Annotated in this window: 37 protein-coding genes; 20 read left to right on the forward strand and 17 right to left on the reverse strand. The window is 37.1% G+C overall.

From position 1 onward, the window contains the following. Positions 1-319 precede the first annotated feature (319 nt). The 12 genes from FJ213_05170 to FJ213_05225 form a co-directional block, all read right to left on the reverse strand. Entirely contained in the window at positions 320-1117 is a 798-nt protein-coding gene (locus FJ213_05170; GenBank protein MBM4175550.1) for a hypothetical protein, read from the reverse strand. Positions 1118-1120: 3 nt separating this feature from the next. Further along, positions 1121-2464 carry a serine protease gene (locus tag FJ213_05175; protein MBM4175551.1) on the reverse strand — a complete coding sequence of 448 codons (1344 nt, stop codon included), beginning with the start codon at positions 2462-2464 and terminating at the stop codon, positions 1121-1123. Further along, positions 2403-3335, reverse strand: a complete 933-nt coding sequence (locus FJ213_05180) for an NAD(P)-dependent alcohol dehydrogenase (protein MBM4175552.1) — start codon at positions 3333-3335, stop codon at positions 2403-2405. The genes FJ213_05175 and FJ213_05180 overlap by 62 nt, the downstream gene beginning before the upstream one ends. Before the next feature lie 18 nt (positions 3336-3353). Continuing rightward, the gene (locus tag FJ213_05185) at positions 3354-4406 is read right to left on the reverse strand and encodes a beta-lactamase family protein (GenBank protein ID MBM4175553.1); all 1053 of its coding nucleotides are present in this window, start codon (positions 4404-4406) and stop codon (positions 3354-3356) included. Positions 4407-4645: 239 nt separating this feature from the next. Beyond that, a complete protein-coding gene (locus FJ213_05190; protein ID MBM4175554.1) occupies positions 4646-5122 on the reverse strand; it encodes a hypothetical protein in 477 nt (158 codons plus the stop codon). Then, a complete protein-coding gene (locus FJ213_05195) occupies positions 5119-6648 on the reverse strand; it encodes a hypothetical protein (protein MBM4175555.1) in 1530 nt (509 codons plus the stop codon). The genes FJ213_05190 and FJ213_05195 overlap by 4 nt, the downstream gene beginning before the upstream one ends. Before the next feature lie 114 nt (positions 6649-6762). Next, complete coding sequence (locus FJ213_05200; GenBank protein MBM4175556.1) at positions 6763-7176, reverse strand: hypothetical protein; 414 nt, start codon at positions 7174-7176, stop codon at positions 6763-6765. A 199-nt stretch (positions 7177-7375) separates the two neighbouring features. Beyond that, on the reverse strand, positions 7376-8440 hold the full coding sequence (locus FJ213_05205) for an HlyC/CorC family transporter (GenBank protein ID MBM4175557.1): 1065 nt from the start codon (positions 8438-8440) through the stop codon (positions 7376-7378). A 141-nt stretch (positions 8441-8581) separates the two neighbouring features. Beyond that, positions 8582-9403 carry an integrase gene (locus FJ213_05210; GenBank protein ID MBM4175558.1) on the reverse strand — a complete coding sequence of 274 codons (822 nt, stop codon included), beginning with the start codon at positions 9401-9403 and terminating at the stop codon, positions 8582-8584. Positions 9404-9780: 377 nt separating this feature from the next. Next, complete coding sequence (locus FJ213_05215; GenBank protein ID MBM4175559.1) at positions 9781-10800, reverse strand: T9SS type A sorting domain-containing protein; 1020 nt, start codon at positions 10798-10800, stop codon at positions 9781-9783. 400 nt (positions 10801-11200) lie between these two features. After that, positions 11201-11746, reverse strand: a complete 546-nt coding sequence (locus FJ213_05220; GenBank protein ID MBM4175560.1) for a hypothetical protein — start codon at positions 11744-11746, stop codon at positions 11201-11203. A gap of 17 nt (positions 11747-11763) precedes the next feature. Then, on the reverse strand, positions 11764-12645 hold the full coding sequence (locus tag FJ213_05225) for a hypothetical protein (protein ID MBM4175561.1): 882 nt from the start codon (positions 12643-12645) through the stop codon (positions 11764-11766). A 245-nt stretch (positions 12646-12890) separates the two neighbouring features. On the opposite strand from FJ213_05225, the gene FJ213_05230 reads away from it, so the two are divergent. From FJ213_05230 to FJ213_05240, 3 genes are all read left to right on the forward strand, one after another. Beyond that, the gene (locus FJ213_05230; GenBank protein ID MBM4175562.1) at positions 12891-13949 is read left to right on the forward strand and encodes a VWA domain-containing protein; all 1059 of its coding nucleotides are present in this window, start codon (positions 12891-12893) and stop codon (positions 13947-13949) included. A gap of 177 nt (positions 13950-14126) precedes the next feature. Further along, on the forward strand, positions 14127-14828 hold the full coding sequence (locus FJ213_05235) for a MerR family transcriptional regulator (GenBank protein MBM4175563.1): 702 nt from the start codon (positions 14127-14129) through the stop codon (positions 14826-14828). A gap of 19 nt (positions 14829-14847) precedes the next feature. Next, the gene (locus FJ213_05240; protein MBM4175564.1) at positions 14848-16284 is read left to right on the forward strand and encodes a B12-binding domain-containing radical SAM protein; all 1437 of its coding nucleotides are present in this window, start codon (positions 14848-14850) and stop codon (positions 16282-16284) included. A gap of 144 nt (positions 16285-16428) precedes the next feature. Here FJ213_05240 and glnA read toward each other — a convergent pair whose 3' ends face one another. The 4 genes from glnA to FJ213_05260 all read right to left on the reverse strand — a co-directional run bounded on the left by glnA (position 16429) and on the right by FJ213_05260 (position 22119). Beyond that, positions 16429-17814, reverse strand: coding sequence for a type I glutamate--ammonia ligase (glnA, locus tag FJ213_05245; GenBank protein MBM4175565.1), 1386 nt, complete (start codon positions 17812-17814; stop codon positions 16429-16431). Between the two features lie 55 nt (positions 17815-17869). Then, positions 17870-19444 (reverse strand): insulinase family protein, encoded by a 1575-nt coding sequence (locus FJ213_05250; protein ID MBM4175566.1) that lies wholly within the window; start codon positions 19442-19444, stop codon positions 17870-17872. Next, entirely contained in the window at positions 19365-20699 is a 1335-nt protein-coding gene (locus tag FJ213_05255) for an insulinase family protein (GenBank protein MBM4175567.1), read from the reverse strand. Before FJ213_05255 ends, FJ213_05250 begins: the two co-directional genes overlap by 80 nt. A gap of 127 nt (positions 20700-20826) precedes the next feature. Then, positions 20827-22119, reverse strand: a complete 1293-nt coding sequence (locus tag FJ213_05260; protein MBM4175568.1) for a phosphopyruvate hydratase — start codon at positions 22117-22119, stop codon at positions 20827-20829. A gap of 255 nt (positions 22120-22374) precedes the next feature. On the opposite strand from FJ213_05260, the gene FJ213_05265 reads away from it, so the two are divergent. The 12 genes from FJ213_05265 to rsgA all read left to right on the forward strand — a co-directional run bounded on the left by FJ213_05265 (position 22375) and on the right by rsgA (position 37642). Beyond that, positions 22375-23352, forward strand: coding sequence for a sodium-dependent bicarbonate transport family permease (locus FJ213_05265; GenBank protein ID MBM4175569.1), 978 nt, complete (start codon positions 22375-22377; stop codon positions 23350-23352). Between the two features lies 1 nt (position 23353). Further along, entirely contained in the window at positions 23354-23647 is a 294-nt protein-coding gene (locus FJ213_05270; protein ID MBM4175570.1) for a transcriptional regulator, read from the forward strand. A gap of 215 nt (positions 23648-23862) precedes the next feature. Continuing rightward, a complete protein-coding gene (locus FJ213_05275) occupies positions 23863-25326 on the forward strand; it encodes an NADP-dependent isocitrate dehydrogenase (protein ID MBM4175571.1) in 1464 nt (487 codons plus the stop codon). A 251-nt stretch (positions 25327-25577) separates the two neighbouring features. Next, positions 25578-26981, forward strand: a complete 1404-nt coding sequence (locus FJ213_05280) for a cysteine--tRNA ligase (GenBank protein MBM4175572.1) — start codon at positions 25578-25580, stop codon at positions 26979-26981. A gap of 2 nt (positions 26982-26983) precedes the next feature. Next, complete coding sequence (locus tag FJ213_05285; protein ID MBM4175573.1) at positions 26984-27979, forward strand: N(4)-(beta-N-acetylglucosaminyl)-L-asparaginase; 996 nt, start codon at positions 26984-26986, stop codon at positions 27977-27979. A gap of 91 nt (positions 27980-28070) precedes the next feature. Further along, the gene (locus FJ213_05290; protein MBM4175574.1) at positions 28071-28823 is read left to right on the forward strand and encodes a YjbH domain-containing protein; all 753 of its coding nucleotides are present in this window, start codon (positions 28071-28073) and stop codon (positions 28821-28823) included. Positions 28824-29024: 201 nt separating this feature from the next. Then, the gene (locus tag FJ213_05295; GenBank protein MBM4175575.1) at positions 29025-30278 is read left to right on the forward strand and encodes a hypothetical protein; all 1254 of its coding nucleotides are present in this window, start codon (positions 29025-29027) and stop codon (positions 30276-30278) included. A 78-nt stretch (positions 30279-30356) separates the two neighbouring features. After that, positions 30357-30851: a hypothetical protein gene (locus FJ213_05300; protein ID MBM4175576.1), complete on the forward strand. Its 495-nt coding sequence runs from the start codon at positions 30357-30359 to the stop codon at positions 30849-30851. Between the two features lie 2 nt (positions 30852-30853). After that, a complete protein-coding gene (locus FJ213_05305; GenBank protein MBM4175577.1) occupies positions 30854-32278 on the forward strand; it encodes a hypothetical protein in 1425 nt (474 codons plus the stop codon). 167 nt (positions 32279-32445) lie between these two features. Further along, on the forward strand, positions 32446-33513 hold the full coding sequence (locus tag FJ213_05310) for an efflux RND transporter periplasmic adaptor subunit (GenBank protein ID MBM4175578.1): 1068 nt from the start codon (positions 32446-32448) through the stop codon (positions 33511-33513). Between the two features lie 2 nt (positions 33514-33515). After that, on the forward strand, positions 33516-36629 hold the full coding sequence (locus tag FJ213_05315) for an efflux RND transporter permease subunit (GenBank protein MBM4175579.1): 3114 nt from the start codon (positions 33516-33518) through the stop codon (positions 36627-36629). Between the two features lie 65 nt (positions 36630-36694). Further along, positions 36695-37642, forward strand: coding sequence for a ribosome small subunit-dependent GTPase A (gene rsgA, locus FJ213_05320; GenBank protein MBM4175580.1), 948 nt, complete (start codon positions 36695-36697; stop codon positions 37640-37642). Between the two features lie 60 nt (positions 37643-37702). Here rsgA and FJ213_05325 read toward each other — a convergent pair whose 3' ends face one another. Continuing rightward, positions 37703-38617, reverse strand: coding sequence for a hypothetical protein (locus tag FJ213_05325; protein MBM4175581.1), 915 nt, complete (start codon positions 38615-38617; stop codon positions 37703-37705). Between the two features lie 95 nt (positions 38618-38712). Between FJ213_05325 and FJ213_05330 the strand changes: the two genes are divergently transcribed. The 5 genes from FJ213_05330 to FJ213_05350 all read left to right on the forward strand — a co-directional run. Then, positions 38713-40533 carry a tetratricopeptide repeat protein gene (locus FJ213_05330; protein MBM4175582.1) on the forward strand — a complete coding sequence of 607 codons (1821 nt, stop codon included), beginning with the start codon at positions 38713-38715 and terminating at the stop codon, positions 40531-40533. Next, positions 40530-41303: a DUF4292 domain-containing protein gene (locus FJ213_05335; protein MBM4175583.1), complete on the forward strand. Its 774-nt coding sequence runs from the start codon at positions 40530-40532 to the stop codon at positions 41301-41303. Before FJ213_05330 ends, FJ213_05335 begins: the two co-directional genes overlap by 4 nt. Then, positions 41297-42619: a hypothetical protein gene (locus tag FJ213_05340; GenBank protein MBM4175584.1), complete on the forward strand. Its 1323-nt coding sequence runs from the start codon at positions 41297-41299 to the stop codon at positions 42617-42619. The genes FJ213_05335 and FJ213_05340 overlap by 7 nt, the downstream gene beginning before the upstream one ends. Before the next feature lie 191 nt (positions 42620-42810). After that, the gene (locus tag FJ213_05345; GenBank protein ID MBM4175585.1) at positions 42811-43275 is read left to right on the forward strand and encodes a class I SAM-dependent methyltransferase; all 465 of its coding nucleotides are present in this window, start codon (positions 42811-42813) and stop codon (positions 43273-43275) included. An 11-nt stretch (positions 43276-43286) separates the two neighbouring features. Beyond that, a partial coding sequence (locus FJ213_05350) for a hypothetical protein (GenBank protein ID MBM4175586.1) occupies positions 43287-44373 on the forward strand: 1087 nt, incomplete at its 3' end.

Consider the following 44373-nt stretch of genomic DNA (forward strand, 5'->3'; position numbering starts at 1 on the left):
TTGTTGCATAAAGATTTATCCTTTCGTTTTCGAGTAGGAGTTATCAGACTCGAAAAACTTCGAGACGGTCACAGGCGAACTCCATCGCCCTTTGTTTATTAATGAGGCGGCACAATGACGCCTAACGTTTGGCAAAACACCGCAGTGATGTTGCGAACTCAAAAACGATGTGGCGACCGCCGCTATGAAAGACAAATTTTCTTGCGGCGGGCGACACAAACCATATTCGTGAGCAACAGCATTGAGCGACAACTATAATTCCTTTTCAAATGTTGGAGCGTCGTTGTTGGGCGTGTTATGTGAAGTGCGCCAACGGTCATTATGCAATCTTTGATTTCTTCGCTAAGTATGTTGCAACAACAGCGGAGAGACCGACAATCAATTCAGCTTCTTCGCGAGTCGGGATTCGTCCCTCGCGAAGATGTCTGGCCATCTCGGAAGCATAACCCCACGCTTTGGAAACAGAATCGTCCAAAGGTTTGGGAAGTAAATCGGGATAACGCTTGAGAATATCACCAAGTGTGGCCTTGTCGTTGCTTACATCTCGGGCAACACATTCGAGCGCGGCCATTGCATGCTGAACTGCGCCTGTTAGATCAGCCTCAGGTCTGCGTGAGAGATCTCGAAGTGCCTCATGAATCTCGCTCTTAGCGGTAGTTCTCTTTGATGCCTCAAGAGCTTCAACCGCATTATTAACTGCGGACTCAAATGATTCTGATCCTCGCGTTTCAATGATTCCTCCAACCATTTGCCAGCCAATGCCCGCTAGGCGGAAGAACGAGTTTATCTCGTCTTGAAACTGATTGGCTTGGCCCATTTGAAGGAGAGAGCGATATATTTCTTCTGTGATATCGTATACATAGAACCACTCACAACTCTGAACAAGCTGACTTACTTCGTAGTCTATATTGGGATATTCAGACCAGTTGTTTGAATCTGGAATCTCCCGAAGAACTCTACAAATGATTTCCCTGAGATTCGATGGCTTCAGACCCAGTTCTTTTGCAATCTGAATGACAGCACCTCGAAATCGTGCTGGAGCATCTTCACGTATTGTGATTTCCCTCTCCTGTCCGGAAAGACTATGTCTACTGGAGAAGCGTGGTTGCTGTGCCATTCATTAATCCTCAACAAGCTCAAAATATAGAATGCGAAACTCAACTGTCGTGGAGGGAGTATCGTCCGCCATGAACTGATTCTCAGGCGATGTTCTTGTTGTGAGCTTCTTTATGCTTGGGTCAACTGCGCCCGTAACTCGCCTTGCTAAGCCGGCTGGCACAAGCTGTTTGTATTCTATTGGATCTATGTCGATAACGTTGCCATCACGTCCGTAGAAGATGATCAGGCCGTATATGTTTCTCACATTAGTTCTGGAAACATTGCGCAAGGAATAGGAATAGTCTCCATAGCTCCAAAGAGTTTTTCGTGGATCGCCGTTCCACCGGAACTCGGAACCAACGATAGCGTCTTGCTGCGATCCCGACTCAAGGTATCGAAACAGGCCAACCTCTTTTTTCTGTAATTGAGTGAAGGGCTTTGGATGTTCACTGCCTACAACGGAAGGAAGGAAAGTGGAGGGAATGCAAAAATTGAGATTCTGTCCTCCCTTGAGTGTGGCAACAGCCACACCAATTACGTACCCCTTTTCATTAACGATGGGGCCTCCACTTGAACCGGGAGAAATCGGCGCGGTTATCTGAATCAGTTTGCTGCTGCTAGTTTCATCAAGCGTGCGGATTCCGCTCACGATTCCCTGAGAGAAAGTGCCCTCAAGACCTCTCGGATTGCCGATTGCATACACGACCTCTCCGATTTCGGGCAATTGGGTTAGAACCTTGACGGTCTTACCTTTCAGATCCGGAACAGAGAGAACAGCAATATCATTTGTTTCATCTACGTGGATTACACCGATAATCTCGCACTTCTGCTTCTTGTTCACGAGTTTTGCATAACCGCTCTTCGCTCCACGGATGACATGGTAGTTCGTTACAATGAAGCCCTCCTTTAGGATGAATCCGCTTCCGAATGCTAATGGTTGCCTATTCTCGTCTTCCGTCGATATCAGAACAGTGGATTCGAACAACTCCTTTGCAATCTCTTTGGGCTTTTGCGAAAGAGCGAGGGTCGGAAACAGAAACGAAAAGAGAATGAAACAAATAATGGCTTTCACATTGACGTTGGTTATTGATGGTATCATCGGTTTTTGTTCTCCGAATAGTTGGCGCATTTCACATAACGTTTGGCGTAACAACGCAACGCTGGAGCGAACTCCGATAAATCCAATTCCGTGAGCGAAAGCGTTGAGCCACAATAATCTCCTATCAAATGATGGCGACGTTGTTACGCTTGTTAGCTGCCGCGTAGCCGTCATGAGATGATTATGCAGGTGACTGTCCATGTAGTCAGTTAACCTTAATTGCAACATTACCTTTCTTGTGTCCTTGTTCAACATACCTATGAGCATCGATGATATGCTCAAGAGGGAAGCACTTGTCGGTGATTGGTTTGACTACGCCAGATTCTATGAGTTCCCTTATCCTGCCCAAGCGCTCTGAGCTACAAATGAGTGCGCTGTCGTCTATAGAGAGAAATTTGTGCTTGTCCGACATCCGGGCCCTGCAAGCCTGTTTCAATTCAGAAGTTCTTGCTTTTCCGACAGCGTCGAGCACGTAGTTGTATTCTTCCAACTTGGCGAGAGAATCTTTGTGGGTATAATCCAGCGTTTTGTCTGCCCCCAATGATTTTACAAGATCGATTTTCTCTGTACTGCATACACCTGTTACTTCCGCACCAAGATGTTTTGCGTACTGGACGGCTATGGTACCAGAAGTCCCAGACGCGCCATAGATGAGAACCTTTTGTTTAGGTTGGATATGTGCTTGTTCAAGGAACTGCAAAGCGAGAAGACCACCGTATGCAGCTGAAGTTGCATCTTCAAAACCGATATTGCGCGGCTTTAGCGCAATACATCCCTGCTTAGAATCCGTTTCTTTCATGCACTTGTAGTCTGCATATGCTCCAAGTGAAAAACCTGTTAGCCCGAATATTTGATCACCAACTTGGAAACGTCGTATTTTCGAGCCCACTTGTACAATTTCTCCAGACAATACTTCTCCGAGGATATCGTTCCTCGGTCTCGTAATGCCGATCATGATCCGCATCGGAATCCGAAACCTCAGCGGGATATCAGAACTGCGGATAAAGATGTCACTATTCGTTACTGAGGCTGCAAATACCTTTATGAGGACTTCGTCATCGTTGGGCACGGGTACGTCACGCTCTACTATCTTAAATACTTCAGGTGGACCATACTTGGTGCAGATTGCTGCTTTCATTTTGTTCATTTTTCGCTCCTAAGGGTACTGAATGCTAAGGACTATGAGTCTCTGGAACAGATCGCTCAATTGTGACGGTCCAATATTATGGGCTGAAGCGATGTAGAAAATTGATCCCCTGACGCGAGCGAGAATCATTTGGCACGGTCCCATGTTACCTTCGTACACTACTGCCTCACCCAGACCGGCGAAGTTTGATTTGCCAAATACTCCGAGTCCAAGTAAGTGGTCGCTGGTCTCATCGGAAACCGAGCCTCCGGCCGAGTACCATCGGGTCATTATCTTGAATTCTGGTTGTGTAGAGATATATGCGAAAGTGCGCATCGCATCAGTAGCACTTCCGATGAAACCGCCTGCGTAGCCGGGAGAAATCCAGTGGTACGGCCATGGCTTTGGATAACCTCGTGGATAATTTCCTTTCCCGTCGTCGATTCTGAGCGACACCGCATATGCACCGAAATACTGGCGGAATAGTTGCTGAACTGTCTTGCCTGTATGTAATTCGAGGATGCGACCGACAATGTTGAAGTTCGTATTGGAATACTCGAATCCAGTACCGGGAGAAAAAAGCAATGGTTGGTTGCGATATGCACAATCGATGGAATTCGTAGGAGTAATTGCCGAATCTGAGTGGATAGGTATTAGTGGTACATAGTCGCGAATCCCGCTGGAGTTTAGCAACAAGTGATTGATGGTGATAACGTGTGACTTAGTGAATCCACTGTCTTCGGGAAACCAGCGATCAATCGTTGTACCGAGATCGATTCTTTCTTTCAAAACGATGAATGCAAGGCAGGGTTTTGATGTGGGGCATCCAAGTCTCAAATCATTCTTCTCGTCAATTGCTCCCTCTGTCCAGATTCGGGCGTTGGTATTCAGGCTATCGAGCCTTCCAAAAAGTATTCCAGCAACCCCACTCGTATCTGTTTGGAGAAAACTAGAAAGCACGGTTGTCAGGCTATCCTTCTTATCTCCTTTGACAACTGAGAAAGAGATGGAGAAGCTAAAAGCTATAAAAAAGAGAAGAAGCCCAAAGGCTCTTATCCTGGATTGTGTTAGTTGCTTGTTCATAATTGTTCTCCTAAGCTTTCTTACGGCCAGCCGTGACGCATAATGTTGCTCATAAAGTCTACATGAGGGCGAACGTGATGATAAACCGCTTAACTTCCAGCTCGGCTGCGTGGCAGCTAACGTGTCGGCAAATTACGCCGCCGTTTTGCGAACTATCAAATGACAAATTTCTCGTGAGCAAAACGGTGGAACGAATACAATAACTCATCTCAATAAAATGAGTGACGTAATTTGCCGTGTTAGGCGAAGCGGCGGCGAACGTTTTTGTTCTCATTTTTATCACCTTGCGTCTGCTTTATAGGCACTTTGTTCTCTCTGTATTGTGACCAAGGAATTGAGGAATCAACAAGAGAAATAAACGAGAACCTTCGCCTGAATGACAGTATCTTCTCTATTGAACTTTCAGAAGTCGAAATATCACGTGCAACAGTTTCGTTTTGCTTCACAAGATAGAAACCTAGAGAATCTAGGCGTTCAAAAAAAGAAAGGAGATAATCGCCGATAAGCCAAAGGATTCGGGGGTCGGATTTCTGTGCAGACTTTGAAGAAGTGAGGAGCTCCCGAAGAACCCGTACGAGGGAGCCGTAGTCTTGTTCGATGTAACCCAATTCTTGCCGAATACTCTTGCGATTATCGTACAAAGTGTCTACAGAGGTAGTCGCTTTGAGATTACCACCTTGTTTAATAATTCTTATAGGGAGCTTGGGAATTGTCATTGTCGACCCCACGCTCCGAGAAATCGGTTAAGAAATGCAAGAGGAGATTTTTCCGTGTCCAAGAAACTAGAGAGAACCCAAGCTACAGAAAGAGCAATGTGGTAGTTCTCGGATTGGCTATCTGATGCTTTTGTATAAGCTGAATGTGCCTTGTTTATCCAAATGGTACTGTCGGTAAGCCAACCGAGTTCAGGACGATCCGGATCATCATCAAACCCAAGCATTAGACCGGGGCGTTTCCGATGACCTTCATGTTTAGTTCCAGCTTCAGTAGGATCAAGAGAAGGTTCGATGCGTTCACCAGGTAAGTCGCCAGGGGCTACTTCAATTCCTTCTCCAGTCGTCTGTCCACCCCGTGTGCCTGTCATTGTATCAACACCTTGTACGATTTGACCAATATTGGGTGCGTTTGGATCGGGGATGATTCCGGTTATAGGCGTACCTCTGCCTCTCCTTCCTAATAGTGGATTCAGTTCCGGAAATTCCGGGAGTAGGTTGACAATAATTTCTTCGATTTGCTTTTGCAGTGGACGTAGGTCTCGTTCGATTTGCTCTCGTTGAGTGCTGACTTCGCCAAGCTCTCGGAGTATCGGTTCAATTGCTTCTTGGATTGCTTTGCGATAGCGATAGTATTTTTGGAGACTGTTTACGTCTTTCAAGAAGTCGGCTTTATTCAACGTGAGTATTTCCGAGAGTTGAGGTAGTTCAACGATGCCGGTTAGTCGAGCGGGGTTTCGTGGAGTAACGCCAATCCAGTCCCATCCACGCTTGATGACTTTGCCGTAGGTCGAGATGGCAATTCCTCGCTCTTCTTCTGGGAGTTCTTGTTTGTTCTTTGTTAGGAAACCGACGCCAACAGGACTGGCTTTCTTACCAAGCTGAACAAGAAACACGTTTGATGGTTGAGCGTCTTCATGTTCTGGCAGTCTCACAGGAACCTGATTGATTGTAAATTCTACCCCTTGCTTATAAATGTATTTTAGGATTTTCTCCATGAAATCTGGATGCAAGAGAGGATAGAAATGTGTTTGGATAACATTAGCAACGAAGCTGGACTTGAGCAGGTCAGAATCTTTATTGGGAAGCAAAAAAGTCACCGCAGTTCCAGTCGAAGACTTGACTAGATTCCCGGGGGCTACAAGTTGCCATGGTGCTCGTTGCGAATCATCAAGACGCCACGTTGTAGATTTGTGATTGCTTTTGTTCTTTGTTTCTGTGATAACCTTGTCTGAAAGCAGTAGAGAAAGCTTTACTCCGACTCCAGCGAAACCGATTCCCTTGCCCCGTATTTTTGTTGTTGCGGCAATGTCATGGTATTCTTCGAAATCTTTCTCAGACATTCCCTTGCCGTTGTCGACAATAGAAAAAGTTTGTTTCGATGAATCAATAAAGAAGTGTATTTGAGAAGCACCAGAATCAAGAGCATTTGCAATGAGTTCAGTAATGATTGCTTCCTCCTGTGGAAAAGGATAACTGTCCCGTATGTCTTCAAGAAGATGCTTAAGATTTACTCTTGTCTCACCCATTGGATTTCCTTAATGTCTGTTCGCCGCCGTTTCGCCTAACGTATGCAATAAAAACGAATGTATGAAGCGAACTATAAATAAATATCGAATACCAAAATGTGAGCGGAATATTTTTCATTCTACGTTTTTATTGCTGTTAGCCGCCGTGCTTATAGTATTAATTGTTTGCCGAAATACGCCGATTAATCCATCGAAAATATTTATGAGTTTATCGGTGACTGAGAATAGAATTATAGTTATTACATTGTAAACAAATAATCCAACGGAGAAAGCAATGAGAACAAAAGATGATAGTGGGCTTGACTTAAAAGACAATAATCCCCAGACAAACATAGCGAGCGACAATACAAAATTGAATATTCGCAGAAGCAATATTAGTCTATTCTTGCCGACGGTTGTGTCTTGGTTTGGTTGGTTTACACTTGGGTTTGCAATAGCCCGCATAGTTTTTACCTGCCAATACGAACCGAACAAGGTAGTCGCAGATGGTATGATGATAATGGCTATGGTTATCCAGTCTATATTCATTTTACTATTTATAGGATATTATGCTTTCGGCATAATAAAATCTTTATCAAAGCATGGCGGCTAACGTTTGCTGCTAAATTTCGTTGGGGAGTTCGAAGCAGCGGTCTTGTCCCCCGCTAAAATAGTTGCCAATATACAAAAATAATTCCTATCTAACCATCTGCCCCAATGGAATTTAGCAGCTGTTAGGTGGCGTTTTTTATTCGTCCTTTTTCTGAATTTGCTCTAAAATATTGTACTTAGTCTGACGAGCCTTCCATCTATCGCGTGCAAACTTTTGCATATCTGTTATGGTATCCTTTTCGTCAATTATTTCTAGACCAAGTAATGTTTCAATTATGTCTTCTAATGTTACAATGCCGTCTAGCCCACCGTATTCATCAACTATCAAAGCGATGTGCTCCTTTTCTTCCAGTAATTTTTCCCAGAGGGTAAAAAGAAACATGGTTTCAGGTACGACTATAATTTCTCTTTTAATATCTCTAAGTTTTAGTTCGTGTTGGTCTTCTGCTAGTTTCTCAAAAACAGATTGCCTAAAAACATAACCCATTATGTTCTCGTCTTTTCCCGAGTAAATGGGAATTCTTGAGAATTTCAAGTAATCCTTATTTTTTAAAAAATCTGCTAACGAAAGATTCTCATCGGCAACTACCAAAACAACTCTGGGCGTCATTATTTCGGTAACCCTAACATTTTTAAGTTTCAGAAGATTCTGAATTATTTTATGTTCTTTGTCGGAAAAAACTCCTTCATCATTCCCAATGCTAGCAAGCGCAGCAATTTCTTCCCTACTCGTTGTTTGCTCTTGACGATTTTTAGAAATGGCTTTTGTTATAAATGCAGAAATCAGAACCAGAGGATAGGTAATAAAAATCATTACACGGATAATCGATGAAGTATACTTCGCCAAACTTCTCCAGTATCTGGCACCAATTGTTTTAGGAAAGATTTCGGTCAGAACTAAGATTAGGATTGTAAGTATTGCTGAAACTAATCCAAAGTATTCATCCCCAAATATTATAACAGCTTGAGCACCTACACCGGCTGCACCAATCGTGTGAGCAACAGTATTCAACGAAAGTATTGCCGACAGTGGTTTGTCAATATTACTCTTGAGTTTTAAAAGTTTATTTGCCCAAGAGTTTCCATTTTCATATTTAACAATCAGAAATGAATTTGGAGTAGAAAGCAAAACAGCCTCCATTATTGAACAAATGAACGAAATAATCAGGGCAAGAAATAGATAGGAAAGAAGTAGTACCATTTTTTCTTTCAAAGATAAATATTTTTCAAAGGAGATTGTTGTTTACATCAGTTCAAAATGCCACCTAACTAGTGTAACAAAGCCATATGGCGTCTTTCATACCAATTTGGTTGGATAAACGCCATAATATTATTTTAACTTTCATTTAATTCCCTTTAACATTACCGCTTTATCTAATGGATTAACAATATTAGTCATAGATTTCTTACTCACGTGTGTATAAATTTCTGTTGTTTTTGAACTGCTGTGTCCAAGCAGTTCTTGTATGAACCTTAAATCTGTTCCGCCTTCTAATAAGTGTGTGGCAAATGAATGCCTAAGTGTATGTACTGTTACTCTTTTTTTAATACCGGTTTTTTCAACAGCACGGTTAAAAACATTTTGTATACTTCTTTCTGCTAAATGTACTCTTCCATTTCCACCTTCAAATAAGAATTCTTTAGGCTTATATTCTTTGTAGTATTGCTTAAGTTTTTCAAGCATGAATTCAGATAACAAAGTATATCTATCCTTTTTACCTTTTGCTTGCCTAATATGTATAAGTTTTCTGATACTATCAATATCTCCTATTTTAATTCTTACGGCTTCACCTACACGTAACCCTGCAGAGTAAATCAACATCAGTAATGTTTTATGTTTTAGGTTATTAATAGAGTTAAATATACTGATCACTTCTTCTTGGCTCAATATATCGGGGAGTTTTTTCTGCTTTTTTGGTCGTGGAATAGAATTAATAATTAAGGGTATTTTATAAAGCTCGATGTAAAGAAATCGAAGAGCATTAATCATTTGATTTATCGAAGATGTTTTCTGTTTCTTATCTTCAATCAAATAAAGCAAATATTTTTTAATCTCATCGTTCAAAATATTTCTTGGGTGAACAGGCTTAAAGTAATTAACAAATGCTCTCAGACAGCTTAAATAAGATTTGATTGTTTTATAACTATAATTCCGTAATCTCATCTCGCTTCGGATGGTTTCAAAAAATCCTGGTGTTTTAGATAGAATTGTTTTCAAATTTTTACTAATCGACTGAGATAAATTTTAAAGCTCCGCTTTGTAAGTCACACTTTAAAAAGAAAATCGCATTTCTATTACACCAACTCAGAGTTTAATTGCCTAATTCTATTTCTACTATGGTAAACCGCCTCAACATACTCAAAGGAATTGTTCTTTTCAAGCAAAAAGGTTGAAAAACGAATTTTTGTAAAAATAGTGAGTTATTGAATAGTAAAACTATAGTGAAACTAAGACTAAGATTCAGATGAAGTATTCAATGATTTTTTACTCGATTAAAACTAAGAGTGGATCAGGAAAGTTTTTACGCTAAGTCAACTGCGTTATTTGAGCAGGATAAATTTCTTTGTAATTGAAAAAGCTCCGGATTTCAATTGGTAATAATATATTCCGCTGGATAATGGATAATGATTCGTCAGTTGATGGATGGAGAATGAAAAATTATGAACGCCACTTTCTTTTAATCCATCCTCTAATGTGGCAACTTCTCTTCCAAGTGCATCGAAGAGTTTTAATGTGACGTGGTCACGGTTCATTAATGAATACCTGATATTGGTCTGTCCGTTGAATGGATTGGGAAAATTTTGTGAGAGATTAAATTCATTGATCGGGGGATTATCGTTCACTTCTGTTGATAAATTCAAAAGCCATTGAATTCCATTTTGAAATATTTTTTTCCTTTCTTCAACGCTTTCATGAACTCCGCCAAGATAGGTTAAGCAATTTTGAGTTAAAACCTTTGCAGGCAAACCATTGTATGCGAGAATAGCATCGTAATCGCCGGATCTTGCAAGAACAACTTCACCGGTATATGTTTGCATTGCTCCATCTATATCAAGAGTATAGGAGAAATTTTCAGCGCTGCCGTAAAATCCATTTGTTACTGGGTGGGTATGATTTACAATTGTTACAGAATCTGTGAAGTTGAAATTAGCTTCACCATAAAGATGCAGCATAGAAGTCCACATACTGGCATGAATACTGTCAAGATTTATTACAGAATAAGCAAGATCATCGCCGATGAAATATACAGGTCTTCCCGAATGATAAAACTGAAAGATTAAATCTACTATCTCATTGTAAATACCGCCTGATTGGTAGCTAAGATCGTTCCAAATTAATAAGTCGCTTCCATCGAGTGTTTCATAAGTAAGCGAATCTTTAACAACATCTGAATTTTGGATACCCATTGATGTGAGGTAGCTTTTGATCGAATCGATTTCATCTGTATAAAAATCGAAGTTCTTAACTATTGTAACTTTTTTTATCGACTGACTGTGCGAATCATGGCTAATCGAAAAGAAAACTATTAATGAAAAAACGATTGCGATCCTATTTCTCATACACACTCCCAAAATTTTTGAAAAGATAAAAATATCCTCATCGGGTCATCTCTCCTAAATAAGCCTGCAGTTCAATCACTTTTGAGAATTATTGATCTTAGATGGTCTTATTTACCTCTTTGCTGTTACCTTCTGAAAACCAATCCAATATGCACAATCGGAAAAATCTTGTCAAGAGGAAAGGTTTTGGAAAATGGTCGTGAAGTTTTTATAAAAGTGCAAAATAAATTTAAGCTGAGGCGGAGACAAAAGTTTAGAGGTGTATTAGAGGATTACTTTTAACTATGGTTCTTAACAGCACAAAAAAGTTTTTTTGTCTTAAAAACGTTGAAAATTTTTTTGTTAATAAATATCGTAGGAACCCATCCGATAAATCTGGATGGGTTTTACGATTCAGAAACTAATCAGAGAGCAATTTAACTTTTAATCTAAAAGCGACATCTGCACTCGCGCGGAAATTAAATGGTGTTGGAGAAATTCCAGTAGCAGAAAGCGTCGCAGTGAAACGTCTATTAGTTGATGTGCTCAAGTAATTATTCATTGCTGTGACTTCTGCATCAGTCAATGTTAATGGAGCCGGCGTAGTAACAAAGTTAGCTATATTCACTCCAGTAAATGTTTTCACAAAAAGTGGTGAACCGGTTAAATTTGCAATAGTGAGAGTTAGATTTCCGGTTGCACCAGTACCGACATCGATTGTTCTGAATGCAGACGTTACAAATTGAATACTTTCGACTTTATCTGCATAATCACGATAGACCTGAGTTGTATCGAGCCAGATTGATTTGCTTACTGATGCTGTCGAGGTCGAACCGCTCACGTTAAATGTTGCAGGCATCCAGATATTAATGTACATAAAATCGAATGCGTCAAGTATACAGCTTTGAAAAGAAAAGCTTGATACGATTGTAAATGCTATTAGTAATGTTGATAAATTCTTTTTCATAATTTCTTTTCCTCCAATTAAAATCCAAATGTTAATCCGCCGGTAAAGACTGACTGAGAGCCAAGACTATAATCGGCGCTTAATGTTAAGAATGCTAAATTCAATGCCCCTCCGACTACTACACGAAATGTATTATCCCCATCAATATCAACGGAAATATTTCTGTCAACTCTTAGCAAAGGATTGCCGCTTGCAGGATCTCCTTTAATCTTGTAATCGAGCTTGAAGTTTGATGATTCATACTGCAATCCGCCATAAGCTGTAAATACACCAAATGATTTACTCGCATGTGCATTGAATGCAAGATTTGTTGATGAAATTAGATTTGTAACTTCAAGTTTATTGTAAAGAACTTGAACTGCAACATCAAGAGGGATCAGCGGGATCCATTGGCTGATATTGTGTTTCACCCCAATTCCAAGAAAATTAAATTCGTTTTCATTGATATTGACAGAGGGAATAAAGCGAACAAGAAGTTCCGTCCCAAATGTGCTAATAGTAGCTTGAGGCACACCAAATGGAACACTTGTTTGATTGAAACCATCAGGATAAGTAACAAAACCGAATGGTCCGGAATAAATTCCCCCTTTGTTTCCCCAAATCGTTGCAGATGGATCACCAGAAGCGTATCCGGTTGGGAGCTTAGGATCAAATGTTAGTTGGTCATTTGGAATAAAGATCATCATTCCTTTAATGCCGATCGAGAATCCAAAAATCTTTGCGACTTTTGCAGAATGAAATCCACCGGAATTTAATCCAGTTCCAAGCGTAGTGACCATTGGCTTTACGTAGCTGATAATATCGTTTTCATCGATTTTACCGAATCGGTCATCTAATTGGGAATACGCCTGTCCAGTTAATAAACCGAAAATTGTAACTATAAAAATTAACTTTTTCAAAGTAACTCCTATATTATTTTTTTAATATTTATAAGCGCCCTCACATATAAAAATAATGTGATTCATTTAGGTGAATAATACAATTTTGTTTATTAAAAAAGAATTCCTTTTTCTTTTTTTATCGATAAATTCTAATTGAACACGATGTGAATGTTAAAATCATTATTCAAAAGAAAAAAATTTATCCGATAATGATTGTAAATCAATAAATATTAAATTTGTATTGAAAATTCTTGGAGATCTGTATGTTTTCGAACTCTATCAGGCTTTTATTTTTACTCTCTGTAATTTTATTAATTTCAAACTGCCGGGAGACTCCTTCTGACAGTGAACTACCTCAAATTCCCCCTGATCCAAGCGGAAGTGTTCCAGTGTTGGTTAGGAATAATTTAGTTCCTTCAGGGAGTTTTGCAACAGTCAATGGTGAAAGAAGAAAATTAAATCTTTCTGGTATAGTCATAAATAATTATTCAGTCGACTTAAAAGGGACAAACGACGCCGGACAGAATGTTTGGATCGAGGTAGACAGCGTGAATAAAGGTATACTCGTAAATAGAGTCAGCCGTGGAAATATTCTTCCTGCTGATGTGGTTTTTTGTGTGGATGTGTCTGGAAGCATGCCAGCTGCCGTGGTTGATTCAATTTTGAACACAATAAGTATTTTCGCAGATGTTTTATATAATTACGGAATAGATTTGAGATTTGGCGGAATTGGCTATGTAGGGGACATTCGAGGATATAAAAATCTTACAGGCGATGTTGCGAATTTTAAAAATTGGGTGCGCTCAACAAAGTTTGAAGATCCATCTACTGAGGTTTTATTTCCGGCTTATGGTTCAAGTTCGCTTTCTCAAAATTCAGTAACAGCAATAAAATTTGCAGATTCTGCTTTTTCGTGGCGAAGCGGAGCTCAGAAAATTTATATTTTATTTACGGATGCACCAGTTAGTCCAAGCTCTCAAGTCAATTGGGCAAATGAATGGGTTGTTGCAAATCAAAAAGGCAAAGCTTCTGTAAATGTTGTATTCTTCGGTGACACCACAAAATATACAAATCAATGGTATCCGCTGAATTTATCGAATCAAAATCCTAAGGACATTGCTTACGCCACAGGCGGAAGCTTCTCGCTCTTTCCCGGAACGGCTGAAGGCTTGGATATTTCCAAACTTCCGATTACAAACGCATTAGCATCAAGTCATTCAATTGAGTTTTTATCAAAATCCGGATCGAGAAAAGTCAGAGTAATTCTTTCAGTCAGTTCGAATTACGACGGGCAATCGAGCTTCGTTGTAAATTTTCCGTAGTTTGATCTTTAAAAAACGGAGGGATAATAATTTTATCCCTCTGCTATAATAAAAAATCTTCCTCAGAAATTTTCGTTTAGGGCATATTTTGTTTGAGTAAAAATATTTTAAAATAGTTCTTGACTTACAGTATACGTTAACGTATACTTGTACAGAAAATATACGTAAAAGGACACAATGAAGAATAATTTTTACACTGAAGAAGAGCTCTTAAACAAAATTTCACTTTCCACGAAAGATTTTGAAGAGCTGAAATCTCATGCACTAATTGCTCCGGTAATTAAAAACAAAGGGAACACGGCCTTGTATGACAGCGATTCTATATTGGCTCTCGAAAAAATTATTCATCTCAAAGAGCTTGGTTATGGGATTGAAGAGATCAAGAAGATAATAAAAAAAGTTGGGCTGCCTGTAAAATCCGAACAAGAGCAAAAAGCAGAAAGCTTGAACTTTATAACAATTGGTGAACTATCTGAAAAGATAGGAGTCAATGCTCGTACTCTGAAGCACTGGGAAGAAAAGGGAATTATTGAGCCTGATGCACGGAGTGAGGGCGGAGTGCGATTGTATCAAGAAATATATGTTTTTTTTGGAGAATTGATTTTAGATCTCCAAATGTTTGGCTATTCGCTTGATGAAATTAAGGAAGTTTCGGATATGTTCAGAGATTTTGTTGCCTTGAGCAGCAAAGAAAATATTTATCCATTAAGTGAGTCAGTCGATAAACTAAAAAAGATGCAGGAAAAAATTACTAACCTTTATTCGAAAATAAAAAAACTTACTGAGGGAATTGAGCGTTGGGATGAACTTCTTAAAAAGAAAAAAAAGGAAATAAATCAATTACTTCAGAAGTATGAAAAACAAAATCCGAAAAAATAATCACGAAAGAAATTAAATGATCAACAGAATATTATTTATAGAACCAAAATCACCTGACCTCCACATTTTTTCAACATTTGCACTTCCGAGATTGGGAACAATCCTTCTTGCAACAATTGCCAAAGAACATGGATATGAGTGTCGAGTATTAATTGAAAATATTGAAGAGCTGAATTCAGAACTGCTTTGGGAATTTGATCTCGTTGCAATTTCTACAATTACTTCAACTGCACCTCGTGCTTACGCCATCGCAGATTATTGCAGGAAAATTGGAATCCCAGTTGTGCTCGGCGGTTCTCATGTAACGTTTTGTAAAGATGAAGCACTCGAGCATGCTGACTTTGTTATTCGTGGTGAAGGAGAAAAAGCTTTTCTGAAATTGGTGGATGCTTTAAATTATGATTACTCCTTGAATGATGTTCCAAACCTTTCCTTCAAAAATGGTTCTGAAATTATTCACAATTCAACCGAAGAACATATCTTCAATCTTGATGAACTTCCTCACCCGGATTTTACTTTGATACAGGGGGGGATGAAGAATTTAAATAACACCCGAATTATTCCTGTTCAAACCTCTCGCGGCTGTCCGTTCGATTGCACATTTTGCTCAGTAACTACGATGTTTGGGCATAAATATCGTTTTAACTCAGTGGAGTATGTCCTCGAAGAAATTTTTGAATACAATGATGATCCAAACAATTTTATTTTCTTTTACGACGATCATTTCCTCGCTAATAGAAAAAGGACAAAACAATTGCTTGAAGAAATGATCAGGAGAAAGTTCAGACTGAAATGGTCTGCACAAGTGAGAGCTGATATTTCGAAAGATGAGGAATTGATTCGATTGATGAAACAGGCAGGCTGTCAGACGGTGTTCATAGGATTTGAATCAACAAATCCTGATAGTTTACTGAGCATGAAGAAAAAGCAAGATGTAAATGACAGTATCCAAGCAATTTACATTTTAAAGAAATACAAAATTGCTATACACGGAATGTTTGTATTTGGATTTGATGAAGACACTGCCAAATCCTGCAATGCGACTATCAAATTTGCGAAGAGACACAAGCTAAGCTCTGTACAGTTTTTATTACTCACTCCATTTCCAGGAACAAGTCTTTATGAAAAATTAATTAATGAAAATCGAATTTTATTGAACGATTGGAGCTTTTACGATGCTCATCATGTAGTTTTTCAACCAAGGAACTTTTCAATTCTGGAATTACAATTAGCTCAAATGAAAGGGCACAAGAAATTTTATTCGCAGATTCAATTGATGAGAAGAATATTTTTATTGCGGATTGAAGAGGCGGTAATCAATATTTATGCTCGGAGATTAAATAGATTCTGGAAGAAGTTGAATAAACCTTATTTGAAGCTTGCAAACCTTGTCAGGAATTCAAAATGTTTCGAAATCAAGTTTAACATCAAAAAGCCAGTAAATATTTTAGAGTAACGATTACCGACTGATGATTCAGCACGATATCTAACTTCAGCTACAAATGAGCCTGCTCTAAATAGGTTGCAGCATTGATTTAGAATCGGATGTTAGTTGAAAAACGAAAAATTTTTTCATCAATTGTACCTTTTTAGATTCGGCTCATAAATTAAAATACATCTTGTATTCGAAAGGATGCGGCATTGTAGCAATTGATTTTATTTCTTCCTCTTTCAACTTAATCCATTGTTCAAGAAGTTTGTCTGTGAATACACTATCGCGTTTCAAAAATTCATTATCCAATTCAAGGGCATCCAAAGCTTCTGCTAAATTTCTTGGGAGAAAGTGAATGGTCTTATCTTTTCCTAAATCAAAAATGTTCGTATCGTACGGACCGAATCCTTCTTGGGAAGGCTCAATCTTATTTATGATTCCATCTAATCCAGCCATCAGCATTGCACTATAACATAAGTATGGGTTTGAGGTTGCATCCGGTGGGCGATATTCCATTCGCGTCATCTTTGGATCGTTAATGTACTTTGGAATTCGTATCGCTGAAGAACGATTTGCTTGGCCAAATGTAATTGCAACCGGAGCTTCGAAACCTGGAACGAGTCGTTTATAAGAATTTGTACTTGGATTTGTAAATGCACACAAAGCAGGTGCATGTTTCAATAATCCGCCGATGTAGTATAAAGCTGTCTTGCTTAGATTTCCGTATTCACCCTTTTTGTAAAATACATTTTTGCTTTTCTTTGTAAGAAATTGATGAACATGAAGTCCATTTCCAGCTTGATGGAACATTGGTTTGGGCATGAAAGTGACGAATAAGTTTTTAATGCGTGATAAATTGAAAAGGGTATACTTGCTGATGATTGTTTTATCTGCCGCCTCGAGAAGATTCATGAAATGAGTTTCTATCTCTTGTTGTCCGCGTTCACCGACTTCATGATGATGATATTTAACTTTTACACCAAATTTTTTCAGATAGCTGCACGCTTCATCACGGAAATCATCGTAGATATCGAACGGATTTGCGGCATGATAGGCGTTTGCATAAAACTCTTCTCCGTGTTCAATTCTATAATAAGACGAAGCTGTGCGAGTATCATATTCAACTTTACTGAAAATGTAAAACTCGAATTCGGGTCCCCACCAAGATCGATCGGCAACGCTGTGTTTCTTCAAAATGCCTTCTGCTTTTTCAGCGATGTATCTGCCGTCTTGTTCAAAACGAGATCTTTTTAAATCAGTTAAATGTATATTCGTAAAGAAACTTAAAGTTGGAGCTTCTCTAAATGGATCGATCACTGCTGTTTCCAAGTCGGGAATTAAAATCATATCACTGTTTTCGACTTTTGAGAATTTATAACTCGAACCGTCGAATCCAACTCCATTCTTCACAATGTCGTCAAGTGTCATATCTGAAATTGGAAGTGAGATGTGATGAAGCTTGCCGATCAAATCGGTGCATTTCAAATCAATCACTTCGATGTGTCGTTTTTTGATCAGTGCATTCAGTTCTGAAATTTTTTTCTTTGTGTTCATATTCATTAATTTATTAATGTAGAGATACAAATCATTGCATCTCTATGGTTATTAATTATTCAAAAACGTTTTCAACGTTTATAATTTTAATTTTGTCTGGATTAATCTTAAAAGAATATTTTTGGATGTCTCTATCTTCATCCAAAATGTGCTGTGAAATATTTGAATGTTGATAAGTCATTGGAGAAACATTGTTCTCTAGAAGATCCTTCATAAACATTTGTGCGTTTTCGGACACTACTGCGACTTTGATATTTTTTGTATTTAAATATTTTCGAACTGCATCATCGACTTGCTTTTTAGAGATCTTTGGCATTTTCTTTGCAATTTCGTCTATGAGATATTTTGTCTTATAGAAGTCTGAGTCCATTTGATATCCAAGTCTGCGTGATTGCGTCTGTACCCAAAGCTTTGAGTAGTTGATTAGAAATTTCTTCGTCTCTTCAAAATCTTTTTCTGGAATTCCATTTTTAATTAGAAGTTCAATTTCCCGAATTGCCATTCGCAGAGAAAAATGCCTGTTCGCATTTGCAACGGGGCGAATCCATACACTGAAAAATTGCTGCTGACGCGGAATGTTCGGAAGCGGAAATGTACTTCCCCCTTCTTGAATAAAATTTTCAATATAAGAGTAGTCACCGTAATTTAATCCGCGGTCACCTCTCATTTTATTCATCAATACTCCATTGAATGTCCTATGCTCTCCGAGATAAGAATTGGCAATCATCAAGGCAAGGAACTCCTTACTCGAACGAGTCAGATTAACGGGAAATCCAAATGAGAGGGCAGTTGAAATTGTTTTCTTTTCAATGAGATTAATTTCAACGTCTTGAATTTTGTTTGGTTGAGTCAGTTTAACAACATTTGTTTTTCCCTTTGGAAGCTTCACAAGATCGAATTTAATTTTGTCGATGAATTTTTTATCAAAGTTACCGGCTATCCCAACAGTTAGATTCGTCTGCGTGTAATATTTCTTATAGAAGTTTTTTGCATCATCGAGATTTATTGAGTTGAGACTCGATATTTTTCCTGCTTCGATATTTCCATATGGATGATTTTCATAAAGCATCTCTTCTAAAACAGCTTTACCGAGATTTTCATCATTCTCATTTCGTAAAGTGTTTTTAATGTAATTCAACTGTAAATCTTTGAGCCGTATAAAATCATTTTCATCCATTCGCGGGTTGGTGATAACCTGTTCAAAAATATTCCAGAATTTTTCAAGATTGTCTTTGTGAATTTCCGCGACAAATGTTGTAACTTCTTTATTCGGGATCACACCGATTCTCCCTGCCATTGGATAAAGTTTTTCGAGCATTTCTTTGTAGGTGACTAAGCCGTATCCGCCTTGTGAAATAAGATCTGCAGTTAATTGGTTTAATCCTTCTTTACCATCTGGTTCGTTTACACTTCCGACTCGGAACTGAATTCTAAACGAGATGATAGGAGAATCTGTAATTTTAATTGAAGTAAATTTCATACTTTGCGCCATAGAGTCAAACATAAATATTTGAAGGAAAATAACTGATAGACTAATAATCTTTTTCATTTTAGTTTCCTCCTGATGTAAGTAATACAACATTCCTGCTTTCACTGCCGAAATATTTTTTTGCTGCAGCTTGAATATCATCCGGAGTGATATTTGATATTGTCGAATAAAATCTGTTCAAACTGATAGGATCGTTAGTCAGGTTAACGTAATAAGAAACTGTCGATGCAACATCATCCGGATTATCAAGCCCGTGAATGAATGAATATTTCAGATTGGAAATTACATCGTTCAATTTCTTTGGAGAGACGGGATTCGATTTTAGCTCATCAATTGCATTGTAGATTGAATTTTTTACCTTATCAATGTCGCCTTCTTTTTTTATTCGCCCATAAATTCGGAATAATGAAGGATCACGGTTCAAAGGCGCGCTTCCAGAAACAAAGTCGACAAGCTTTTCATCGAGAACTAATTTTTGATAAAGTTCAGAGGTCTCTGCAAAGAGAAGCCGTGAGATAACATTCAAAGCAGCAATATCTTTACTGAGATCATTAAACTCTGGGACTTTGTATCCAACATAAAGATAAGGTAAAGTTTTGTGCGGAGCTTTAGCATCAAGCGTCCTTTCTGCTTTTTGTTCGGGCTCTTTGGGAATGTTCGGTATGAAGGAACCTCGTTTCCAATTTCCATAATATTTATCGACAAGTGATTTCGCTTTGTCGAAATTCACATCGCCGACAATTACAACTGTGCAATATTCCGGACGATAGTATCTATCAAAAAATTGAAGACTGTATTCATATTGATTCGGCATTTCTTTTATGTCTTCTAAATAACCAATAGTAGTATGGCGGTAAGTGTGAGAGTTAAAAGCGAGCTTCGACATTTCTTCATTCAAAATTTGAAAAGGATTCATTGCGCTTTTATTGTACTCACCAAGAATTGCACCGGCTTCGGTTTGAAATTGCTCCTTACTGTACTTTAAGTTTTGAAATCTATCTGACTCAATATCGATTATTGTTTCGAGTGCATCTGCACTTGCGACTATATGGTACGCGGTTAAATCCAATGATGTAAACGCATTTGAATCTGCGCCGAGCAATTTCAAAACACGGTTATACTCAACATCTGAATATTTTTCAGTTCCTCGAAACATCATGTGTTCGAAAAAGTGTGCGAATCCTGTTTTGCCTGGTTCAACTTCATTTCTTGAACCTGTACGAACAATTGTGTAATAGGCAACAACGCCAGGACTATTGTATGGGATCACTACAAGATTTAAACCATTATTTAAAGAATATTGTTTAATCTCGTAAGGAAAAATATTTTCAGAGTGCGAAGTCATTGTCAATCCTAAAGAAAAAGTTAATATCAGTATGCTTTTTATAAGTTTCATAATTTTACCTCCTATTTTTTTTTCAAATCCATGAAAACTTGTACTGAGCTAGTTGAAGTATCTGTTCAATCCGCTAAATCCGCATTCTATTTCGTAATTACAGTTTGAATTTAAAACAGTTGAGATTTTATTTCGCACAATTTACAGCAGCAATTCCTAGATACTGTGCGTGAATATCAAGCTCCTCTTCAATTCGCAAAAGTTGATTGTATTTTGCAATACGGTCAGTTCTGCAAGCTGATCCAGTTTTAATCATTCCCGCATTTGTTGCAACGGCAATATCGGCAATAGTTGTATCTTCAGTTTCACCCGAGCGATGGCTGATGATGGAAGTGTATCCGGATTGTCGAGCCATCTCAATTGCATTCAGAGTTTCTGTCAGTGTTCCAATTTGGTTTACTTTAATCAAAATAGAATTACAAATTCCTTTTTCAATTCCTTTTGCTAGAATCTCTGGATTAGTTACAAACACATCATCACCAACAAGTTGGATTTTCGAACCGACAGTATCAGTTAAAAGTTTCCATCCATCCCAATCCAACTCAGACATTCCATCTTCAATAGAAATGATCGGGTATTTCTCCACCCAATTTTTCCAGTAATCGACCATTTTCTCCGACGACAATTCTGATTTATCAGATTTTGAAAAGACATATTTCTTTTTCTTATCGTCATAAAATTCACTCGCTGCTGGATCTAATGCGATTGAAATATCTGTTCCCTCTTTGAATCCAGCGATTTTTATTGCTTCAAGTATAACTTCTATTGCTTCTTCATTTGATTTCAAATTTGGAGCGAAGCCGCCTTCATCACCAACTGCAGTATTATAACCTCTTTTCTTCAGAACAGTTTTTAAGTTATGAAATACCTCAACTCCCATCCGCAGTGATTCTCTGAAAGATTCACCCCCAATGGGCATTATCATAAATTCTTGAAAATCTACATTGTTATCGGCATGTTTGCCTCCATTAATGATATTCATTAATGGAACTGGAAGTACTTTTGCATTTGTCCCCCCGATATATCTATATAGTGGAAGCCCAAGCGCGTAACTTGCAGCTCTTGCTGCTGCTAGCGATGCACCAAGTATTGCATTTGCACCAAGATTTGCTTTGTTTGGAGTGCCATCCAACTCTATCATCATATTGTCAATTCCAATCTGATCTGTTGCATCGAAACCGATTAAATGTTCTGCAATTATTTCATTAATATTTTCTACTGCTTTGAGTACACCTTTTCCTTGATAACGTAATTTGTCTCCATCACGAAGTTCAACAGCTTCAAGCGTTCCGGTTGACGCTCCGCTTGGAATTGCAGCACTTCCAACCGAACCATCTTCAAGATAAACATCTACCTCAACTGTAGGATTTCCTCTTGAATCAAGTATTTCTCTTCCAATTACATCTATAATCGTTGTCATTTTATCTCCTTTGATTGAAAAATTTTATACTAAATTACCGAGAAAGGGATGCAAAGGCAATCCTGCTTCTTTATAGTTATTTGCTTATCAATAGGAATTTATTATTTTATCGCCGAAGTTAAATCAAATCGTAAACTTTTTTCAAATTTCGAAACGAAATTCGATTTAAATATTAACTTAAAGTAAGTCCTTTATAAACAACTTTACAACAATCAATTCTGAACTTGGTCTATAGAAAATAAGTAGGATTATCCGATGAGTCTAGATTTTATCTTATCAAATCTACTTAATCCACCAATTTTATTCTTCTTTTTGGGAATTCTCGCTGTGATTGTTAAATCTGACTTAGATATTCCTCAGCCCGTTCCAAAATTACTCTCCTTATATTTATTGTTTTCAATTGGTTTTCACGGTGGAACTTCATTAGCTAATAGCGGATTGAATCAAGATGTCATTCTAATTCTTTTTGCTGCAATTTTTATGGCGATGTTCGTTCCCATTTGTGCCTTTTTTATTTTAAGGTGGAAATTTGATGTATACAATGCTGCAGCAATTGCTGCTGCTTATGGATCAGTTAGTGCAGTAACTTTTATAACCGCAGGATCATTTTTAAAACAATTACAAATAAGTTATAGCGGACATTTAGTGGCAGGTATGGCTATCATGGAATCTCCTGCGATTGTAATTGGACTTATATTGATCAGGCTATTTACAGGAAAATTCAAACTCAGGGAAAGCATTTTCAGTTTTGCAGAAGTAATTAAAAAATCAATTGTTAACGGATCTGTTTTCTTGCTGATCGGCAGTCTTTTAATTGGATTCATTTCTGGAGAGAAGGGGGATGAAGCCCTTTCACCCTTTACAGATTTAATATTCAAGGGTGTGCTATCATTTTTTCTACTTGATATGGGTTTGATTGCAACAAAGAGAATTAGTGATATAAAGCAAGTTGGGATCTTCAGCACTTCATTCGCAATTATTGTTCCTTTGTTAAATGCTGCCATTGGAATTTTAATCTCGTTTCTAATCGGAGTCTCGAAAGGTGATGCAATGATGTTCACGATTCTTTGTGCAAGTGCATCTTATATAGCTGTTCCAGCTGCTATGCGATACGCTGTACCCGAAGCCAATCCGAGTTTGTACGTTACAATGGCTTTAGTGATTACTTTTCCCATGAATATACTCCTCGGTATTCCAATTTACTATTACGTTATCAATTTAATCTGGATGTAAAATGAAAACTCTAAAAAAAGTAGAAATAATAACGGATTCAATTGTACTGGAAAAAATTACTTCTCTCCTTGAAAAGTTGGAAGTGGGTTATACGGTCATCCCAGAGGTATTTGGTAAGGGAAGTCGTGAAAAAAGATTTGATGATGATGTTACGGATACATTCCGGAATATAATGGTAATAATCTGTTGCGATGAACCAACAGCTGTTAAAATTTCTGAGGGTGTTGAAAAAATAATTCTGGATCGAGGTGGAATTGTATTAATTTATGATGTTGATATGATATATCACGGGTAATTGTTCTGGATTGGAATGCTCATCTTAGAATGAATCTTTCGAATTTTTTCAATAATAAATATTAATTAAACCAACATTTAAATAATAGAAAAAACCAGTGGCATTCGATTCAATTGAGAGTTGTTTTTTGGATTCTTGATGTTTGAAATAAAACTCTTGTAAGTTATCTTTGTCATAGTGAACCACTATTAATTAAACAATTAGAGAGGAATGAAATGACGTACATTACCGAATCGGGAAAGAAATTAGTTACGTTAATCCCAGGCGATGGAATTGGACCTGAGGTTGTTAATTCAGCAAGAAAAATTATTGAAGCTGCTGGTGTAGCGATAGAGTGGGAAGAAAGAGAGGCAGGATTCAGTGTTTTTAAAAAAGGTCTCGAATCCGGTGTTCCAAAAGAAACAATCGAATCAATTGGCAAAACAAGAGTTGTATTAAAAGGCCCTCTTGAAACCCCAGTCGGCTTCGGCGAAAAAAGTGCAAACGTTACACTCCGAAAACTTTTTGAAACATTTGCTAATATTCGGCCCGTTAGAGAACTGCCTGGCATAATCACTCCTTATAGCGGCCGTAATATTGATTTAGTTGTTGTGCGAGAAAATGTTGAAGACCTTTACGCCGGGATTGAGCACATGCAAACTCCAGGCGTTGCCCAATGTCTAAAATTAATTTCCAAAAAAGGTTGTGAAAAGATAATTCGATTAGCCTTTGAATTTGCGATATCAGAAGGAAGAACCAAAGTTCATTGTGCTACTAAATCAAATATCATGAAATTCACAGAAGGCATGCTAAAGAAAACCTTCGAGGAAATTGCACCTGAATATCCAGATATCGAATCTTCACATATAATAATTGATAACTGCGCTCATCAGTTGGTAAAAAAACCTGAGCAGTTTGAAGTGATTGTAACCACAAATATGAATGGTGATATCATCAGCGATTTGACTTCAGCGCTGATCGGCGGATTGGGTTTTGCACCTTCTGCAAATCTCGGTAATGAAGTGGCTATTTTTGAAGCTGTTCATGGTTCTGCGCCAAAATATGCAGGGAAGAATGTGATCAATCCTACCGCTCTTATCTTTTCGGCCATCATGATGCTGAGATATTTGGATGAGTTTGAAGCCGCTTCTAAAATAGAACATGCTGTCCTTGTAACTTTGGAAGAAGGAAAGGTAAAAACTGGTGACGTTGTTGGCTACGATAAGGGAACTCCAACAACAAAATATACTGATACAATAATCGGCAACTTAGGAAAAACTGCTAAGAAATGGAGTGTTCGGGACTATAAGAAAATTAAATTACCAGCTGTAGATAAAGCTCCTGATATTGTTAAGATAGAAAATCATAAATTGATTGGTTCGGACATCTTCATTGAATCTCCACTTTTTCCGGATAGCTTAGGTAAAAGTCTTGACGAGATTTGTAAATCAACTAAATTAAAACTGAAAATGATTTCCAACAGAGGAACAAAGGTATATCCTGCAACAGGTGCAATCACCGATGTTGTAGATCATTATAGATGCAGATTCATCAGACGAGATGAGACTGCCTCACTAAATGATGAAAATATATTTGAACTTTTACAAAAAGTCGCCGCTCTGCACAAATGGATGCATGTTGAAAAATTAAGAGAATTCAATGGGCAGCCATCGTTCACCAAAGCTCAGGGTGAAGATTAAAAAATAAAATTCTTTGGATAAACCCATCAGGTTATTAAGGAATAGCTGCTTCGGCAGTTATTCCTACCGTATTAATTGCACGATAGATATAACAGTGAGTGAAGTCTGAATCTCATAAAAACTTTCCTCTGCCATATTTTCAATTTTATTAATCCAATTTATTAAAGCTTAATGAACCTGCTCTATTAAGCCGATATGTTTTATTAAGTTGAGTTATTCATTATATTTAATAAAAATTATTCAGCATGGCTATAAAGTTTTATAATACTCTCACTAAAAAACTTGAAGAATTCCAACCTCTGATTCCAGAAAAGATTTCAATGTATATGTGCGGACCAACAGTTTACGATTATTTTCACATTGGGAATGCACGTTCATTCGTAATGGCTGATATTATTAATAGATATTTCCGTTATAAGGGATTTGATGTAAAATTTGTGATGAACCTAACGGACATTGATGATAAAATAATTAATAAAGCCATTGAAGAAAAAATTGATGCGAAATTAGTTGCAGAAAAATACACTCGCGCCTTTTTTGAAGACATCGAAAAATTGAAAATCAAACCTGCGGATTTTTATCCAAAAGCTACAGATAATTTTGATGGAATCGTTAATCTAATTTCTAAACTTGTTGAAAATGGAAGTGCTTATGTAGTCGATGGGGATGTTTTTTTTAATGTCGAAAATTTTAATGGGTATGGAAAACTTTCCGGAAAAAAGCTTGAAGATTTAATCAGCGGGGCGCGTGTGGATGTTAATGAGCAAAAGAAAAATCCGGCCGATTTTGCATTATGGAAATCAACAAAACCAGGAGAACCTTTTTGGGAAAGCCCGTGGGGAAAAGGGCGACCTGGATGGCACATTGAATGTTCTGTGATGTCTATGAAAAACCTTGGAGAGACTTTTGATATTCATGCCGGCGGCAACGATTTGATATTTCCACATCACGAAAATGAAATTGCACAAAGTGAAGCTGCTACGAAAAAACCGCTTGCAAGATATTGGATTCACTTTGGCTTTTTGAATATTGATAATCAAAAAATGTCAAAGTCATTGGGAAACTTTTTCACGCTGCGGGATGTACTAAAAAAATTTTCTGCAGAAGCTTTAAGACTTCTATATTGCCAGACTCTTTACAGCGCACCGTTAAATTTTAGCGATGATTTACTCGCTAGTTCAGAAACTGCATTGAAAAGAATAAAAAATACTATCCATCAAATTAATACGTCCTTATATGCTGAAGAAAATCAAGAGAAATTTAGTACAGAAAAATTCATATCTCAGTTTGAAAGTTCAATGGATGATAATTTCAATACTCCGCAGGCTTTAGCAACCATTTTCGATCTGTGCAAGGAAATAAATCTATTTATTTCGAGACATGAAAAATTATCTGAAGAAAATAGAAAACAGATGTTGAGCACAATTAAATTAATTGGAGGAGATGTTTTGGGAATTATAGACTTCACTGAAAAAACCGGGCACGGTGAAACTCTGTTAAATAATTTAATGAATATTATTATTTCTATTCGAAATGACGCTCGAAATGAAAAACGTTTTGAAGTCTCTGATAAAATTAGAGATGAATTGAAAAAACTTCAGATTGAGTTAGAAGATAAAAAAGGGCAAACAACCTGGAAAATAAATAGGAGTTGATTATGAAAAAGGTCAACAGAAGAAAATTCATTACAAATGCGGCCGTTGCCGGAGCAGGTATTGCTCTGATTGGCAATGAGACATTCGCTTCGTCAAAACATTCATTTTCTGGAAAAGTTGAGAAACCCGTAGTCATTACGACTTGGGATCGTGGTCATGAACCGAATATTAAAGCTTGGGAAATATTGGCTAAGGGGGGAAACTCGCTCGATGCTGTCGAAGCTGGAGTTCGAGTTGCAGAAGACGATCCAAATAATATGTCTGTTGGTTATGGCGGACTGCCTGATGAAACTGGTGTTGTCACTCTCGATGCTAGTATCATGGATTGGCGCGGACGTGCTGGGGCTGTTGGGTATATTCAAAATATTCGTAATCCAATTTCCGTTGCTCGGAAAGTAATGGAAAAAACTCGTCACATAATGTTAGCAGGAGAAGGGGCAAAAAGATTTGCGCTGGCGAATGGATTCAAAACGGAAAATCTTCTTACTGAAGCAAGTCTGAAACGCTGGAATCAATTGAAAGAAAAAGGTGCGGAAACAGATTTTCGCCGATTAGAAGAAAATCACGATACAATCACCATGCTCGCAATTGATAACAACGGAAATTTATCGGGCGCCTGTACGACGAGCGGGCTTGCATGGAAAATTCATGGACGTGTTGGCGATTCTCCAATTATTGGTGCAGGACTTTATCTCGATAATGATGTTGGTGCTGCCGGAGGAACGGGAATTGGCGAAGCAATTTGGCGTTCATTAGCTTCATTTTTGATTGTTGAAAAAATGAGAGACGGGATGTCTCCACAAGAAGCCTGTGTATTTGCAGTAAAAAGAGTAATCAAAGTCAGTAAGCAATATTTAACGGATATAGGTCAAGCTGCTTTTATTGCGATGAACAGCAAGGGGGAAACTGGCGCATATTCAGTTCGAACAGGTTTTGACTACATGCTAACCAAAAATGGAGAAACGAAGGGGATAAAAGCATCCTTTGAATTAAAGTAAACAAGTGATTGTTAAATTCTTAGAAAAACATTTATAAAAGAGAAAGTATACTTCGATGAAGATAGTTAATTTTTTACGGCTAACATTTCTAATGTTTATAACTCTGATTTCATTTACAAATGTGTTAAAAGCCCAAGGTAGTGCTGGTGCAAAGTCAACTGTTGAGCCTCGATATTTAATAGATATGAATACAGCAGGACTTCTCTCGCGGGGAATGTTTGCAATTGGTACAGAACATTTACCGGATGGAGTTTTCATTTTGAAAATTGATGTTGGGATTTTCAATCAATTCAATTTCGGAATTTCATATGGTGCGAGTAATTTTATCGGACGCGGTGATATGAAATTTTACAACTATCCGGGCGTGAACGTGAAGTTTCGTGTCTTCGAAGAGGAGGTCGCTTTTCCTGCTATTTTACTTGGTTTCGATTCACAAGGTAAGGGACATTTTTTTAAAGACTTAAAACGATTTGAAATAAAATCTCCTGGATTTTATTTAGTAGCAAGTAAAAATTTGAATGTGATGGGAATGCTCAGTATTCATGGTGCCTTAAATTATAGTCTTGAAACTCAGGACGATGATAATAATTTAAACTTAACCATCGGAGCGGAAAAAACAATCGGGAGCCAGGTATCAGTCGTAGCAGAGTATGACATCGGATTGAACGATGACTCCAAAATAGTTGGCAGAGGAAGGGGATATTTGAATTTCGGAGTTCGTTGGTCTATTGCTGATGGTCTAACCATCGGCTTTGATTTCAGGAATATCGTGTCGAATAGAATAAAAGACAGCTTTGGAGTAGATCGCTCATTCAGAATTGAATTTGCTAGAAATATTTTCTGATTGTCTTTTTTTATGAACAGAATTTTAATTTTATAGACAAATTGAAGCTATATTGTTCAGAATCATCAAGAATGATAGAAATATTAAAGCAAAACATTAAAATTTTAATTAAAACAGAAATTTTTTAAAGTGGAGCAAATTATAAAGGCACAAAAATTGACGATCAAAAGTTAAAGAATTTGTATGATGGAGGAATCTAAAATGAGAACGAGAATTTCACTAGGACTAATTGCAGCATTCTTCATGCTGTTAATTTCTGGATGTTACACACAAGTTGTTTGGCGTGATGGTGATTATGGATATCGTACCAAACAGAAACCAAAAGCACAAGTTGAAACTCAAGAACAAATTGAAGAGAATCAGTCAGAGTATTCAGAGGAAGATTCAGCTGCATACATAGACGAATACGAATCTGAATATTATGATGATGATTATTATTACTACCCAAGGCATCGCCGAGGGTATAAATATTATCATCCATCAATCACCATATCCTTTGGTTCATCTTCTTTCTATGATCCTTGGTTCTTCGACGGTTGGTATTATCCCTGGGATTGGTGCAGAACTTATTACTTCTATAATCCTTGGAGCTGGTGGTATCGACCTTATTTCAGTTGGAATTCATGGGCATACTATCCCTCGTATTACTATGGTTACTATTGGAATGACTATTGGGCATGGAATTGGGGATATTGGTATCAACCAGTTTCTCAATATCGAAAAAACGATTACACAAGATTGCGTGATAATGATGGTGGAAGAGGAAGAATTGTTGGAAGCGGAAATCTTGGAAGAGATGTGAATGTTCGAACTTCTCAAGGTACACGGTTGAGAGATGTGAATGATCGTAGAATCGATTCAGGTAGAGATAGAACTCGTGAGCGAGAGATTAAGCGTGACGACCGGACACCGGCAAGGACTTTCGAAACAGAACGAAAGAGAATTGATCGGGACGTTGATACTCGCACACCTTCAACACGTGACCGAACTTTGGATAGAGAACCGAAGCGCGATGACAGAAAAGAAACTCCACAAGTTCGTGACCGTAAACCGACTGTAACACCAGAACGTGAAAGAAAAATTGACAATCGTGATACGCGAAAAAACGACCGAGAACCGCAAAGAAAACTCAATGATCGAAATACGAGAAGTAACGATAAAGATGTCGAGAAACGAATTGAAAGAAAAGAAAGGCCACGAATCGATTATCAACCGCCTCGAAGAGAGTACACTCCACCAAAACGCGACAATGAACCTCGCAGAGAATATACTCCTCCTCCCAGAAGAGATCCTGAACCGAGACGTGAATCAACACCGCCGCAGCGTAGTTATGAACCACCTAGAAGAGAATCTTCTCCACCTCCGCAGAGGTCATCACCGCCTCCTTCGTATAATCCACCATCGGGAAGGTCTTCAACTCCGAGTTCACCGCCACCAGACAGAAGAAGAGATTGATATATGAAATTTAGAATGTTAGTAAGATATTGTGTATTAGTTTTTACCAACGCTATCATATTTAGCGCTTGCTATACAATGATTTCACATCCGAAAGTAAGTAAAAAAGCAAGTGATAGTGATTTTGTAACTCATCGTGTAAGTATAATCGATGACTGTCTCTCCTGTCACTCAGAAATGGAACTGAGGGAGTTTAATACATATCATCAATATTATTACCAATCAGCAAATGTTTACAGACCGGAACGGCAGTACATCTACTATGATCCATATTACTCATATCCATGGTGGTATGATATTAAAGCTGCGACAACTTATGATGCGCCTTCATCTTCAAAGCCAAGTAGAAGTTATGATGGAAACTTACGAAATAATGACGGCGGAAGAACAAGAGATAACTCTTCTCCGATAGCCCTCCCATCGCCCTCGAGAAATGAGGATTCTAATCGAAGCGGATCTTCAGTTAAAACAGACACTTCTACGGATCGGAAAACAGATAGTAATTCAAACTCACGCGAGAGAGAAAGTCAGTCAACTAAAACCAGAGAAAATTCAGGCGAAAGAAAGAGATAATTATGAAAGCTGTTAAAATTCTTATATCAATATTTATTTTTTTTACTTTAACTTCTGTGCTTAATGCTCAAAACCTCAATGATGCGCTTAGACTCAGTACACCCGGAATCGGAGTTGGTGCAAAAGCATTAGGAATGGGTGGCGCGTTTACAGCAATAAGTGATGATTATTCCGCTACATATTGGAATCCTGCGGGTTTATTCCAGGTTAAGCGAATGGAATTCAATGCTGGTTTGAGTTACAATAATTTGAAAAATGATGCTTCCTTCTTTGGAACTTCGACAAACTTTGAAAACAGCAGTACAAGTATAAACAACTTGGGTTTTGTTTTTCCTTTCCCGACTATTCGCGGCAGTTTAGTCTTTGGACTTGGTTATAACAGAACTAATAATTTTAATGAAGCAATGGCATTTAGCGGATTTAATTCCTCAAATACTTCGATGATACAAACTCTTCTTGGAAAAGGAGATGTTTCCTACTTGTTATATCTAACTGATTCGACTGGGAACTTCACGCCAATAAATGGCAGACTGCATCAGGAAGGATCGATACTTGCATCAGGAAATGAAAATCGCTGGGTGCTTAGCGGTACAATCGAGGTTGCAAAAGATTTAGCAGTCGGTGTTTCAATTGATATATTAGGCGGAACATTCGAGAAAAATCGGGATTACTCAGAAATTGATACGAAAGATTATTACGGTACTGGAGTAAAAACCGATCCAGCAGATTCGCGAACAGCAGATTTTCAAGAATTCCAATTTAATGAAACATTAAAATGGGAATTAGGTGGATTTAGTGCTAAAGCTGGTTTTATGTACAGGTTTAAAGATATGCTGAGATTCGGAGCGGCAATCAAGTTTCCAAGTTCATTTAATATTAAAGAAGATTATCTTGTCAGCGGGTCTGCAAAATTTGGTACAGGTTTTACACCGGATATAAGTCCAGCTCTCGAAAGTAACATTGAATACGAAATTATTACCCCCTATCAATTTTCTGCGGGAATATCCGTCACCAGATCTTTTTTCACAATTTCTGGAGATATCAATTTAACCGATTACACTCAAATGGAGTTTAAGAATCTCAGTGCCTCAAAAACGGTTCAAAACAATAAAGACATAAAAACGCTATTTAAAAGTGTGATGGATTACTCCGTTGGGGGGGAATTCAAAGTGATGAATACCGGATTGAAGCTTCGGGGTGGATACATGGTTAGGAATTCACCATTTAAAAACGATCCGTCTGAGTTCAATAGAAAATATATCACACTCGGCGCCGGTTTCCATGCCGATGAATCGTTTGCTTTCGATATTGCTTACATCATGGGAAAATGGAAAACTTTTGGTGATAACTACGGTATTGATGTTTCGCGAACTTACCAGGATATAAAAACTACAGATATAGTCTTTACTACAACTTTCAGATTTTGAATAATTTACTTTCTTAATGAAGTAAGTTAAGAGTCAAGTCATTTTTAATGAATTCCCGCAAAATATGCGGGAATTTTTTTTCCTGTACTTAGTCTAAAATGAATTTTTTTTTACATTCTAATATTATTTATTTTGGGTAGAATTAGTAAGCTATCTTAAGGAACTTTATGAAAAATAAAAGAAGAATCATCATATGGCCGGTTATAATTGTGATTCTCGTAATACTGATTATTCCAAAGCTAAATCTGAATAATAGTGTTAAGGATCTGGAAGTTGATAAGCAATCATCGGATAAGAGAATTGGAGTAAAAGCAGTTTTAATTCGAGGTAAATCTCTTCAGAATAAAATATTTGCAAGTGGAACATTGATCAGCAACGAAGAAGTAGAGCTGAGAAGTGAAATTTCAGGAAAAATAACAAACATTTTTTTTACAGAGGGAAAGCATGTTAAAAAAGATGAAGTCCTGCTCAAAATTAACGATTCAGAACTTCAGGCAACTTTGAAAAAAAATAAATCCAAAGTTGTTCTTGCTCAGGATAAGGAATTCAGAGCAAAGCAGCTTCTCGAAAAGAATTTGATAAGCCAGCAAGAATACGAAATCATACTCGGTGACCTTGTATCAGTTCTTGCTGATGTAGAGATCAATGAAGCCCAGTTAGAAAAAACTGAAATTAAAGCTCCATTCGATGGAATAGTAGGACTTCGTTCTGTAAGTGTGGGAAGTTATATTTCTCCGCAAACCAGAATTGCGACTTTACAGAGCATCAATCCAATTAAGATAGATTTTTTTGTTCCGCAAAAATATTTTGGACTCTTAAAGGAGAAGCAGCAAATTTTAGTAAAACTTTCTGCTACTGGTCAAGTTTATAAAGGAAAAGTTTATGCGGTTGAACCTAAGATAGACCAAAATACACGTACTGTTCAAGTACGAGCGTTAATTCCGAATATATCTGGAGAGTTAACGCCCGGTGCATATGTTGAGATAGAAATTGTTTTAGAGGAAATCAAAAACGCAATTATGGTCCCATCCGAGGCTGTTATACCGGATATTCAGGGAGAGAAAGTTTTTTTGTATAAATCTGGAAAAGCCGTTCAACAGATTGTTACACCAAACATCCGGACGGAAAACGAAATTCAAATTATTAAGGGATTAAATGTTAACGATACTTTGATCACTTCCGGCATTATCCAGCTTCGTCCTAATACACCAGTAAAAATTAATATAGTTAATTAATTATGAGTTTATCATCTGTAAGTATTCGCAGACCTGTTCTCTCCATTGTCATGTCGATCGTGATTATGATTTTTGGGATAATTGGTTACACATTTTTAGGTGTGCGGGAATATCCGAGTATCGATCCTCCAATTATCACTGTCTCAACTAGCTATCCTGGAGCTAATGCTGATGTAATTGAATCTCAGATCACAGAACCTCTTGAAGAACAAATTAATGGTATTGCAGGAATCAGATCCTTAACATCAAACAGTCGGGATGGGAGAAGTCAAATAACTGTGGAATTTGATGTCGCAATTGATCTTGAAACCGCTGCAAATGATGTTCGAGATCGAGTTTCAATTGCGAGATCGAGATTGCCGCAGGATGTTGATCCGCCAACAGTGGCAAAAGCTGATGCTGATGCTATCCCGATAGTATTCTTGAATGTAAAAAGCGATAATAAAACTTTACTTGAATTATCTGATATAGCACAAAACATTTTCAAGGAAAGACTTCAAACAATTCCGGGAGTAAGTCAAGTAAACATTTGGGGGGAGAAAAGATATTCGATGCGGCTTTGGATGGATCCTGCAAAGCTTGCTGCTTACAATGTAACACCAATCGATGTCAGAACTGCACTGAATCGAGAAAATATAGAACTCCCTTCAGGTCGGCTTGAAGGAAGTAAAACGGAATTGACAGTAAGAACACTCGGCAGATTAGCTACAGTCGATGATTTTAATAATCTGATTATCAAAGAGTCAAATCGTGTCATAGTTCGTTTTCAGGATATCGGACGGGCTGAATTGTATCCTGAAAATGACCGATCAATTTTAAGAAGAGACGGCATCCCAATGGTAGGTGTTGTTCTCATTCCTCAGTCCGGAGCAAATTTCATTCAAATTGTTGATGAGTTCTATCGTCGAATCGATCAGATTAAAAAGGATTTACCTGAAGATGTTGAACTCGGAATTGGATTCGACGTAACCAAGTACATTCGTAACTCTATCTCTGAAGTACAGGAAACTATTTTCTTAGCATTGGGACTTGTCATCTTAATTATATTTTTATTTTTAAGAGATTGGCGGACTACGCTCATTCCAATTTTAGCAATACCTGTTTCGCTCATTGGTACATTTTTCATTATGTACCTCGCGGAGTTTTCGATAAATGTTCTTACACTGCTTGGAATTGTTTTGGCAATAGGAATCGTAGTTGACGATGCAATAGTTGTATTAGAAAATATCTATAAAAAAATTGAAGCCGGATTCCGCCCCTTCGAAGCTGCCGTGAAAGGTTCTGCTGAGATATTCTTTGCTATAATCTCAACTACAGTTGCACTCGTTGCTGTATTTTTACCCATAATGTTTTTGCAGGGTATTACCGGAAGATTGTTCATAGAATTTGGTGTTGTCATTGCAGGTTCAGTAATAATTTCTTCTTTTGTTGCTCTTACTCTTACTCCAATGCTGAGTTCAAGGTTGTTAAAGGAAAAAGAAAAACATAGTTGGTTTTACTATAAATCGGAACCATTTTTCAGTTGGTTGGAAAAATCCTATCGGAATGCACTTAATTCGTTTATGAAAAAACGATGGATCGCATTTGCAATTATGGCTTCCGCAGGTTTAATGATTTACTTTTTTGGTTCTTCACTGCAATCTGAACTAGCACCGATTGAAGATAGAGGAGAAATGCGTGTGCAATCTACAATGCCCGAAGGGACTTCATTTGAATTGATGGATTCGTACATTATGGAGATGGTGCATACACTTCAGGATTCAATTAAAGAAACCACTGCGATGATCTCACTTACAAGCGGCGGGGGTGGAGGAATGGCTTCAACTAACAGCGGATTTGTGAGGCTGACTTTAACCGATGCCAATCGAAGGGAAAGAAGCCAGCAAGATATTGCAGAAACGGTGACTTCTATAACGCGAAAATTAAATGACGCCCGCTCTTTTGTTGTACAGAGTCAATCGATCTCTACTCGGCGCGGAGGTCTTCCGGTTCAATACGTTATTCAAGCGTCCGATTTTGAACAGCTTAGAGAAATTATTCCAAAATTTATGGACGAAGCATTGGACGATCCAACTTTTGCTAATGTAGATGTTAATTTAAAATTCAACAAACCTGAAATAGTCGTTGATATTAATAGAACAAAAGCTCGTGAGCTGGGTGTATCAGCGATTGACATTGCTCAAACACTTCAGCTTGCTTACAGCGGACAGCGGTTTGGTTACTACGTAATGAGCGGCAAGCAATATCAGGTTATTGGTCAGGTTTCAAGAGAAAACAGAAATAAACCGATTGATCTTGCCTCACTCTATGTTCGTAATAATCGAGGCGGTTTAATTCAACTGGATAATCTTGTTACGCTACGAGAAAAAAGCAGTCCTCCTCAAATCTACAGATTCAATCGATACGTGAGTGCAACTTTTTCGGCTAGCTTAGTTTCCGGGAAGACTATTAGTGATGGAATAAAAGCTATGGATGGAATTGCAGCTCGAGTTCTTGATGAAAGATTTTCTACTGCACTTGAGGGGGCATCCAAAGATTTTGTCGAGAGTTCATCAAGTTTATTATTTACGTTTTTGCTTGCATTGGTCTTGATTTATTTAACACTTGCAGCTCAGTTTGAAAGCTTTCGCGATCCATTCATTATTATGTTTACCGTCCCATTGGCGATTGCCGGTTCAGTATTTTCACTCTGGTATTTTGATCAAACATTGAACATCTTCAGTCAGATAGGACAAATAATGCTCATCGGATTGGTTACAAAAAATGGAATATTAATAGTTGAGTTTGCCAATCAGAAGAAAACTTTAGGATTAACAGTCATTAATGCGGTTAAAGAAGCTGCACAATTAAGATTAAGACCAATTCTTATGACAAGCTTCTCTACTATATTAGGAACACTTCCGATTGCATTGGCGCTCGGTGCAGGAGCCGAGAGCAGAATGTCTATGGGAATTGCCGTTATCGGCGGTTTAGTCTTTTCAACATTGCTAACGCTTTTTATAATCCCGGCAGTTTACTCTGTTTTCTCTGAGAAGACAAAGTCTGTTAGTAATGTCGCATTTGATGGTGTTGAACAAAAAATTGTCAATCAGCCTGTTGAGGCAAATATCGTATAGTAAATGGGGAAAACTTTTAGAAAGATTTATCCGAAACGCAAACTGATATAATTAAGTAAATCGATATGAAAGGTATTGTAACTCGTATTGAGAGCAAAGATTATTACATCTTATATGATGGAAAAGAAATCCGTTGCACGATTCGAGGTAAGCTCCGTCTAGAAGCAGAATGGAAAAAAGATAAACTCCTTTATACCGATTTAGTTGTCGTTGGTGATTACGTTGAATTTTCTATGAACGAAGATACAACTGGCGTAATAGAAGAACTTCCAGAAAGAAAAAATTATCTCTCACGAAAAGCACCGCGGATAAAAGGGATTTCAGAAAAGGGAAAACGATTTGAACAAATCATTGCGGCTAATATTGATTATACTGTCTGTGTTACCTCAATAAAAAATCCAAAGTTCAACAATCGCGTACTCGATCGGATGATCGTTGCTGCAGAAAGCTGCGAGACAAAACCATTAATTGTAATCAACAAAATAGATCTTGAGAAAAAAAAGAAAAAAAGTTTTTGGCACGAGATTTACTCTAATTTAGGATATAATGTTTTTTCGTGTTCGGCAGAAACCGGAAAAGGAATAAAAGAACTTCATGAATTCCTTAGAGGAAAAGTATCAGTATTTATTGGGCATTCAGGCGTGGGAAAATCATCTATTTTAAATTCCTTCAGTGAATCTATTGATCAAAACGTTGAAGAAGTCAGCGAGGTGTGGGATAAAGGAGTTCATACAACAGTAACCTCGGTGTTATTTAAATTGGATAATTCGACTTACGTAATTGACACTCCGGGAATTCGTGAGATTGAACCTTTCGGAATTTCGAAAGAAGACATTACACATTATTTTCGGGATGTAGCTTATTTTTCGCGAGAGTGCAAATTCAGCACCTGCACACATACTCATGAACCAGACTGTCAAGTAAAAGAAGCTGTTGAAGATGGCAAAATAGTCGAAGAAAGATATGATAGTTACCTTCGTTTGATCGAATCTTTGGATGAAGAAGAATTTTGATCTGCCTTCGCTTTCCGCTTCGGCGGACGGCGGAAAAGGATTCAGAGCTTGTCCTGAGGTTTAAACCATTGCTTGGCGTGATGATTTGATAAACTTAAGTAATGCTTTAACTATTCCATCAACAACCTCATCCGGTACACCGTCAAAATGTTTTGATTGAAAACGCATATCGCAAATCTCATTGACATAATCCACCACAATGAACTTGCCATATTCATTCAAAGCAATTTCAGTGGAGAAGAAATCCAATCCACAAATCTTTTGAATTTTTTTTATCACTCTAGAAAGTTGTTTGAGATCATAGCGCTCAATTTCATTTTCTGTAACAACTGTATATTGATGTGTCACATCATCCCACCAGCACGGAAATACTTTTCCGAAAGCCCAAAAACATCTGAACCAAAATCTTTTATTATCCATTTCTAAAGGAAGAACTCTTCCTTGTAGTAAATATTTATCATCACGGAGATATTGACGTTCTCGCAGAATGTCGTTTAAACTTTCTGCTCCGGTAACAACGCCAAGTCCGCCGCCGGTAGTATTCGCTGGTTTGATGATAAATGGTCTTCCTAATTTTGCAAGTTCAGAAACCGAGAGAACTATTTCATTTTTTTTACTAAATGGGGATATAATAATTGTGAAAGGTGTATTTATCCCTCTTGAAATAAATTCAAGGTGCATAGTAGCTTTATCGGTGGCGATCTCAACTTGCGAATAGTTATTTATAATATAAGTTTTCTTTTTCGTCAACAGTTTGGCAAGAGGAAGAAAACAGTCATCTGCATCGGAGGCACGGTCTAAATAATGATTAAATCTAAGCTCATTAGTTTGAATTCGGAAATGAACTTCTTCATAATTATGAAATTGAACTGTAAATGTACTTAGTCCATTTTCCTGAAGGATTTTTTCAATCAAATCAACAAAATCCTTATCGTATTCCCATGTATGAGCAATGGCTAAATCGAATTCTTTCAATCGAAACCTTTAGTTATTTCATTAGTTCATTTGGCATTATATTGTAACTAATTTTCTTGTAAATTAAAACTAGTTTGAATAATTTTTCAATAATTATGAATTATATCCGAAACCTGCTGATAGTAACTTTGATTTCAATCCTAATTTCATGTTCGAGCAGCAGGGATACAATTATTTTATCTTCTAAGGATTCCGAAAATAAATCTACTTCGGGGGATAAGATTGAATCCACACAAGCGTTGGAACATTTTATCCAAGGTTCAATCTTAGAACAAAAAGGGGAGAATGAAAAAGCTGTAATAGAATATCAAGAGGCACTTCTATATGAGCAGCAGGCAGGAATTTATTTTGTATTGGGAAAGGTATACAGGAATTTAGGAAAGTATGCTCTATCAGCTTCGAATCTTAAAAAAGCTGTAGAATTAGAACCGGATAACACACACTATAAATTAGTTCTCGCACAACTATATGCAGCTACAAGACAGCAAGATGACGCAATAAAAATCTATGACTCAATCTTGGAAAAAGATTCTTCGAACATTGAAATACTTTATGAGCTAGCGGTACTGCATACACAAAACCGTCCAAGATTAGCCCTTGAATATTATAATCGGCTTGTAAAGAAAGTCGGTGAAGATTGGGGATTGATTTATACAATGATCGAAATCTATAACAGATTAGGGGAGTATGACAACGCAGCTCAACTTTATGAAAGGTTGTTATTCCTTGATCCTTCGAATCTTTCTATCAAACAGGCGCTGGCAGAAGTTTATTTAATTAACGGCAATTTTGAAAAAGCGGAAAGAATATTGACTGATCTTTTAACCGATTATCCGAAAGATCATACAGCAAGAGTTCTTTATGCTCAGATGTTTGTTAAGAAAAATGATTGGGAAAAAGCATCGGAACAATTTAAAAATATTTTATCAGATGATTCTGTCGATAACGAAACCAAGATCCAAATCGCTGTCGAATATTTTGAAAGATCAGTGAAAGATTCTACTGTAATTTCGCTTGCGAAGAATTTGCTGCATGAAATCGAAGAAGAAGTTGAAGACTGGCGAATTCCCATGTATCTCGGAGCTATTTACGAGACTGAACGAGATACTCAAAAAGCAATAACGTATTTTTCGAAAGTTACAAAGCTCGCCGAGTGGAACATTGAAGCATGGGTAAGATTGGGCGGACTTTATTTTGATAATGGAAAATATGATGAAGCAATAAATGTTATGAATCGTGCTCATAAAATTTTTCCGAATGAGTTTACCGTGAATCTTCTACTCGGTTTATCTTACTTGCAGAGTGAAAAACATGATGAATCAATCCAATATCTTAACAAAGCAAAATCACTGAATCCAAAAGATCTTACAACTTTATCCTCGCTTGGTTTTGCATTCGGAAAATTAGACCGATACGAAGAAGCAATATCAGTACTCGAAGAAGCATTCAGAATTGATGATTCTAATCTGAATGTTGTAAGCACGCTCGGAATGATTTACGATAACGCAGAAGAATTTAACAAGTGCGATAAATTGTATGAGCATGCTTTTAAAATCTTTCCAAATAATTCTCTGTTGCTTAATAATTATGCATATAGTCTTGCTGAGCGAGGAATACGTTTGGAGGAAGCACTTCAAATGTCGAAAAAAAGTCTTGAAGTCGATTCGTTGAATGGTTCCTATTTAGATACACTCGGATGGATCTATTTTCAGATGGGTGATTATTCTCTTGCGGAAAAATATGTAAAATTATCGATAGAACATGGCTCAGCAAGTTCAGAAGTTCTCGAACATATGGGCGATATTTATTTTAAATTGAATAACAAAGAAGCTGCAATCGATTATTGGAACAAAGCACATGAAAAAGATGCATCGAATAAAAAATTAGAGATAAAAATAAAAAAAGGTGAAATTTGAAATTCTTGAATCTATTACTTGGGATTTCCTGTGTGTTAATGATTGGCTTTTATTCTTGTACGCCGGTGCAGAAAAGAGTTAGTCCACCGTTGCCAATTGAAAGAATTTTTCAAAGATTAGAAGAAAATTGCAAATCGTTCGAAACATTTGAAGCAGCTGGTACAATTTCGGTCGATTCGAAAACTTTTAAGAACAGTGGTGATTTCAAACTTCTAATAAAAAAACCTGATTCACTCTTGATCAATATTACCGGTCCATTCGGTATTAATTTTGCAACTGCGGCGGTTTCTAAAACACGATTGATCTATTTGAATGAGTTAACAAATCAAGTTTTATACACGAATACAACTCAAGAAAATATAAAAAAACTACTGCGAGTTGATATTTCCTTCGAAGAGTTAATTGACATCTTGATTGGATGTATCGTAATAAATCCCGAAGGCTCAGTTAAACAATCTGCAAGGGTGGAAGAAGATCAATACGTAATTACTCAAGAGCGAAATGGATATTTGTATAAATATTGGATTGACATTAGAAATCTTGCAGTTTCGAAAAACTTAATTCACGATAAAGGAGGAAACATTCTGATCGATCTTCAATTCGGTAATTTTACAGAAATCGATGGCATCGTAATTCCGAGAGTAATAAATCTTACAAATTCAGTTCGCAATGAAAGTATCAAAATAAATTATTCGAAAGTTTATCCAAACAAAAGAAATATAGATTTGAAAATTTATGTACCTGAGGATGCAGAGGTTATTGAGTGGTAAATGCTCTTATTAAAATATGTTGCATAGCTTTGATATTCTTTGTTCCATCGGATATAAATTCACAATCGCAAACTCGAAGAGACATTAGAAAGAAAGAAAAGGAGCTTCAATCACTAAGGAATGAAATAAAATCTCTCGATCAAAAAATTCGGGAAAGCGTATCTAAGGAGAAAAAAGAACTCAGCATTATTGATGATTACGACAATCAACTTCGGTTGTTAAAGAGACTTCTAAATGAACTAGAAGTTGAAGAAAAATCTCTAAGTGAACAAATCACCGAAAAACAAAATGAGTTGAAAGTTTCTGAATCTGAATTGAATTCACTTCGTTCTGAATATGCAAAACAAATCGTGAATCTTTACAAATTCGGGCGGAAGAATGAATGGGAACTCCTCCTTACAAGCGGCTCAATTAATCAAGCATTGATACGATACAAATATCTTGAAAAGTTTTCGGAAGAAAGAAGAAGAAGAATTGATCAAATAGTCGAAAAAGCAGAAGAAGTAAAAGAAGAAAGGGAGTCGCTTTCAAAAACTCTTGGTGAGAAAGAAGCTTTAAGACAAGTTAAAATTAAAGATGAATCAAGTTTAAAAATAAAAATTTCCAATAAACGTGAATTTATCGCTTCATTACGAAATGATAAATCTGCTTTAATGAAAGACCTTGAACGTAAAAAATCTTCTGTGCAAAAAATTACAAGTTTAATAAGTGATCTAATCATCAGAGAGCAGAGGGAAAGGGAATTAGTTCGTCAAAGAGAGTTAGAACGGCAGCGTGAAATCGAAAGAAAACGTGCTGAAGAAGCAGCGAATAGAAGCACGGTACGAAATGAATCTCGACCCAAACCGGTTGTTCCTCCGCCAAGCAAAACTGAGTTAGATACTTATTTCGAAATTCTGCCGACTTTCAATTTGTTTTCAAAAGCAAAAGGAGTTCTACCCTGGCCTGTTTCAAGCCGAAGAATAATAAATAAATTTGGCGAACAAAGAAACGAACAATTAAATACTGTCACTTTAAATTATGGAGTTGACATTGCATCAGCTTTTGGTTCGAATGTTCAAGTAATTGCAGATGGAAGAGTATCAATTGTGCATTGGCTGCCGGGATTCGGAACAGTTGTGATTGTAACTCATACTGAAGAATATAGAACAGTCTATGCTTATTTGTCAGACGTTCTGGTAAGTGAAGGCGCAATCGTGAGACGCGGCGATGTTATTGCACGCAGCGGCGAAAGTCTCTATGGCGAAATGCTCCACTTTGAAATCTGGAAGGAGCGAGAAAAACAAAATCCAGAAATGTGGCTTGCGAGGAGATGAAGTGGTTAACTAGATTCGCCTCGCAATTGGATGAAAAAAGTTTAAGCTCCAAACTAAGACAAAAACGAGCAAAGTATTTTTGTCAGTTTATCGAAAATTTAAATTCACAGTCTCCTCGGATAATTGACATTGGAGGTAATGTAAATTTTTGATAGCAATTCAATAAAAATAATTGTGTTAATTATAATCCCATACTTGTAAATTTAAATAATAATGAATTGATCGGTGAAAATTATTTGCGTGTAATCGGTGATGGGAAAACTTTATCCTTTTTTAAGGATAAATCATTTGATGTCGCATTTTCAAATTCTGTGATTGAACATCTAAGCACTTTTGAAGATCAAGAACTGATGGCTTATAATATTCAAAGGATATCAAATCATTATTTCATTCAGACACCGGCATTCATTTTTCCAATCGAACCTCATTTTCTTTTTCCCTTTTTCCACTGGCTTCCAAAATCATTAAAAATTTTGTTTGTAAAATATTTTAATTTAGGCTGGTTTGAGAAACAGAAAAATATTGCTCATGCACGAGAGTTAATCTTGTTCATTCGAATTTTGAAAAAAAGAGAAATTAAAAAATTATTTCCTAATAGTATCGTAATACACGAATGGGTATTTGGATTTGTGAAATCATATCTGATAAATAAATAGTGCCCGTTATTATGAAAAAAATGAGCAAGATATTTTCGCAACTGCTATTGAAAGGTAAATATATATTTTTTATTTCTCTGATCGAAAAACTTACATTTTTTATTGTTTATTTAATTATCGCTCGTTATTACTCGAAGTATGAATTCGGACTAGTTACAACTATCTTCGCATTTGCAAATATTGTAAGTTCACTCTTGGATTTTGGATTTACAATTTATTTCCAGCGAGAATCTGCAATAAATGGGATAGAACTTTCTAAAAAGTTTTTAAGTGCTTTAAACATTCGTCTGCTTGCAGTAGTTATCTTTATTGTTTTCTGTATCGGATATTTTTATAAAGAGATGCACATTGAACCTTTGAGCATAATTTTATTTTCCTTCTCAATTTATATAGTCAGCTTTGGATATTTCCTCAATAGTATGCTTTATGGAAAAAGCTTGTATAAAAAATCTTTCCTTGGAATATTTATTAGTCGTTCTATACTAATATTGATCTCTCTCTGCATATTTATTTTCAAATTTGACTTAAGTGTTCTTTCATTCATCTTTGTTTTATCCTTTGGTGTTCATTTAGTTTTTCTAAACATTAATCTGGATGAGATTGAAATTCCAATTAAAATTGATTTCAAGCTGATTAACCCAGGTTATGGTTTATTAAAATCAGTTTTACCATTTGGATTAGGGATTTTGTCTGTCTGGATATACGACCGCTCGGCTTTTTTGATTTTACATAAGTTAAACGGTTTTGAGTCGGTGGCAATATTTGGAGTTGCTTATTCATTATATAAAATTCCTCAATCATTTTTGGGAATAATATTAACGCCGTTGTTCACCGAGCTCTCAGCTTTTTATCATGCCAATCATTTTATAGAAGGAAGGAAAATCAAATCATTAGTGAAATGGATTATAATTATTTCTATTGGATTGATTGCATTCTATTTATTAACGAACCGATTATTGATTAAATTAACATTTGGAGATAAATTTATAGAAGCATCGAATATGCTTTCACTGATTAGTATAGCTATTCCAGGACTGTTTTTGAATAATTTAACCGGGATTGTGTTAAACTCTGCCTATAAAGAAAAATTAGCGATGA

Source organism: Ignavibacteria bacterium (genome assembly GCA_016873845.1).
GTDB lineage: Bacteria > Bacteroidota > Ignavibacteria > Ch128b > Ch128b > JAHJVF01.

Excerpts from the sequence above, each read along its gene's own strand:
- FJ213_05270 (MBM4175570.1), top strand. The coding sequence starts at position 23,354 with ATGAAAACTCTAAAAAAAGTAGAAATAATAACGGATTCAATTGTACTG.
- FJ213_05250 (MBM4175566.1), bottom strand. The coding sequence starts at position 19,444 with ATGATATTCAAGCTGCAGCAAAAAAATATTTCGGCAGTGAAAGCAGGA.
- FJ213_05305 (MBM4175577.1), top strand. The coding sequence starts at position 30,854 with ATGAAAGCTGTTAAAATTCTTATATCAATATTTATTTTTTTTACTTTA.
- rsgA (MBM4175580.1), top strand. The coding sequence starts at position 36,695 with ATGAAAGGTATTGTAACTCGTATTGAGAGCAAAGATTATTACATCTTA.
- FJ213_05190 (MBM4175554.1), bottom strand. The coding sequence starts at position 5,122 with ATGACAATTCCCAAGCTCCCTATAAGAATTATTAAACAAGGTGGTAAT.
- FJ213_05180 (MBM4175552.1), bottom strand. The coding sequence starts at position 3,335 with ATGAAAGCAGCAATCTGCACCAAGTATGGTCCACCTGAAGTATTTAAG.
- glnA (MBM4175565.1), bottom strand. The coding sequence starts at position 17,814 with ATGAACACAAAGAAAAAAATTTCAGAACTGAATGCACTGATCAAAAAA.
- FJ213_05230 (MBM4175562.1), top strand. The coding sequence starts at position 12,891 with ATGTTTTCGAACTCTATCAGGCTTTTATTTTTACTCTCTGTAATTTTA.
- FJ213_05290 (MBM4175574.1), top strand. The coding sequence starts at position 28,071 with ATGTTTATAACTCTGATTTCATTTACAAATGTGTTAAAAGCCCAAGGT.
- FJ213_05170 (MBM4175550.1), bottom strand. The coding sequence starts at position 1,117 with ATGGCACAGCAACCACGCTTCTCCAGTAGACATAGTCTTTCCGGACAG.
- FJ213_05265 (MBM4175569.1), top strand. The coding sequence starts at position 22,375 with ATGAGTCTAGATTTTATCTTATCAAATCTACTTAATCCACCAATTTTA.
- FJ213_05205 (MBM4175557.1), bottom strand. The coding sequence starts at position 8,440 with ATGGTACTACTTCTTTCCTATCTATTTCTTGCCCTGATTATTTCGTTC.
- FJ213_05200 (MBM4175556.1), bottom strand. The coding sequence starts at position 7,176 with ATGAATATAGACTGGATAACCATAGCCATTATCATCATACCATCTGCG.
- FJ213_05210 (MBM4175558.1), bottom strand. The coding sequence starts at position 9,403 with ATGAGATTACGGAATTATAGTTATAAAACAATCAAATCTTATTTAAGC.
- FJ213_05185 (MBM4175553.1), bottom strand. The coding sequence starts at position 4,406 with ATGAACAAGCAACTAACACAATCCAGGATAAGAGCCTTTGGGCTTCTT.
- FJ213_05300 (MBM4175576.1), top strand. The coding sequence starts at position 30,357 with ATGATTTCACATCCGAAAGTAAGTAAAAAAGCAAGTGATAGTGATTTT.
- FJ213_05295 (MBM4175575.1), top strand. The coding sequence starts at position 29,025 with ATGAGAACGAGAATTTCACTAGGACTAATTGCAGCATTCTTCATGCTG.
- FJ213_05310 (MBM4175578.1), top strand. The coding sequence starts at position 32,446 with ATGAAAAATAAAAGAAGAATCATCATATGGCCGGTTATAATTGTGATT.
- FJ213_05275 (MBM4175571.1), top strand. The coding sequence starts at position 23,863 with ATGACGTACATTACCGAATCGGGAAAGAAATTAGTTACGTTAATCCCA.
- FJ213_05195 (MBM4175555.1), bottom strand. The coding sequence starts at position 6,648 with ATGGGTGAGACAAGAGTAAATCTTAAGCATCTTCTTGAAGACATACGG.
- FJ213_05285 (MBM4175573.1), top strand. The coding sequence starts at position 26,984 with ATGAAAAAGGTCAACAGAAGAAAATTCATTACAAATGCGGCCGTTGCC.
- FJ213_05315 (MBM4175579.1), top strand. The coding sequence starts at position 33,516 with ATGAGTTTATCATCTGTAAGTATTCGCAGACCTGTTCTCTCCATTGTC.
- FJ213_05175 (MBM4175551.1), bottom strand. The coding sequence starts at position 2,464 with ATGCTCATAGGTATGTTGAACAAGGACACAAGAAAGGTAATGTTGCAA.
- FJ213_05260 (MBM4175568.1), bottom strand. The coding sequence starts at position 22,119 with ATGACAACGATTATAGATGTAATTGGAAGAGAAATACTTGATTCAAGA.
- FJ213_05330 (MBM4175582.1), top strand. The coding sequence starts at position 38,713 with ATGAATTATATCCGAAACCTGCTGATAGTAACTTTGATTTCAATCCTA.
- FJ213_05235 (MBM4175563.1), top strand. The coding sequence starts at position 14,127 with ATGAAGAATAATTTTTACACTGAAGAAGAGCTCTTAAACAAAATTTCA.
- FJ213_05215 (MBM4175559.1), bottom strand. The coding sequence starts at position 10,800 with ATGAGAAATAGGATCGCAATCGTTTTTTCATTAATAGTTTTCTTTTCG.
- FJ213_05255 (MBM4175567.1), bottom strand. The coding sequence starts at position 20,699 with ATGAAACTTATAAAAAGCATACTGATATTAACTTTTTCTTTAGGATTG.
- FJ213_05220 (MBM4175560.1), bottom strand. The coding sequence starts at position 11,746 with ATGAAAAAGAATTTATCAACATTACTAATAGCATTTACAATCGTATCA.